Annotated in this window: 55 protein-coding genes and 2 pseudogenes (1 of these 57 cut by a window edge); 37 read left to right on the top strand and 20 right to left on the bottom strand. The window is 60.8% G+C overall.

Annotated elements, in window-relative coordinates:
• The first annotated feature begins 55 nt into the window (after positions 1-55).
• The 5 genes from NIBR502773_RS10495 (at position 56) to NIBR502773_RS10475 (ending at position 5,138) form a co-directional block, all read left to right on the top strand.
• A complete protein-coding gene (locus NIBR502773_RS10495; RefSeq protein ID WP_141155996.1) occupies positions 56-820 on the top strand; it encodes a sulfite exporter TauE/SafE family protein in 765 nt (254 codons plus the stop codon).
• A gap of 118 nt (positions 821-938) precedes the next feature.
• Positions 939-1,529: an NAD(P)H-dependent oxidoreductase gene (locus tag NIBR502773_RS10490; RefSeq protein ID WP_141155995.1), complete on the top strand. Its 591-nt coding sequence runs from the start codon at positions 939-941 to the stop codon at positions 1,527-1,529.
• A 30-nt stretch (positions 1,530-1,559) separates the two neighbouring features.
• Positions 1,560-2,456, top strand: a complete 897-nt coding sequence (locus NIBR502773_RS10485) for a LysR family transcriptional regulator (RefSeq protein WP_141155994.1) — start codon at positions 1,560-1,562, stop codon at positions 2,454-2,456.
• A gap of 103 nt (positions 2,457-2,559) precedes the next feature.
• The gene (locus NIBR502773_RS10480) at positions 2,560-3,453 is read left to right on the top strand and encodes an NAD-dependent epimerase/dehydratase family protein (protein ID WP_141155993.1); all 894 of its coding nucleotides are present in this window, start codon (positions 2,560-2,562) and stop codon (positions 3,451-3,453) included.
• Between the two features lie 239 nt (positions 3,454-3,692).
• Positions 3,693-5,138 carry a SulP family inorganic anion transporter gene (locus NIBR502773_RS10475; RefSeq protein ID WP_141155992.1) on the top strand — a complete coding sequence of 482 codons (1,446 nt, stop codon included), beginning with the start codon at positions 3,693-3,695 and terminating at the stop codon, positions 5,136-5,138.
• 2 nt (positions 5,139-5,140) lie between these two features.
• On the opposite strand, the gene NIBR502773_RS10470 is transcribed toward NIBR502773_RS10475, so the two are convergent.
• The gene (locus tag NIBR502773_RS10470; RefSeq protein ID WP_065938998.1) at positions 5,141-5,521 is read right to left on the bottom strand and encodes a lysozyme inhibitor LprI family protein; all 381 of its coding nucleotides are present in this window, start codon (positions 5,519-5,521) and stop codon (positions 5,141-5,143) included.
• Between the two features lie 247 nt (positions 5,522-5,768).
• Here NIBR502773_RS10470 and NIBR502773_RS10465 point away from each other — a divergent pair, with 247 nt between their 5' ends.
• From NIBR502773_RS10465 to NIBR502773_RS10450, 4 genes are read left to right on the top strand one after another with little or no spacing between them, the layout of a single operon-like run.
• Positions 5,769-7,118, top strand: coding sequence for a gluconate:H+ symporter (locus NIBR502773_RS10465; protein ID WP_223841626.1), 1,350 nt, complete (start codon positions 5,769-5,771; stop codon positions 7,116-7,118).
• 12 nt (positions 7,119-7,130) lie between these two features.
• Positions 7,131-7,991 carry a MurR/RpiR family transcriptional regulator gene (locus NIBR502773_RS10460; RefSeq protein WP_027607656.1) on the top strand — a complete coding sequence of 287 codons (861 nt, stop codon included), beginning with the start codon at positions 7,131-7,133 and terminating at the stop codon, positions 7,989-7,991.
• A 1-nt stretch (position 7,992) separates the two neighbouring features.
• Positions 7,993-9,456, top strand: coding sequence for an amidohydrolase family protein (locus NIBR502773_RS10455; RefSeq protein ID WP_141155991.1), 1,464 nt, complete (start codon positions 7,993-7,995; stop codon positions 9,454-9,456).
• A 29-nt stretch (positions 9,457-9,485) separates the two neighbouring features.
• Entirely contained in the window at positions 9,486-9,854 is a 369-nt protein-coding gene (locus NIBR502773_RS10450; RefSeq protein WP_027607654.1) for a glyoxalase superfamily protein, read from the top strand.
• 639 nt (positions 9,855-10,493) lie between these two features.
• On the opposite strand, the pseudogene NIBR502773_RS31295 reads toward NIBR502773_RS10450, so the two are convergent.
• Together NIBR502773_RS31295 and NIBR502773_RS31290 are read right to left on the bottom strand one after the other, a co-directional pair.
• A pseudogene (locus NIBR502773_RS31295) lies at positions 10,494-11,087 on the bottom strand (methyl-accepting chemotaxis protein); the annotation flags it as partial.
• Between the two features lie 309 nt (positions 11,088-11,396).
• Positions 11,397-12,413 (bottom strand): annotated as a pseudogene (locus NIBR502773_RS31290) (methyl-accepting chemotaxis protein); the annotation flags it as partial.
• Between the two features lie 262 nt (positions 12,414-12,675).
• Between NIBR502773_RS31290 and NIBR502773_RS10440 the strand changes: the two are divergent.
• Positions 12,676-13,293: an FKBP-type peptidyl-prolyl cis-trans isomerase gene (locus tag NIBR502773_RS10440; RefSeq protein WP_003176055.1), complete on the top strand. Its 618-nt coding sequence runs from the start codon at positions 12,676-12,678 to the stop codon at positions 13,291-13,293.
• Positions 13,294-13,353: 60 nt separating this feature from the next.
• On the opposite strand, the gene NIBR502773_RS10435 is transcribed toward NIBR502773_RS10440, so the two are convergent.
• From NIBR502773_RS10435 to NIBR502773_RS10425, 3 genes are all read right to left on the bottom strand, one after another.
• Positions 13,354-13,611 (bottom strand): hypothetical protein, encoded by a 258-nt coding sequence (locus tag NIBR502773_RS10435; protein WP_003194088.1) that lies wholly within the window; start codon positions 13,609-13,611, stop codon positions 13,354-13,356.
• Positions 13,612-13,770: 159 nt separating this feature from the next.
• Positions 13,771-14,112 carry a zinc ribbon domain-containing protein YjdM gene (locus NIBR502773_RS10430; protein WP_003230858.1) on the bottom strand — a complete coding sequence of 114 codons (342 nt, stop codon included), beginning with the start codon at positions 14,110-14,112 and terminating at the stop codon, positions 13,771-13,773.
• Between the two features lie 191 nt (positions 14,113-14,303).
• On the bottom strand, positions 14,304-15,272 hold the full coding sequence (locus NIBR502773_RS10425; protein WP_141155989.1) for a polyprenyl synthetase family protein: 969 nt from the start codon (positions 15,270-15,272) through the stop codon (positions 14,304-14,306).
• A gap of 239 nt (positions 15,273-15,511) precedes the next feature.
• Here NIBR502773_RS10425 and rplU point away from each other — a divergent pair, with 239 nt between their 5' ends.
• The 7 genes from rplU (at position 15,512) to NIBR502773_RS10390 (ending at position 21,080) form a co-directional block, all read left to right on the top strand.
• Positions 15,512-15,826, top strand: a complete 315-nt coding sequence (gene rplU, locus NIBR502773_RS10420; RefSeq protein WP_003176051.1) for a 50S ribosomal protein L21 — start codon at positions 15,512-15,514, stop codon at positions 15,824-15,826.
• A 34-nt stretch (positions 15,827-15,860) separates the two neighbouring features.
• The gene (gene rpmA / locus NIBR502773_RS10415) at positions 15,861-16,118 is read left to right on the top strand and encodes a 50S ribosomal protein L27 (RefSeq protein ID WP_003176049.1); all 258 of its coding nucleotides are present in this window, start codon (positions 15,861-15,863) and stop codon (positions 16,116-16,118) included.
• Positions 16,119-16,312: 194 nt separating this feature from the next.
• Positions 16,313-17,536, top strand: coding sequence for an Obg family GTPase CgtA (gene cgtA / locus NIBR502773_RS10410; protein WP_015885843.1), 1,224 nt, complete (start codon positions 16,313-16,315; stop codon positions 17,534-17,536).
• 109 nt (positions 17,537-17,645) lie between these two features.
• Positions 17,646-18,764, top strand: a complete 1,119-nt coding sequence (gene proB, locus NIBR502773_RS10405) for a glutamate 5-kinase (RefSeq protein WP_065939004.1) — start codon at positions 17,646-17,648, stop codon at positions 18,762-18,764.
• Positions 18,765-18,780: 16 nt separating this feature from the next.
• On the top strand, positions 18,781-19,245 hold the full coding sequence (locus NIBR502773_RS10400; RefSeq protein ID WP_065939005.1) for a CreA family protein: 465 nt from the start codon (positions 18,781-18,783) through the stop codon (positions 19,243-19,245).
• A 101-nt stretch (positions 19,246-19,346) separates the two neighbouring features.
• Entirely contained in the window at positions 19,347-19,829 is a 483-nt protein-coding gene (locus NIBR502773_RS10395) for a glutathione peroxidase (RefSeq protein ID WP_065925972.1), read from the top strand.
• A gap of 147 nt (positions 19,830-19,976) precedes the next feature.
• Entirely contained in the window at positions 19,977-21,080 is a 1,104-nt protein-coding gene (locus tag NIBR502773_RS10390; RefSeq protein ID WP_141155988.1) for an NADH:flavin oxidoreductase, read from the top strand.
• Positions 21,081-21,938: 858 nt separating this feature from the next.
• Here the strand turns inward: NIBR502773_RS10390 and NIBR502773_RS10385 are convergent.
• Together NIBR502773_RS10385 and cysZ are read right to left on the bottom strand one after the other, a co-directional pair.
• On the bottom strand, positions 21,939-23,117 hold the full coding sequence (locus NIBR502773_RS10385) for a glycosyltransferase family 1 protein (RefSeq protein WP_141155987.1): 1,179 nt from the start codon (positions 23,115-23,117) through the stop codon (positions 21,939-21,941).
• 54 nt (positions 23,118-23,171) lie between these two features.
• On the bottom strand, positions 23,172-23,936 hold the full coding sequence (gene cysZ, locus NIBR502773_RS10380; protein ID WP_027607646.1) for a sulfate transporter CysZ: 765 nt from the start codon (positions 23,934-23,936) through the stop codon (positions 23,172-23,174).
• A gap of 294 nt (positions 23,937-24,230) precedes the next feature.
• Here cysZ and trxB point away from each other — a divergent pair, with 294 nt between their 5' ends.
• Complete coding sequence (gene trxB / locus NIBR502773_RS10370; protein WP_025858049.1) at positions 24,231-25,193, top strand: thioredoxin-disulfide reductase; 963 nt, start codon at positions 24,231-24,233, stop codon at positions 25,191-25,193.
• Between the two features lie 101 nt (positions 25,194-25,294).
• Here trxB and NIBR502773_RS10365 read toward each other — a convergent pair whose 3' ends face one another.
• Genes NIBR502773_RS10365 through NIBR502773_RS10340 form a run of 6 tightly spaced genes read right to left on the bottom strand, consistent with a single transcriptional unit; the run spans position 25,295 to position 28,232 of the window.
• Complete coding sequence (locus NIBR502773_RS10365; RefSeq protein WP_168208999.1) at positions 25,295-25,636, bottom strand: HopJ type III effector protein; 342 nt, start codon at positions 25,634-25,636, stop codon at positions 25,295-25,297.
• Positions 25,629-25,925 (bottom strand): DUF1244 domain-containing protein, encoded by a 297-nt coding sequence (locus NIBR502773_RS10360; protein WP_027607644.1) that lies wholly within the window; start codon positions 25,923-25,925, stop codon positions 25,629-25,631. Before NIBR502773_RS10360 ends, NIBR502773_RS10365 begins: the two co-directional genes overlap by 8 nt.
• A 23-nt stretch (positions 25,926-25,948) precedes the next feature.
• Entirely contained in the window at positions 25,949-26,320 is a 372-nt protein-coding gene (gene folX / locus NIBR502773_RS10355; RefSeq protein ID WP_115488645.1) for a dihydroneopterin triphosphate 2'-epimerase, read from the bottom strand.
• A gap of 2 nt (positions 26,321-26,322) precedes the next feature.
• Entirely contained in the window at positions 26,323-26,883 is a 561-nt protein-coding gene (gene folE / locus NIBR502773_RS10350; RefSeq protein ID WP_027607643.1) for a GTP cyclohydrolase I FolE, read from the bottom strand.
• Positions 26,884-26,903: 20 nt separating this feature from the next.
• Positions 26,904-27,614, bottom strand: a complete 711-nt coding sequence (folM, locus tag NIBR502773_RS10345) for a dihydromonapterin reductase (protein ID WP_141155985.1) — start codon at positions 27,612-27,614, stop codon at positions 26,904-26,906.
• A gap of 57 nt (positions 27,615-27,671) precedes the next feature.
• The gene (locus NIBR502773_RS10340) at positions 27,672-28,232 is read right to left on the bottom strand and encodes an antibiotic biosynthesis monooxygenase (RefSeq protein ID WP_065939011.1); all 561 of its coding nucleotides are present in this window, start codon (positions 28,230-28,232) and stop codon (positions 27,672-27,674) included.
• Positions 28,233-28,446: 214 nt separating this feature from the next.
• On the opposite strand from NIBR502773_RS10340, the gene NIBR502773_RS10335 reads away from it, so the two are divergent.
• Complete coding sequence (locus NIBR502773_RS10335) at positions 28,447-29,406, top strand: MerR family transcriptional regulator (RefSeq protein WP_141155984.1); 960 nt, start codon at positions 28,447-28,449, stop codon at positions 29,404-29,406.
• A 2-nt stretch (positions 29,407-29,408) separates the two neighbouring features.
• On the opposite strand, the gene NIBR502773_RS10330 is transcribed toward NIBR502773_RS10335, so the two are convergent.
• Complete coding sequence (locus tag NIBR502773_RS10330) at positions 29,409-30,014, bottom strand: hypothetical protein (RefSeq protein WP_115488647.1); 606 nt, start codon at positions 30,012-30,014, stop codon at positions 29,409-29,411.
• Between the two features lie 58 nt (positions 30,015-30,072).
• Positions 30,073-30,540 carry a PAS domain-containing protein gene (locus NIBR502773_RS10325; protein ID WP_115488648.1) on the bottom strand — a complete coding sequence of 156 codons (468 nt, stop codon included), beginning with the start codon at positions 30,538-30,540 and terminating at the stop codon, positions 30,073-30,075.
• Between the two features lie 129 nt (positions 30,541-30,669).
• Here NIBR502773_RS10325 and NIBR502773_RS10320 point away from each other — a divergent pair, with 129 nt between their 5' ends.
• Positions 30,670-31,125, top strand: a complete 456-nt coding sequence (locus tag NIBR502773_RS10320; protein WP_141155983.1) for a flavodoxin — start codon at positions 30,670-30,672, stop codon at positions 31,123-31,125.
• Here the strand turns inward: NIBR502773_RS10320 and NIBR502773_RS10315 are convergent.
• The gene (locus tag NIBR502773_RS10315; protein ID WP_141155982.1) at positions 31,106-32,002 is read right to left on the bottom strand and encodes a LysR family transcriptional regulator; all 897 of its coding nucleotides are present in this window, start codon (positions 32,000-32,002) and stop codon (positions 31,106-31,108) included. The genes NIBR502773_RS10320 and NIBR502773_RS10315 overlap by 20 nt on opposite strands.
• 98 nt (positions 32,003-32,100) lie before the next feature.
• Here NIBR502773_RS10315 and NIBR502773_RS10310 point away from each other — a divergent pair, with 98 nt between their 5' ends.
• From NIBR502773_RS10310 to NIBR502773_RS10275, 8 genes are all read left to right on the top strand, one after another.
• On the top strand, positions 32,101-32,487 hold the full coding sequence (locus NIBR502773_RS10310) for a CidA/LrgA family protein (RefSeq protein ID WP_141155981.1): 387 nt from the start codon (positions 32,101-32,103) through the stop codon (positions 32,485-32,487).
• Entirely contained in the window at positions 32,477-33,163 is a 687-nt protein-coding gene (locus tag NIBR502773_RS10305) for an LrgB family protein (protein WP_141155980.1), read from the top strand. The genes NIBR502773_RS10310 and NIBR502773_RS10305 overlap by 11 nt, the downstream gene beginning before the upstream one ends.
• 153 nt (positions 33,164-33,316) lie before the next feature.
• The gene (locus NIBR502773_RS10300) at positions 33,317-34,099 is read left to right on the top strand and encodes a class II aldolase/adducin family protein (protein WP_065939018.1); all 783 of its coding nucleotides are present in this window, start codon (positions 33,317-33,319) and stop codon (positions 34,097-34,099) included.
• Positions 34,099-35,025, top strand: coding sequence for an alpha/beta fold hydrolase (locus tag NIBR502773_RS10295; protein WP_141155979.1), 927 nt, complete (start codon positions 34,099-34,101; stop codon positions 35,023-35,025). Before NIBR502773_RS10300 ends, NIBR502773_RS10295 begins: the two co-directional genes overlap by 1 nt.
• Before the next feature lie 146 nt (positions 35,026-35,171).
• Complete coding sequence (locus NIBR502773_RS10290) at positions 35,172-36,083, top strand: SDR family oxidoreductase (RefSeq protein ID WP_074847598.1); 912 nt, start codon at positions 35,172-35,174, stop codon at positions 36,081-36,083.
• A gap of 483 nt (positions 36,084-36,566) precedes the next feature.
• Complete coding sequence (locus NIBR502773_RS10285) at positions 36,567-38,348, top strand: DUF1302 domain-containing protein (RefSeq protein ID WP_081744486.1); 1,782 nt, start codon at positions 36,567-36,569, stop codon at positions 38,346-38,348.
• Positions 38,349-38,374: 26 nt separating this feature from the next.
• Positions 38,375-39,733 (top strand): DUF1329 domain-containing protein, encoded by a 1,359-nt coding sequence (locus NIBR502773_RS10280; RefSeq protein ID WP_027607629.1) that lies wholly within the window; start codon positions 38,375-38,377, stop codon positions 39,731-39,733.
• 166 nt (positions 39,734-39,899) lie between these two features.
• Positions 39,900-42,401, top strand: coding sequence for a LuxR C-terminal-related transcriptional regulator (locus NIBR502773_RS10275; RefSeq protein ID WP_141155978.1), 2,502 nt, complete (start codon positions 39,900-39,902; stop codon positions 42,399-42,401).
• On the opposite strand, the gene NIBR502773_RS10270 is transcribed toward NIBR502773_RS10275, so the two are convergent.
• A complete protein-coding gene (locus NIBR502773_RS10270; protein WP_141155977.1) occupies positions 42,398-43,270 on the bottom strand; it encodes a helix-turn-helix domain-containing protein in 873 nt (290 codons plus the stop codon). The genes NIBR502773_RS10275 and NIBR502773_RS10270 overlap by 4 nt on opposite strands.
• 138 nt (positions 43,271-43,408) lie before the next feature.
• Between NIBR502773_RS10270 and NIBR502773_RS10265 the strand changes: the two genes are divergently transcribed.
• Positions 43,409-44,320 carry a DMT family transporter gene (locus tag NIBR502773_RS10265; protein WP_141155976.1) on the top strand — a complete coding sequence of 304 codons (912 nt, stop codon included), beginning with the start codon at positions 43,409-43,411 and terminating at the stop codon, positions 44,318-44,320.
• A gap of 65 nt (positions 44,321-44,385) precedes the next feature.
• Here NIBR502773_RS10265 and norR read toward each other — a convergent pair whose 3' ends face one another.
• Complete coding sequence (gene norR, locus NIBR502773_RS10260) at positions 44,386-45,930, bottom strand: nitric oxide reductase transcriptional regulator NorR (protein ID WP_141155975.1); 1,545 nt, start codon at positions 45,928-45,930, stop codon at positions 44,386-44,388.
• A gap of 148 nt (positions 45,931-46,078) precedes the next feature.
• Between norR and hmpA the strand changes: the two genes are divergently transcribed.
• From hmpA to queC, 8 genes are all read left to right on the top strand, one after another.
• Positions 46,079-47,260: an NO-inducible flavohemoprotein gene (gene hmpA, locus NIBR502773_RS10255; protein WP_141155974.1), complete on the top strand. Its 1,182-nt coding sequence runs from the start codon at positions 46,079-46,081 to the stop codon at positions 47,258-47,260.
• Positions 47,261-47,426: 166 nt separating this feature from the next.
• Positions 47,427-47,933, top strand: coding sequence for a disulfide bond formation protein B (locus NIBR502773_RS10250; protein WP_027607623.1), 507 nt, complete (start codon positions 47,427-47,429; stop codon positions 47,931-47,933).
• 794 nt (positions 47,934-48,727) lie between these two features.
• A complete protein-coding gene (cyoA, locus tag NIBR502773_RS10240; RefSeq protein WP_027607622.1) occupies positions 48,728-49,669 on the top strand; it encodes a ubiquinol oxidase subunit II in 942 nt (313 codons plus the stop codon).
• 3 nt (positions 49,670-49,672) lie between these two features.
• Positions 49,673-51,691, top strand: coding sequence for a cytochrome o ubiquinol oxidase subunit I (gene cyoB, locus NIBR502773_RS10235; RefSeq protein WP_065939027.1), 2,019 nt, complete (start codon positions 49,673-49,675; stop codon positions 51,689-51,691).
• Between the two features lie 3 nt (positions 51,692-51,694).
• On the top strand, positions 51,695-52,321 hold the full coding sequence (locus NIBR502773_RS10230) for a cytochrome o ubiquinol oxidase subunit III (RefSeq protein WP_010206435.1): 627 nt from the start codon (positions 51,695-51,697) through the stop codon (positions 52,319-52,321).
• Positions 52,321-52,662 carry a cytochrome o ubiquinol oxidase subunit IV gene (cyoD, locus tag NIBR502773_RS10225; RefSeq protein WP_010206434.1) on the top strand — a complete coding sequence of 114 codons (342 nt, stop codon included), beginning with the start codon at positions 52,321-52,323 and terminating at the stop codon, positions 52,660-52,662. Before NIBR502773_RS10230 ends, cyoD begins: the two co-directional genes overlap by 1 nt.
• A gap of 11 nt (positions 52,663-52,673) precedes the next feature.
• Positions 52,674-53,561 carry a heme o synthase gene (gene cyoE / locus NIBR502773_RS10220; RefSeq protein WP_027607620.1) on the top strand — a complete coding sequence of 296 codons (888 nt, stop codon included), beginning with the start codon at positions 52,674-52,676 and terminating at the stop codon, positions 53,559-53,561.
• 104 nt (positions 53,562-53,665) lie between these two features.
• Entirely contained in the window at positions 53,666-54,364 is a 699-nt protein-coding gene (gene queC / locus NIBR502773_RS10215) for a 7-cyano-7-deazaguanine synthase QueC (protein ID WP_141155973.1), read from the top strand.
• Positions 54,365-54,418: 54 nt separating this feature from the next.
• On the opposite strand, the gene NIBR502773_RS10210 is transcribed toward queC, so the two are convergent.
• On the bottom strand, positions 54,419-55,051 hold the 3' portion of the coding sequence (locus NIBR502773_RS10210; protein WP_141155972.1) for a queuosine precursor transporter. 246 nt of this gene lie beyond the right edge of the window; only the last 633 of its 879 coding nucleotides appear in the window; the start codon falls outside the window, past its right edge — the gene reads right to left on this strand; the stop codon is at positions 54,419-54,421.

The following is a 55,051-nucleotide window of genomic DNA, read 5'->3' as shown; positions in this document are numbered from 1 at the left end:
CTGCCTCAGTATATGGCGAATTTTAGAGCGCATCGAAAAGTCGCACACTCTGCCCATGAATACCTTCCTCGCGTTTTACCAGAACCTCGGTCCCGCCCTTACCTTGCTGGTGATCGGCACCTTCCTGCTGGCCGGTACGGTCAAGGGGGTTATCGGCCTGGGCCTGCCCACTGTCGCCATGGGCATGCTCGGCCTGGCTATGCTACCGCCGCAGGCAGCGGCATTACTGATCATCCCTTCGACCGTCACCAACCTGTGGCAATTGGCATTCGGCGGGCACCTGAGTGCGTTGCTCCGGCGGCTATGGCCGATGTTGCTGCTGATTTTCCTCGGCACCGGGCTGGGCACGGTGTGGCTGGGGATGGACGGCGGGCAATGGGTGGTGCGCGCACTGGGCGCGGCGTTGCTGGTGTATGCACTGAGCGGACTGTTCCTGCCCACGTTCAAGGTCAAGGCCCGGACCGAGCGTTGGCTGGGACCGGTGTGCGGGCTGATCACCGGCCTTATCACCTCGGCCACCGGTGTGTTTGTGATTCCTGCCGTGCCGTACCTGCAGGCGCTGGGATTGAACCGCGATCAACTGGTGCAGGCGTTGGGGTTGTCGTTCACGGTATCGACCCTGGCCCTGGCCGCCGGTCTAGCCTGGCGCGGCACGTTGGGCGCTGGCGCAATCAACGCCTCGTTGCTGGCCTTGGTGCCGGCGCTGCTGGGCATGTGGCTGGGCCAGGTGGTGCGCCAGCGCATCAGTGCGGTGCTGTTCAAGCGGGTATTTTTTATCGGCATGGCACTGCTGGGCGGGCATTTGCTGATCGGCGGTTAACAATTAGCGATCCATTCGTTCCTTGTGGTCAAAGGTATTTTGCCCGGTGGCGGCTTATTCCGAAGGGTCGAGGTGGATAGTCTGCGTCCAGACATTTTCAACCTTCTGGATGCCTCCCATGAAAAAAGTACTCCTGCTCAACGGCGGTAAAAAGTTCGCCCACTCCGACGGCCGCTATAACTCCACCCTGCATGACACCGCCTTGGCGGTGTTGGACCGAGGCGGTATCGACGTCAAGGTCACCCATATCGACGAAGGCTACGACGTGGCCGAAGAGGTCGCCAAATTCCTCTGGGCCAATGTGATCATCTACCAGATGCCCGGCTGGTGGATGGGCGCGCCCTGGATCGTCAAGAAGTACATCGACGAAGTCTTCACCGAAGGCCACGGCAGCCTGTATGCCAGCGATGGTCGCACCCGTTCCGACGCCTCGCAGAAATACGGCAGCGGCGGCCTGGTCCAGGGCAAGCACTACATGCTGTCACTGACCTGGAATGCACCGCAGCAAGCCTTCGACGACCCGACCGACTTCTTCGAAGCCAAGGGCGTGGATGCGGTGTACTTCCCGTTCCACAAAGCCAACGAGTTCCTCGGCATGACCGGCCTGCCGACCTTCCTGTGCGTGGACGTGATGAAACGCCCGGCTATCGAGGTGGATGTGGCGCGCTACGAACAGCATCTGGCGCGGGTGTTCAACCTCTCGGTGTAAGCTGCGGTACACCGATAACGAGGACCGCCCGTGAAAGCCCGATCCGATGAGCTACAGATCTTCGTCAGCGTGATTGAGTGCGGCTCGATTTCCGCCGCCGCGGAGCAGGTCGGGCAGACGCCATCGGCGGTCAGTCGCACCCTGTCGCGCCTGGAAGCCAAGCTTGAGACCACGCTGATCAACCGCACCACGCGGCGCATGGACCTGACCGAGGAGGGCAAGTACTTCTTCGAGCAGGCCAAGCTCATCCTGGCGCAGATGGACGCGCTGGAAGAGCGCCTGTCGTCACGTCAGAAAACCCCCGCCGGGCGCCTGCGCATCAATGCCGCCGTGCCGTTCATGCTGCATGGGATCGTGCCCTATATCGCCGAATTTCGCCGTTTGTACCCGCAGATCCAGCTGGAGTTGAACAGCGATGACCTGATCATCGACCTGCTGGAGCAGAGTACCGATATTGCGATTCGCATCGGTGCCCTGGCCGACTCCACCCTGCATGCGCGATCCTTGGGCTGTACGCCGCTGCATATCCTCGCCAGCCCCGACTACCTCAAGCAGTACGGCACGCCGACGACGGTCGCCGAGTTGGCTGACCATACCCTGCTGGGCTTTACCCAGACCGAAACCCTCAACCACTGGCCGCTGCGCCATGTGGAAGGTGACCGCTGGCTGATCGAGCCCAGCGTGGCCGCGTCCAGTGGTGAAACCCTGCGCCAGTTAGCGTTGGAAGGGCAGGGCATTTGTTGCCTGTCGAACTTCATGACCGTCGAAGACATCAATGCCGGGCGCCTGGTGCCGGTGCTGGAGGCGTTCAACAGCGGGTATCGCCAACCGATCCACGCGGTGTTCTACCGCAACTCGCAATTGGCGCTGCGCATCCAGTGCTTCCTGGACTTTATCCAGGCCAAGCTGGCGCGGTATGCGTGCTGATTCGTGATCCTCACGCAAGAGTGAATTGGGCGGTGCGGGCTTATTCGCCAGGGATGAGTCCGTAACAATGGACCCATCACTTACCCCGTCAGGAGCACTCTCCATGAACGTATTCATTACCGGCGCAGCCGGTTTTATCGGCGGTTCCATCGCCACTGGCCTGGTCAAGGCCGGTCACACGGTTACCGGCCTGGTACGCAGCGCCGAGCAAGCGGCTGAAATGACCGCCCTGGGCATTCACCCGGTGATCGGTACCCCCGACGATGCTGCTGTGTTGGCCGAGCAAGCGCACAAAGCCGATGCAGTGATCAATGCCGCGAGCAGCGATCATCGTGCCGCAGTGGAAACCCTGCTGGCCGCACTGAAAGGTTCGGACAAGCCATTCCTGCACACCAGCGGTTCGAGCATCGTGGGGGATGCGTCGGGCGGCAAGTCCAGCGATGTCATCTATTTCGAAGACAGCCTGCCGGAACCGACCGTCGACAAGGCTGCCCGCGTGGCCATCGACAACTTGATCCTGGCAGCGGCCAAAGACGGGGTGAATTCGGCGGTGATCTGCAACACCCTGATCTACGGCCACAGCCTCGGTGTGAAGCGCGACAGCGTGCAACTGCCGCGCTTGCTCAAGCAGGCACGCAAGAGCGGCGTGGTGCGCCATGTCGGCACCGGGCAGAACATCTGGTCCAATGTGCACATTGAAGACGTGGTGGCGCTGTACCTGCTGGCACTGACCCGCAACGTGCCGGGCACGTTCTACTTTGTGGAAAGCGGCGAGGCCTCGTTTATCGACATGACCACGGCGATTGCCCAAGCCCTGAACCTGGGCCGGCCGCAGGATTGGCCATTGGCCGAGGCTGAGGCCGAGTGGGGCTATGAAATGGCCAACTATGGCCTGGGCTCCAACAGCCGCGTGCGCGGCAGGCATGCCCGCGAGTTGCTGGGCTGGGCGCCGAAGCGTACGTCGGTGGTGGAGTGGATTCGCCAGGAGATGGTCTAAGTTTTCCGCCGTTTAGTTGTGGCGAGCGGGCCTGCCCGCGTCGGGCTGCGAAGCGGCCCCCTGTCAGTAATCGCATACATTCAGACAGAAATACGGTGAATGGTTTTGGGGCTGCTTCGCAGCCCAACGCGGGGCAAGCCCGCTCACTACAGGGTGTGTGCTTGCCTTAAAAATCTGGCCCCACCGCGCTCAATTCCGTACCATTCCCCGCCTTATCCCCCGCAATGCCCTGGTACCTCATGAACCTCACCCGTCTGCGCGCCGATGCCCTGGCCGGCCTCACCACGTCTTTCGCGCTGCTGCCCGAGTGCATCGCCTTTGCCCTGGTGGCTCACCTCAACCCGCTGATGGGGCTGTATGGCGCCTTTATCATTTGCACCCTCACCGCCTTGTTCGGCGGCCGGCCCGGCATGGTGTCCGGGGCGGCAGGCTCGATGGCGGTGGTGATCGTCGCGCTGGTGGTGCAGCACGGCGTGGACTACCTGCTGGCCACGGTGCTGCTGGGCGGGCTGATCATGGTCGCGTTCGGCCTGTTGCGCCTGGGCAAGCTGGTGCGCATGGTGCCGCACCCGGTGATGCTGGGGTTCGTCAACGGCCTGGCGATCATCATTGCCCTGGCCCAGTTGGAACATTTCAAGAACGGTGAAAGCTGGCTCAGCGGCATGCCGTTGTACGTGATGACCGGCCTGGTGCTGGTGACCATGGCCATCGTCTACCTGCTGCCGCGCATCACCCGTGCGGTGCCGCCGGCCCTGGTGGCGATCCTTGGCGTGGGCCTGGCCGTGTACCTGCTCGGCCTGCCGACGCGGACCCTTGGCGACATGGCCCACATCGCCGGGGGCCTGCCGAGCTTCGCGCTGCCGCAGATCCCCAGGACCCTGGAAACCCTCGGCATCATCGCTCCCTATGCGTTCCTGATGGCCATGGTCGGCCTGCTGGAAACCCTGCTGACCCTGAACCTCACCGACGAAATCACCGAGACTCGTGGCTACCCCGATCGCGAAAGCGTGGCCCTGGGCGCGGCGAATATGCTCTCGGGCCTGTTCGGCGGGATGGGCGGTTGCGCGATGATCGGGCAAACCGTGATCAACCTCAGCTCCGGCGGGCGCGGACGTTTCTCCGGGGTGTTCGCCGGGGTGATGATCCTGCTGTTTATTTTGTTTCTGTCACCGCTGATCGAGCGGATCCCGCTGGCGGCGCTGGTGGGGGTGATGTTCGTGGTGTCCCAGCAGACCTTCGCCTGGGCGTCCCTGCGGGTGATCAACAAGGTGCCGCTCAATGATGTGCTGGTGATTATCGCGGTAACGGTGATCACGGTGTTCACCGACCTGGCCACCGCGGTGCTGTGCGGCATCGTGATCGCAGCACTGAACTTTGCCTGGCAACAGGCCCGTGAGCTGTACGCCGATGAGCATCTGGAAGCGGATGGCAGCAAGCTCTATCGCCTGCACGGCACGCTGTTCTTTGCCTCGACGACGCCGTTCCTGAACCAGTTCGACCCGGCCAACGACCCGGCCCAGGTGACGCTGGATTGTCGTCACCTGAGCTTTGTCGACTACTCGGCGATTGCCGCGCTGATGACCCTGCGCGAGCGCTACAGCAAGGCCGGCAAGCATTTGCGCGTGCTGCATTTGTCCGAACGCTGCAAGAAGCTGCTCAAGCGTGCGAGGGTGCATCACGACTGATTTTATGGCCCGACCAGGTCTTCCAGTTCCTGGGCGCGGGTCTGGGTCATGTCCAGCACGCAGCCGGTGCCGTTGACCTGGTCGATGGTGCCGCCGGTAGCCGAGCCGGCGAAGGCACAATTGGCGTCACGGTACTTGATCCACAGGCGCTGCAGGTCCTGCAGTTGCTGCCTGCGGTTGCCTTCCTGGGCGGCAAGGGCGGTTTTGTAGGCTTTGTTCAGGCGCGTGTCCTGCACCTTGGTTTCCTTGACGTTGCAGCTGACCATGTCGGCAGTGGTGTTGGCGCCGTCCATGCATTTTTTCAGCGCCGGGTTGTCGGCGGCGGCGGCAGTGCCGCACACGGCGAGAAGCAGGGCGCCGGCGGCGAGTGTCGTACGAATCATGCTCGATTTTCCTGGCAACGGTGGATGTGCATTCTATGACTCAAGGGTATTCGTTGAGTTTCCAGCCTTCTCCGATCTTCATGTAAGAACACCCCCCGGATTTTCATGCACGGCCCTTGGGCATGTCCCAACGCGACAGCGCTTATCTGTGGGCGAAAGTTACTTTCATAAAATTTGAAAATGCTCCTCGGTAATGATTTATGAGTTTCACAATCAATTCGACGTGACCCTTTCCGAGGAGTACCGCATGGCCGCATCACCGGGCTTCGGGCTGTTGGCATACGCTGCCATCGCCATCATTGCTTTGATCGTGCTGATCGCACGTTACCGGCTCAACCCGTTTATCGTCATCACCCTGGTGTCCATCGGCCTGGCGCTGATGGCCGGGATGCCGGCTGACACCATCATGGGCTCCTACGAGGCGGGCGTCGGCAAAACATTGGGGCATATCGCCCTGGTCGTGGCACTGGGCACGATGCTCGGCAAGATGATGGCCGAGTCCGGTGGCGCCGAGCAGGTGGCGCGCACCCTGATCAACCGTTTCGGCGAACGTAATGCCCATTGGGCCATGGTGTGCATCGCCTTCCTGGTGGGGCTGCCGCTGTTTTTCGAAGTGGGCTTTGTGCTGCTGGTGCCAATCGCCTTTACCGTGGCGCGGCGCGTGGGGGTGTCGATCCTGATGGTCGGCCTGCCGATGGTTGCCGGCCTGTCGGTGGTGCATGCGCTGGTGCCGCCGCACCCGGCGGCGATGATGGCCGTGCTGGCGTATAACGCGTCGGTGGGGCAGACCGTGCTCTATGCGATCCTCATCGGTATACCCACGGCGATCATCGCCGGCCCGGTGTACGCCAAATTCATCGTGCCGCGTATTCACCTGCCGGCGGAAAACCCACTGGAACGCCAGTTCATCGAGCGCGAACCCCGTGAGCGTTTGCCGAGCTTTACACTGACCATGGGCACCATCCTGTTGCCGGTGGTGCTGATGATGATCGGCGGTTGGGCCAACGTGATCTCCACCCCAGGCAGCGGCTTCAACCAGTTCCTGCTGTTTATCGGCAACTCGGTGATTGCGCTGCTGGTGGCGACCCTGGTGAGTTTCTGGACCCTGGGCCTGGCGCAGGGCTTCAACCGCGAGTCGATCCTCAGGTTCACCAATGAATGCCTGGCGCCGACTGCGAGCATCACTTTGCTGGTGGGCGCGGGCGGTGGCCTGAACCGGATCCTCGTGGATGCAGGCGTCACTCATGAGATCCTCGGCCTGGCCCACGCGTTTCAGTTGTCGCCGCTGGTGATGGGGTGGCTGTTTGCGGCCCTGATGCGCATCGCCACAGGTTCGGCCACGGTAGCCATGACCACCGCATCCGGCGTGGTTGCGCCGGTCGCCCTGGGCCTGGGTTATCCACACCCGGAATTGCTGGTGTTGGCCACTGGCGCGGGTTCGGTGATCTTTTCCCACGTCAACGACGGCGGCTTCTGGCTGATCAAGGAATACTTCAATATGACGGTGATCCAGACCTTCAAGACCTGGACCGTGCTGGAGACTTTGATTTCGGTGGTCGCCTTCGGTCTGACTTACGGCCTGTCCTGTATTTTGTAACCCGGAGCCTTCATGGACATCCTCTACCAGATCCGCGCCCGTCAGGATTCCTTCAGCGCCGGCGAAGGGCGTATCGCCAGGCTGATGCTGGAGGATGTGGGCTTTGCCGCCTCGGCCAGCCTGGAAGAGCTGTCCCAACGGGCCGAGGTCAGTACCGCGACCTTATCGCGGTTTGCCCGCAGTGTCGGTTGCCGGGATTTGCGCGACCTGCGCCTGCAACTGGCCCAGGCCAGCGGCGTCGGCAGCCGCTTCCTGGACCCGGCGGGGTTGCCTGAACAGTCGGCGTTTCATCGGCAGATTCTCGGCGATATCGAAGCGACGTTGCGCCAGCACTTGTCGGGTTTCAACCAGGCGAGTTTCGTCGATGCGGTCAACCTGCTGGGCAAGGCGCGGATGATCCACGCGTTCGGCATGGGCGGGCCGTCAAGTTTGTGCAGCGATGAATTGCAGGTGCGCCTGGTTCGCCTGGGCTACCCGATTGCCGCCAGCCACGACCCGGTGATGATGCGCGTAACGGCTGCAACCCTGGGGCCGGAACACGCGCTGATTGTCTGCTCGCTCACCGGCCTCACCCCTGAATTGCTCGATGTGGTGGCGCTGGCACGCAACTACGACGCGCGGATCGTCGCCATCACCCTGGCCGACTCACCCCTGGCGCAGTTGGCGGATGTGCTGCTGCCGCTGCAACCGGCCGAAACCAGTTTTATCTACAAACCCACGGCGGCGCGCTACGGCATGCTGCTGGCCATCGACCTGCTCGCCACCGAACTGGCGCTGGCCCTGCCCGACGACAACCAGGAGCGCCTGCGCCGGATCAAGCTGGCCCTCGACGATTATCGCGGCGGCCCTGACCGCCTGCCGCTTGGAGATTGATATGACGTACGACACGCTGATTCTCCAGGCGCTGATCATCGATGGCAGCAACACCGAAGGGTTTGTCGCCGATGTGGGGCTGCGTGACGGGCGCATCGAGACGATCGGCGACTTGTCGACGGCGTGTGCCGAGCATGAAATCGATGGGACTGGCCGGGTGCTGGCGCCGGGCTTTATCGATGTCCACACCCACGACGACACGGTGGTCATCCGCCAGCCCCAGATGCTGCCCAAGCTCAGCCAGGGTGTGACCACGGTGATTGTCGGCAACTGTGGCATCAGCGCCTCACCGGTGAGTTTGCGCAGCGATCCGCCGGACCCGATGAACTTGTTGGGCAGCGCTGCGGCGTTTGTTTATCCCCGTTTCAGCGACTATCGCAGCGCCGTTGAAAACGCTCATCCAGCGGTGAACGTCGCGGCATTGATCGGCCACACGGCGCTGCGCAGTAACCACATGGACGACCTGCATCGCACCGCCACACCGGATGAAATCACCGCCATGCGTGTGCAGTTGCACGAGAGTCTCGAGGCCGGCGCCCTTGGTTTATCCACCGGCCTGGCCTACGCCAGCGCGTTCAATGCCGAGACCGATGAGGTGCTGCAACTGAGTGAAGAACTCACGACCTTCGGTGCGGTATACACCACCCATTTGCGCAGCGAATTCGAACCGGTGCTGGAGGCGATGGACGAGGCTTTTCTGATCGGTCGGCACGCACAGGTACCGGTGATTATTTCCCACCTCAAATGTGCGGGCGCGGGGAACTGGGGGCGTAGTCCGCAGCTGTTGGCGGCGTTGGAGTCGGCGGCGAAAACCCACCCGGTGGGGTGTGATTGTTATCCCTACGCGGCCAGTTCTTCGACCCTGGACCTCAAGCAGGTGACCGACGCATTTCGCATCACCATTACCTGGTCGACGCCGCACCCGGAAGTGGGGGGGCGCGACTTGCAGGACATTGCCGGCGAATGGGACGTCTCGTTGATGGATGCCGCTCGTCGTCTACAGCCTGCGGGAGCGGTGTACTACGGGATGGATGAAGCGGATGTGCGACGCATCCTTGCGCATCCATTGTCGATGGTGGGGTCTGATGGGTTGCCCGAAGACCCGTTTCCACACCCACGCTTGTGGGGGGCGTTTCCACGGGTGCTGGGACATTTCAGCCGGGATGTCGGCTTGTTCCCGTTGCATACCGCCGTGCACAAGATGACCGGCTTGTCGGCAGCGCGTTTTGGGTTATCCGAGCGTGGTGAAATTCGTGAAGGGCACTGGGCCGACCTTGTGTTGTTCGATCCGTTGCGGGTGCGGGATGTGGCGGATTTCAATGAGCCACAGCGGGCAGCGCAAGGCATTGATGGCGTGTGGGTCAACGGCGTATTGAGCTACAGCGATGGCCAAGCGAACGGTCAGCGACCGGGGCGTTTCCTGGCGCGCAGTGGGGATTTGCGTGGTGGGTTTTCGACTCTATAGTGGGCGCTTTCATACACGGAGCGGTTGCCATGCACTTAGGAAAAGTCACCCCTATCCTGCGGATTTTCGACGAGGCCAAGGCCTTGGAGTTCTACGTCGACTTCCTGGGGTTCAAGGTCGATTGGCAGCATCGCTTTGAGGCGAACTATCCACTCTATCTGCAAGTGTCGCTGGGCGATTGTGTACTGCACCTGTCCGAACATCATGGTGATGCTTCGCCGGGCGCGGCGGTGCGGATTCAGGCGCAAGGGGTGGACACGTATCAGCAGCAGTTGGCGGGCAAGGATTACCGTTACGCCAAGCCTGGGGTTGAGGAAACGCCTTGGGGATCGCGGGAGATGAGCATCAAGGATCCGTTTGGGAATCGGGTGGTGTTTGTTGAGGAAGGTGAGGGCTGAGAGGTAAATCGCAGGCAATAAAAAACCGCCTTAGTAGGGCGGTTTTTTATTGCAATCCCGGTTAGTAGCTGGGGTTGCATATTCAGCGGAAGCTATGACCAGCGAGAAGAATACTACTGCCGATTGTCGCGCCCCGCAAGGACTGGCCAAGGCCGACGGTTTTCACGCATTTCACTGAATGTTATAAAAAACGGTGGCAAGAATTGGCAATAAATTAGCGGACCTCCGCGGAGGGTTTTCTCATCTCCCGTCACACCTTCGATGAGGATGTTGGTTAGTATCACCCCGTTCCAAGTATGTCGTTTTGTAGGTGGCTGGGTATGCGCGCGGAATTATGGACCGAACGCCACGGGCTAGTAATCCGTGCCGGATTTATGCGGGAGGAACCAAAGCCCGGCCGCCTCATCGGAAGCTATGACCAGCATCCTAAGGCCCACATGTTCCGGTAAGTGTGCTGGAGGTAAGGCCCAACTCACGGAGGGCCGAGTATGTCTAGGTTTGCACGACGTACATGGAACCTCGTAGTGAACTGCCTACGTGCTTATCACGTATGGAAGTTCCTGCGGGACAGCTTCGATGACTGCTAACGTCTGAGAGGTGGAGCCGCCTCGGTATATGCCGAGGCGGCTTTTTGATTTCTTACACCCGGAAGTGACTGACCATCTGCTGCAACTGGCTACCCAAACGCGCCAGTTCCACGCTCGATTTCGCCGTTTCATTGCTCGCGGTGGCGGTCTGCTCGGACACATCACGCACATTCACGATGCTGCGGCTGATCTCTTCGGCCACGGCGCTTTGTTCCTCGGCGGCTGCGGCAATCTGCTGGTTCATGGACTGGATGTTCGACACCGTGCGGGTGATGTTTTCCAGGGACACGCCGGCCTTGCGCGTCAGTTCGACACTGCTGTCGGTGAGGCTGCGGCTGTTGTTCATCACGTTGGCGACTTGCTGGGTGCCGTTCTGCAAACCGGCGACCAGGCCTTCGATTTCCTCGGTGGATTTCTGCGTGCGCTGGGCCAGGCCACGCACTTCGTCGGCGACCACGGCAAAGCCGCGACCGGCTTCACCGGCACGCGCCGCTTCGATCGCTGCGTTGAGCGCGAGCAGGTTGGTCTGTTCGGCCACCGCCTTGATCACGTCCATCACGCTGCCGATCTTGTTGCTCTCTTGTTGCAGGTGCGCCATGGCATCGGTGGAACGTTCCACTTCGGCGGCCAGGCGTTCGATCTGGGCGATGGCCTCGGCCACCACTTTATCGCCTGCGCGGGCCTGGCCGTCAGCGTCGGCGGCAGCCAGAGAGGCTTGCTCGGCGTTGCGTGCGACTTCCTGCACAGTGGCGGTCATTTCGTGCATTGCCGTGGCGACCTGATCGGTCTCGATCTTCTGGCTGTTCACACCGGCGCTGGTCTGCTCGGTCACGGCCGACAACTCTTCGGCGGCGCTGGCGATCTGGGTCACGCCGTCGCGAATCCCGCTGATCAGTTCACGCAAGGTGGTGCCCATGCGCTGGATGCCTTGTTGCAGTACGCCCAGCTCATCGCGACGGGTGACCTGGATATTGTGGCTCAGGTCGCCGGAGGCGATGCGCTCAACCACGGCCAGGGTTTCCTGCAGTGGGCGGGTGATCTGGCGGGTGATCACCAGTGCCGCGATGATACCGACCAGCAGTGCCAGCAGCGTGCTGATCAACTGCAGGCTACGGGCCTGGGCGCTTTCGGCGTCGCGACGATCCAGCTGGATGTCGTAGAGCTTGTCGCTGATGGTGACGATGTCGGCGCCTTGGGTGGTCATTTCGGCACGGGCAGCCACGATGTTGGCGTTGGCCGTCTTGTAGTTTTGAACGGCTGTGCGATAGGCGCCCAGGGCGGTTTCCAGGGCGCTCAGCGCGCTTTGCTGGCTGGCGCCGAATGCGACACTGAGGCCTTTCAAGCCGCCGATGGCTTTCTCGATTTGTGCCGCAGCGCGGGCTTCGGTGTCCGGGTTGACGTTGTTGGTGTAGCCACGCACTTCGTAGCGGGCCAACTGGAACGCCTGCTTGGCGTTGGTCACCGCCTGGAACTGAGTGAAGCGCTCCGGGCTGTCGGGCATCTGCTGCACGCTGGTGTCCAGCGCATCGATCTGGGCGTTGGCGATATCGGCCTTGTCCCCCATGACCTGGCGAGCAGCGTTGCCGTTACGGTAAGCCTCACGCATTTTGTTCAGGGATTGCTGATAAGCCGTGATGATGGCTTTCTGCTCGTTGAGCAGCTTGACGTTTTCCGGGCTCTTGAAGCTGTCCAGGAGTTTCTGTTGCTGGGCAGCAAAGGCATCCAGGCTGCTCTGCACGTTCTGCGCCACGGATTCATCGCCGTTGGCCAACATGTATTGCAGGCGCACGATGCGCAGTTTGGTCAGCGACGCGTTGAGCTGGGTAATGTCGCTCATCCAGTTACTGCGGTCGATCAGGCTGCCCAGGCTGGTCCAGCCGGTTAAGGCCAGGATCGAGGTGAGAACCAGTACCAGGCCAAAGCCCAGGCCCAGTTTGAGGTTGACGCTGATGTTACCGAACCAGCTGTTCATCGAATGCTCCGCGAAGGTGATTTTTTGTCTGCTGGACGGTGTTGTTGTTTGAGCCAGCCAAAGTGTGTAGCGCTGTATCGGCGGGGAGGTTTGAATCTGAAGCGCTTTTATTGCGCGTGCGACGAAGGGTCGCGATCCCGGTGCCGCGCCGCGGTGGGGGGCTCATCACCAGCAGGTCTTGTGTGCTAGTCTGCTGGCCCTTTTAGTTCAGGGCGGCGCGCACATCACTGTTTCCAGTGCTGCCCTACAGCGGAGCCTCTTCATGTCCGAAGTTAATCTGTCCACCGACGAAACCCGCGTCAGCTACGGTATCGGCCGTCAGTTGGGCGACCAACTGCGTGACAACCCGCCACCGGGTGTGAGCCTGGACGCGATCCTGGCTGGCCTGACCGACGCATTCGCCGGCAAACCAAGCCGTGTTGACCAGGAGCAAATGGCTGCCAGCTTCAAGGTCATCCGCGAAATCATGCAAGCCGAGGCCGCTGCCAAGGCTGAAGCCGCTGCCGGCGCTGGCCTGGCGTTCCTGGCTGAAAACGCCAAGCGTGATGGTATCACTACCCTGGCTTCCGGCCTGCAATTTGAAGTGTTGACGGCCGGTGACGGCGCCAAGCCGACCCGTGAAGACCAGGTGCGCACTCACTATCACGGCACCCTGATCGACGGCACTGTGTTCGACAGCTCCTACGAGCGTGGCCAGCCTGCAGAATTCCCGGTGGGTGGCGTAATCGCCGGCTGGACCGAAGCCCTGCAACTGATGAATGCCGGCAGCAAATGGCGCCTGTACGTGCCGAGCGAACTGGCTTACGGCGCTCAAGGCGTTGGCAGCATTCCGCCGCACAGCGTGCTGGTATTTGACGTCGAACTGCTCGACGTTCTGTAAGACCTGCTGCTTACCTGTGGGAACGGGGCCGTTCGTTCCCACAGTGTCTTGCCGGTGTGTTCATGGATGGAACTTGCCATTGAGCTCCGTCGCCGGGCGCAACGCTCGGGCATAGCAGAACAGAAACAGATTACGCACCACTTCCTTGAGCACTCCTGGTTCACTCGAACTCAGGCCGTTGACGTCCAGGTCACCCTGATCCTGCAATTCATTCAGCGCTTCTTCTTCCAGCACCGCACAGACTTCGCCGGTTTCCCGATGAAGGATGCGCAGGTAAGGGTGTGGGCGGTCGAGCCAGGCATCTATCAAATAAGTCATGGGTACATCTCCTTGATGGGTTTCAATGAGAATAATTCTTATTCGTAGAATAGCAAGTGCCTATTGGCAGTTTCCTGGTTTTTCTGTGTGGATATTGCGAGGGGTCAACGGGGAGGGCAAAACGCCATCCCGCGCGGGCGCGGGATGGATGCAGCAGGTTCAGACTTTGCGCACGAACTCGGACTTGAGTTTCATCGGGCCGATACCGTCGATCTTGCAATCGATATCGTGGTCGCCGTCGCACAGGCGGATGTTCTTGACCTTGGTGCCGACCTTCACGACCAGGGACGTGCCCTTGACCTTGAGGTCTTTGATCACGGTGATGGTGTCGCCGTCCTGCAGGACGTTGCCCACAGAGTCTTTCTTCACGGTTTCATCGCCGGCCACTTCGGCCTCGCCATTGGCGGACCACTCATGGGCGCATTCCGGGCAGATCAGCTGGGCGCCGTCTTCATAGGTGTATTCGGAATTGCATTTCGGGCAGGGTGGCAACGTGCTCACTAAAGCTCCTTGAGATTCAGGGATGACTAAAAGTCGCACATTATATAGGGTTTTGTGATGTTGCAGGCTGTATGAAATCCAAATGTGGGAGGGGGCTTGCCCCGATGACGGTGTTCCAGTCGATATATCGACTGGCTGATCCACCGCTATCGGGAGCAAGCCCCCTCACACATTGGTCTTGCAGGTATGTCTTAGTGAGTACGCGCGACCGCAAACTCACTCAGCTCAACCAGGGCATCCCGGTACTCGCTGGCCGGCAGGGCTTGCAGGCACTGGATCGCACGGGCCACGTAGTCACGCGCCAGTTGCGCGGTGTACTCCAGGGAACCGGACGCTTCCACGGCAGCGCGGATGGCCTCCAGGTCTTCGATCCCGCCTTTCTGGATCGCCTTGCGCACCAGAGCCGCCTGTTCCGGCGTGCCTTCGCGCATGGTGTAGATCAGCGGCAAGGTCGGTTTGCCTTCGGCCAGGTCGTCGCCGACGTTCTTGCCCAGGGTCTCTGCATCGCCACGGTAGTCGAGCAGGTCGTCCACCAGCTGGAATGCCACGCCCAGGTGATCACCGAAGGTTCGCAGGGCTTCGGCCTGCTCGGAGGTCGCGCCACAGAGCGCGGCGGCACTGTGTGTGGAGGCTTCGAAGAGCATCGCGGTCTTGCCGCGAATCACTTCCATATAGGTTTCTTCGGTGGTGCTGGCGTCGCGAACCTTGGACAGCTGCAGCACTTCGCCTTCAGCGATGATGCGCGTGGCCTGGGAAAGAATCTTCATCACAGGCATCGAGCCGAGCTCGACCATCATTTCGAACGAGCGCGAGTACAGGAAGTCGCCCACCAGCACGCTCGGGGCATTGCCCCACATCGCATTGGCGGTCTCGCGGCCACGGCGCATGCCGGACATGTCGACCACGTCGTCATGCAGCAGGGTCGCGGTGTGCAGGAATTCGATGGTGGCGGCCAGCAGGCGCAGGTCATCGCCTTCGCGGCCCAGGGCCTTGCCACACAGCAGCACTAATAAAGGACGCAGGCGTTTACCGCCCGCCGACGTAATGTAGTCGCCAATTTTGGAGACCAGCGGCACTTTAGACGTCAGCTGCTGCTTGATGATGCCGTCGACGGCGCTAAAATCGTCCGCGACCGCGCGGTAGAAAGCTTGGGGTTGCATCAGCGACAGTCGCTCCAGAAGGGTTGCGCGGCATGCTAGGACCCTGACCCCCGGGTGTCAAGGCGCGATAGACGGCCACTTGCAACACCCATTTACCTTGCGTACAATCGCGCACCCTGAACTTCCTGGGCAGCACCTGCCTTACGCAATTGCATTCGGGACGTCCATCCCATGCAGCCATGCCAGCCAATACCTCTTCTTATAAAGCGCTGGGTGAGCAGGATTATCGGAGAAATACCATGTCGTACGCAGTAATTGTTACTGGTGGCAAGCAATACAAGGTCGCCCCAGGTGAATACCTGAAGATCGAAAAACTGGAAATCGCTACCGGCGAATCCGTTACCTTTGATCGCGTTCTGTTGGTCGCCAATGGCGATGACGTGAACATCGGCGCTCCAGTTGTTGCTGGCGCTACCGTTGTGGCTGAAGTGATCTCCCAAGGTCGTCACGATAAAGTCCGCATCATCAAGTTCCGTCGTCGTAAGCACCACATGAAGCGTATGGGCCACCGCCAGTGGTACACCGAGATCAAAATCACCGGTATTCAGGCTTAATTTCAGCCTAATTCCTCACTAGGAGAATTGACTCATGGCACACAAAAAAGCTGGTGGTAGTACCCGTAACGGTCGCGACTCAGAAGCCAAACGCCTTGGCGTTAAGATGTATGGCGGCCAGAAAATCATTCCGGGCAACATCATCGTGCGTCAGCGCGGCACCCAATTCCACGCCGGTTACGGTGTTGGCATGGGTAAAGATCACACCCTCTTCGCGAAAATCGAAGGCGTGATCAAGTTTGAAGTAAAAGGCGCGTTCAACCGCCGTTACGTGAGCGTTGTCGCCGCTTAATTGCGCGATCGCTGGAAAAGCCCTGTCTTGCGACGGGGCTTTTTCGTTTGTGGAGTGAGTCTCTTGCAAAGCTGTTTGTAATGGGCTCAAGCAGCTGGATTTGCGGCTGTTGATTGAGGTCGCTGCGCTCATTTTTGCAAGAGTCTTATGTCTTGGTTTCTTAAGCTCGTCCGTGCGGCGAGAGGCGTTTTGTTATGAAGTTCGTTGATGAAGTTTCCATCCGAGTAAAAGCAGGCGACGGCGGTAACGGTTGCATGAGTTTCCGTCGCGAAAAATTCATCGAAAACGGTGGCCCCAACGGCGGTGACGGCGGTGACGGCGGTTCCATCTACATGATGGCCGACGAAAACCTCAACACCCTGGTGGACTACCGTTACACCCGGCATTTCGATGCCGAGCGTGGCTCCAACGGCGGCAGCACCGACTGCACCGGTAAAAAAGGTGAAGACCTGGTACTGCGCGTACCGGTCGGCACCACGATCATCGACTCCGCGACCCAGGAAGTGATTGGCGACCTGACCAAGGCCGGCCAGAAACTGATGGTTGTACAGGGCGGCTGGCACGGTCTGGGTAACACCCGATTCAAGTCCAGTACCAACCGTGCACCGCGCCAGACCACGCCGGGCAAGCCGGGCGAGCAGCGTGACCTGAAGCTGGAAATGAAAGTACTGGCTGACGTGGGCCTGCTGGGCCTGCCGAACGCCGGCAAAAGTACCTTCATCCGCTCGGTGTCGGCCGCCAAGCCGAAAGTCGCCGACTACCCGTTCACCACCCTGGTGCCAAACCTGGGCGTGGTCAGCGTCGACCGCTGGAAAAGCTTTGTGATCGCCGACATTCCCGGCCTGATCGAAGGGGCTTCCGACGGCGCAGGCCTGGGGATTCGCTTCCTCAAGCATTTGTCCCGCACCCGTTTGCTGCTGCACCTCGTCGACATGGCGCCCTTGGATGACACCAGTGCACCGGACGCCGCCGAAGTGATCGTCAGCGAGCTGACCAAGTTCAGCCCGGCCCTGGCCGAGCGTGATCGCTGGTTGGTGCTGAACAAGTGCGACCAGATCCTCGAGGAAGAGCACGAGGAGCGCGTCAAGGAAATCGTCGATCGCCTGGAATGGACCGGTCCGGTCTACGTGATCTCGGCGATCGCCAAAGAAGGCACCGAGCGCCTGACCCGCGACATCATGCGCTACCTGGAAGACCGTGCCGACCGTCTGGCGGCCGACCCGGTATTCAAGGCCGAACTCGCCGAACTCGATCAGCAGATCGAAGACGAGGCCCGCGCCCAGTTGCAAGCCCTGGACGACCAGCGTGCCCTGCGCCGCAGCGGCGTGAAGTCGGTCCATGACATCGGCGACGATGATTGGGACGAAGAAGACGTGGATGACGAAGACGGTCCGGAAATCATTTACGTGCGCGACTGATCCGTTGCGATAAACTTGAACGCCGCTCCCTGGAGCGGCGTTTTGGTATCCGGGTATAACGTTATGGGCGGCGCTGGGTCGCGCGGCCCTCAATCTAAGGTTGAAGATGATGCGGAGCAAAGTGACAGGTGCGCAGCGCTGGGTCGTAAAGATCGGAAGTGCGCTGCTGACGGCGGATGGCAAAGGCCTGGATCGTGCAGCCATGAGCGTCTGGGTCGAGCAGATGGTGGCCTTGCATGAAGCAGGTGTCGAGTTGGTGCTGGTGTCGTCCGGGGCGGTTGCCGCCGGGATGAGCCGCCTCGGCTGGACCGCGCGACCCAGCGCGATGCACGAGCTGCAAGCCGCCGCCGCCATCGGCCAGATGGGCCTGGTGCAAGCCTGGGAATCCAGCTTTGCCGAGCATGGCCGCCACACGGCGCAGATCCTGCTGACCCACGATGACCTGTCCGACCGCAAGCGCTACCTCAACGCCCGCAGCACCTTGCGTGCGCTGGTGGAGCTCAAGGTCATCCCGGTGATCAACGAGAACGACACCGTGGTCACCGACGAGATCCGTTTCGGCGACAACGATACCCTGGCCGCGCTGGTGGCCAACCTGGTGGAGGCCGACCTGCTGGTGATCCTCACCGACCGCGACGGCATGTTCGACGCCGACCCGCGCCACAACCCCGATGCCCAACTGATCTACGAAGCGCGCGCCGATGACCCGGCGCTCGACGCCGTGGCCGGCAGCGTCGGCGGCGCCCTGGGGCGTGGCGGCATGCAGACCAAGCTGCGCGCAGCACGCCTGGCAGCACGTTCCGGGGCCCACACCATCATCGTCGGTGGGCGCCTGGAGCGTGTGCTGGATCGCCTCAAGGCGGGTGAGCGCATCGGTACGTTGCTGTCGCCCGAACGCGGCATGCTCGCGGCGCGCAAGCAATGGCTGGCCGGGCACCTGCAAACCCGTGGCACCCTGGTGCTCGACGATGGCGCGGTGTCGGCGTTGTCCCAGGGCAACAAGAGCCTGCTGCCGGTGGGCGTCAAGTTGGTGCAGGGCAGCTTCCGCCGTGGCGAGATGGTGGTGTGCGTGGCGCCCGACGGTCGTGAGATCGCCCGTGGCCTGGCCAACTACAGCGCCCTTGAAGCGCAGAAAATCATTGGACAATCGTCTGACGCGATTGTCGGACTCTTGGGTTACATGGCGGAACCGGAACTGGTTCACCGCGATAACCTGATCCTGGTCTAAACAAAGGGAATACACGATGCGCGTGATAAAGGGATTGCTCGGCCTGCTGTTGGCCCTGCCGCTGCTGGCTTCGGCCGAAGAAGTTGGCCAGGTGTCGACGGTGTTCAAGTTTGTCGGCCCCAACGACCGGATTGTGGTCGAAGCGTTCGATGACCCCAAGGTCGACGGCGTGACCTGCTATTTGTCGCGCGCCAAGACCGGCGGCGTGAAAGGTGGCCTGGGTTTGGCCGAAGACCGTGCCGAAGCCTCGATCGCCTGCCGTCAGGTCGGCCCGATTCGCTTCAAGGGCGAGCTCAAGGACGGCGACGAAGTGTTCAAGGAACGTACCTCGCTGGTGTTCAAGACCATGCAGGTGGTGCGTTTCCTCGACAAGAAGCGCAATACCCTGGTGTACCTGGTCTACAGTGACCGCTTGATTGAAGGCAGCCCGCAGAACGCGGTAACGGCGATTCCTATTCTGCCGTGGCCGACCGCTCAGTAATCCGCAGGCGAGTTTTGCAATCGGCGTCTATGATTGCAGGCTTGCGGGTTGTAATCTCGAAGCGCTGCTTTGCTAAGAACATGGGAAATCTGGAGTTCGTCATGAGTGCTTTCCACGACCTGAAACTCAAAGCTTTGGACGGACAAGAGCTGCCGCTGGCGCCCTTCAAGGGGCACGTTGTGCTGGTGGTCAACGTAGCCTCCAAATGTGGCTTGACCCCGCAGTACGCGGCGTTGGAAAACCTTTATCAGCAGTACAAGGACCAGGGATTTACCGTGCTTGGCCTGCCGTGCAACCAGTTTGCAGGCCAGGAACCGGGCACCGAGGAAGAAATCCGCGAGTTCTGCAGCCTGAACTACGGCGTGACCTTCCCCCTGGGCAGCAAACTCGATGTGAACGGCCCTGAGCGGCACCAACTGTACCGTTTGCTGGCGGGCGAGGGCGCCGAGTTTCCAGGGGATATCACCTGGAATTTCGAGAAATTCCTGCTGGGCAAGGATGGCCGGGTCCTCGCGCGATTCTCGCCGCGCACCGCGCCGGATGATCCAACGGTCGTGCAGGCTATCGAAAAAGCCCTGAATTGAGCACCAGCAGGCGCAGCTTCAAGTTTCAGGCTTGAAGCTGGCCGCTGCTTTCATACCCCTTAATCACCCAAATCAATAGTGCTATTCAGCACTCTGCACTCCTCATATTATCCGCATCATAAACCTCGTCTTCCGCGGAGTGCTCCCATGCCTGTCCAAGCCTTGTTCAAACCGTTCCAGCTCGGTGCACTGCAGCTGTCGACCCGTGTAGTCATGGCGCCGATGACCCGTTCGTTTTCCCCAGGTGGCGTGCCTGATTCCAAGGTCATCGAGTACTACCGCCGCCGTGCCGCTGCCGGCGTGGGCCTGATCATTACCGAAGGCACCGTGGTCGGTCACCCGGCCTCCAACGGCTACCCGAATGTCCCGCATTTCTACGGCGAGGCGGCGCTGGCCGGTTGGAAGAAGGTCGTCGATGCCGTGCACGCCGAAGGTGGCAAGATTGTCCCGCAGCTCTGGCACGTGGGCAGTGTGCGCCGCATCGGTACCGAGCCTGACGCCAGTGTGCCGGCCTACGGCCCGATGGAAAAACTCAAGGATGGCAACGTGGTCGTCCACGGCATGACCGCCCAGGACATCAAGGATGTCATTGCTGCGTTTGCCCAAGCCGCCAAGGATGCCCAGCGCATCGGCATGGACGGCGTGGAAATCCATGGCGCCCACGGCTATCTGGTCGACCAGTTCTTCTGGGAAGGCAGCAACCAGCGCACCGACGAATACGGCGGCAGCCTGGCCAACCGTTCGCGCTTTGCCATCGAGTTGATCCAGGCCACCCGCGCCGCCGTCGGCCCGGACTTCCCGATCATCTTGCGTTTCTCCCAGTGGAAGCAGCAGGACTACACCGCGCGCCTGGTGCAAACCCCCGAGGCGTTGGGTGAATTCCTCAAGCCGTTGTCTGATGCCGGTGTGGATATTTTCCACTGCTCCACCCGTCGTTTCTGGGAGCCGGAGTTCGAAGGTTCCGACCTCAACCTCGCCGGCTGGACCCGCCAACTCACGGGCAAACCGACGATCACCGTGGGCAGTGTCGGCCTGGATGGCGAATTCCTGCAGTTCATGGTCAATACCGACAAGGTTGCCCAACCGGCGAGTCTGGAAAAACTGCTGGAGCGCTTGAACAACGACGAGTTCGACCTGGTCGCTGTTGGTCGTGCGCTGCTGGTAGACCCGGATTGGGCGGTCAAGGTGCGTGAAGGCCGTGAAGGCGACATTCTGCCGTTCAGTCGCGAGGCGTTGACGACCCTGGTGTAGGGTGGTTGGAGCCCAGGCCTGCGCTCACTATCGACGGTTGAGCGTGAAGGTTTAGCTGTTTCAGGCGAAAGGCTGGGTAGTGAGTACCCGGCCTTTCGCTTGTGTTCAGGCCATCATTTGCCTCAATGCTTATTATCTTATCTTTGGTCCATATGGATTAGAGCGAGAAGTGCTGTCCGTCTGGTCGGAACGTGCCCATTGAGGTGGCCTGACGGAACATTGCTCCTGGTTTGGGCGCGTACCGCCAGGTCGTGGGAGGCCGTCAGCGGGCTGCGGGCATTGCCAGTCGTTCTGCGCCGTTTGCCAGTGATGTTGCGGGCGCGTGGACTGCGGACAGTTGTCAGGGGTGTGCAGTGGACGTTGCCAGTCGTTCTGCGCCGGCCGCCAGGCGTTTTGCGGGCGGGTGGGCTGCGGACGGTTGTCAGGGTTGTGCGATGGGCGTTGCCAGTCATTCTGCGCCGTTTGCCAGTTGTTTTGCGGGCGCGAAGGTTGCGGGCGGTTCCAGCCAGTGTTTGCGTGGTTCTGGTGGTTGTGACCGCTTCCGGATGGGGATGCCCATGCGGAGGGGTTGAATGGTTGGAATCTCAGCGCCATTGATCCATTTATCAGTGTCGACATAGTGCTCTCTATTAGTTTTTCAGCATGAATGACCTGCCTTGTTCGAGTGTGTTTCACAGGGACACCCCCCTCTTACGGCAGGTGTCATATCAGTGGTGATAATTCGCTCGACGTTCCGGAAATATCCTGTTGTGGCGTGCCGATTCAGGCAGTCTCAGGCAGGGATTCCTACCGTTGAAACCAGTATTCAAGGGGTAGGCAGGCAGGGCGGGGAATTGGCCTACGTTATTCGTAGAGCGTTCAACGAATGTCAGGCAGTGTTGGAGCTGCCAAATGTTCTGCGCACACATCGCGTAACTGGTTCTCGAACTGGTCGATAATCGCCGGCCAGCCCTGGCGGCTCGCATGTTGGCGTGCATTGAGGCGGGCCCTGCGCAAATGTTCGCTGTCTTCCAGCAACCATCTGGCCGCATCGCAAAACGCGTCCTCATCACCCGGCATGGCCAGCACACCGTTGTAACCATGGCGGATATGCTGGGTCGCCGCCGCCTGGTCGTACGCCACCACACCCAGCCCGGAGGCCATGGCTTCGAGCACCACATTGCCGAAGGTTTCGGTCAGGCTGGGGAACAGGAACACATCCCCTGATGCGTAATGCCGTGCCAGTTCTTCGCCGCGCTGGGTGCCACAGAACACCGCGTCGGACAGGTCGCGCTCGAGCATCGGGCGTTGCGGGCCATCGCCGACGATGATCAGCTTCAGCCGACGCTGTGGATAAGTTGCCTGCAGCGCGTCAAAGCAGCGCTTGAGCAGCCCGAGGTTTTTCTCCTGGGCCAGGCGCCCCACGTGCAGCACGGCAATATCGTCGTTTTCCAGGCCCCAGCTTTCCCGTAGTGCGTTGTCACGCTTGGCCGGGTGGAATAACTGGCTGTCCACCCCGCGCGCCAGCATCCCCAGGCGCTCGAAATGCCGACGCTCCAGTTCCAGGCGTTGGCTGGCGCTGGGCACCAGGGTCAAGGTCGAACGGTTATGAAACCAGCGCAGGTAGTGCGTGACCATGCGGCTTAACAGGCTCAGGCCGTACTGGTTGGAGTACTGCTGGAAATTGGTGTGAAAACCGCTGACCACGCTGATTCCCAGGCGCCGTGCCGCCCGCAGCGCAGACAGCCCCAGCGGGCCTTCGGTGGCGATGTAGAGCACGTCGGGGCGCTGGCGCGTCCAGCGGCGCAGCAACTTGTGCATCGACGACTGGCCCCATTGCAGGCCTGGGTAACCCGGCAGCGGCCAGCCGCGGCAGAGCAGCAAGCCATCATCGCTGGGACGGCTTGCATCGGCGCCCTGGCGCGGGCGAACCAGTTCGACTTGATGGCCGCGCGCGCGCAAACCTTCGCACAGGCGGCCAAGGGTATTGGCCACCCCGTTGATCTCTGGCGGGAAGGTTTCGGTGATGAGAGTGATGTGGAGCGAAGCTGTCGTCATGACCCACAGTGTCGCTATGGGCCATGTCGCCATTGTGTCATGCAGATGATGGATTTATGACTTGGCCACTTTCGGCGTCGCCATGGCCTCGGCGCCCTGTTCGCGCACCCAGAACAAGGTCGCCCCGGCCACTGCCGCCGGCATCATCAACAGGTTGACCACCGGCACCAGCAGCACCAGGTAGACGATGCCGCCGAAGCTCATGCTCTGCCAGCGTTTCTGGCGCAGCCAGGCGAGCATTTCGTTCCAGCCCAGCTTGTGGTTATCGGCCGGGTAGTCGATGTATTGGATCGCCATCATCCACACGCCGAACAGCAACCACAGTGGCGCGGCGATCAGGTTGACCACCGGAATGAACGACAGGATAAACAGGCCGATGGCCCGTGGCAGGAAGTAGCCCAGCTTGCGCATTTCCCGGGCCAGGGTACGCGGAACCATTTCAATCAGTTCGCCCCAACTGAAGGCCGGGAAGTCATCGGTACCCCGTACCACCACTTCGACTTTCTCGGAAAGAAAGCCATTGAACGGTGCCGCGATGATATTGGCGAGCATGGTGAAGGTGAAAAACACCATCAGCACCACCAGCACCACAAACAGCGGCCATAGCAGGTAATTCAGAAAGCTCAGCCAGCCGGGCAGGGTCGGCATCAAGTGGTCGACCCACAGGCTGAACTGATGGCCGGCAAAGTAGATCAAGCCGACGAACAGCACCAGGTTGATCGCCAGCGGCAGCAGCACAAACAGGCGCAGGCCGGGGCTCAGCACCAGTTTGAGGCCTTCACGCAGGTATTGCGGGCCGGAAAGAACAGGGGCGGGCATGGAGAACTCCGAGCAGGATGACGAACGCGCCGACCTTACCGGCTTTGCCTTCAAGGCGAAAGCGTGGTCGGTGTGACGACATCAACGGTAATAAAGGCGTCGATTAATCGGCCTGACTGCATAGAGACCGCCTATGAGCTGGATTGTTATTCCGTATTTCCTTAATCTTGCCCCCCTCGATACGCTGCACCCATTATTTTTCAGGGCCTGCGAGTTAAAGCCTTCCCCAAGTGCTTCGTGGTCCCTTTTTTATTCCAGCCGTCTTGTAGTCCGGGCGGTCGATAGGAGTGAGTCATGTCTGATACCCGTCATTCGCGAGTGATTATTCTCGGTTCCGGCCCTGCCGGTTACAGCGCTGCCGTCTACGCTGCCCGGGCCAACCTCAAGCCGCTGCTGATCACCGGCATGCAGGCGGGCGGTCAGTTGACCACCACCACTGAAGTCGACAACTGGCCGGGCGATGTCCACGGCCTGACCGGCCCGGTGCTGATGGAGCGTATGAAAGAACACGCCGAGCGCTTTGAAACCGAGATCGTGTTTGATCACATCAACAAGGTCGACTTCTCGAAAAAACCTTACAGCCTCACCGGCGACAGCGGCGTCTACACCTGCGACGCACTGATCATCGCCACCGGTGCCAGCGCTCGCTACCTGGGCCTGCCATCGGAAGAAGCGTTCATGGGCAAGGGTGTTTCCGCTTGCGCCACCTGTGACGGTTTCTTCTACCGCAACAAGCCGGTCGCCGTGGTCGGTGGCGGCAACACGGCCGTGGAAGAGGCGCTGTACCTGGCCAACATCGCCAGCACCGTGACCCTGGTTCACCGCCGCGAGACGTTCCGCGCCGAGAAGATCCTGATCGACAAGCTGCACGCCCGTGTCGCCGAAGGCAAGATCATTCTCAAGCTCAACGCCACCCTGGACGAAGTCCTGGGCGACAACATGGGTGTGACCGGCGCTCGCCTGAAAAACAACGACGGCAGCTTCGACGAGCTGAAAGTCGACGGCGTGTTCATCGCCATCGGCCACACCCCGAACACGTCGTTGTTCGAAGGCGTGCTGGAAGCCAAAGACGGTTACCTGGTGGTGCAAGGCGGTCGTGAAGGCAACGCCACCGCGACCAACATCGAAGGCATCTTCGCAGCAGGCGATGTGGCCGACCACGTTTACCGCCAGGCCATCACCTCGGCCGGCGCCGGTTGCATGGCGGCCCTGGACGCCGAGCGTTACCTCGACGGTTTGAAGGACGCTGCGTTCTAAATTGTTGAAATAAAAAACCGGCTGCGAGGCCGGTTTTTTTATGGGTGCAATTTAAATCTGGGAGGGGCAAGCCCTCTCCCACATTTTGATCTGCAGCTGACTCAGGATTTGCGGGTCAGTGGCTGGGCGGCGAATTTCACACCTGCCAACCCATGGGCAATCAACGCGCGGATATTGCCATGGTCATTGCCCTCAGGCGTGGCCACCACCGAGCGGTAATGCTCGCCAAATGCGAGCAGCGCTTCCTGGTCGCTCAAGCCTTCCAGCAGCGCCAGGCCCAAGGTCTTGCACGAACCTTCGTTCTGCCCGGCAGCGTTTTCCACATCGCCATTGGTGAAGGCCTGTGGCTGGTAATCGTAACCGGCAGCGACAAACGCCAGGGTGTCGGCAAAAACGTGTTCGCCACTGTCGAGGCTGGCGCGCAGGGTGTTCAAATCAGTCATGGGTTTTTCCTTTGGCGAACGCCGCCTGTTGTTCGGCGCTGGCTTCTTGCTGGTATTGGGCTTTCCACTCGGCGTACGGCATGCCGTACACCACTTCACGGGCGTCATCGAGGCTCAGCTCGATCTGGCGTTCGTCGGCCTCGGCCTTGTACCACTTGGACAGGCAGTTACGGCAGAACCCGGCGAGGTTCATCAGGTCAATGTTCTGCACATCCTTGCGGCTGTCCAGGTGCGCCACCAGGCGGCGGAAGGCGGCGGCTTCGAGTTCGAGGCGTTGTTGATCGTTCATAGGGCTCACTGACAATTCAGGGGTTAGCGGCTGGCCGCCAGGGTAATCGACACCGACTCGGCAAAGCGCAGCGCATGGGGCTTGTCCACTTCGACTTCGGCGTACAGCACCGATTCGTTGCCCATCACCAGGTCCAGCAGTTCCTGGGTCAGGCGCTCCAGCAAGGCAAAGCGGTTGCCTTCCACGTGGGCGATGATGGCCTTGGTGATGGTGCGGTAGTTCAGCGCGTGGTCGATGTCGTTGTCGCGTACGGCTTCCTGGGCGGCATACAGGATGGTCAGGTTGATCAGCACATCCTGCTTGTTGAGGATTTCGTCCTCATTGATACCGATGAAGGTGCGCAGGCACAGGTCCTTGACCCGGATGCGCGCCATGCCTGGTTGAAGTTGTGGCATTGCTACTTGCTCCGTCCAATCAGTTGCAGGAACTCCATGCGCGTGGTGTTCGACTCGCGGAACGCGCCGAGCATCACCGAGGTGTTCATGGTTGAATTCTGTTTTTCCACGCCGCGCATCATCATGCACATGTGCTTGGCTTCGATCACCACCGCCACGCCGGCGGCCTGGGTCACGTCCTGGATGGCGTCGGCGATTTGCCGGGTGAGGTTTTCCTGGATCTGCAGGCGCCGGGCGAACATGTCGACGATGCGTGCCAGCTTCGACAGGCCCAGCACCCTGCCGGTCGGAATATAGGCCACGTGGGCCTTGCCGATAAAGGGCAGCAGGTGATGCTCGCACAGCGAATACAGCTCGATGTCCTTGAGGATCACCATCTCGTCGTTGTCGGAGGCGAACAGTGCGCCGTTGACGATTTCTTCGAGGTTCTGTTCATAGCCATGACACAGGTACTGCATGGCCTTGGCGGCGCGCTTGGGGGTGTCGAGCAAGCCTTCGCGTTCCGGGTCTTCGCCCAGGCCCTTGAGGATCTCGCGGTAATGGTGGGGCAGGGATAAGGTCATACAACATCCTCACAAACGGCTTACTTGATATGCCGCCCGCCGTTGACGGTCAGGGTGGTACCGGTGACATAGGGGTTGTCCAGCAGGTAACGCACACTCTGGTAGATCACCTCGGGACCAGGCTCGATGCCCAGGGCCGACTTGGCCAGCACCTTGGTGCGATAGGCCGCGTCGTCGCCTTCGTTGAACATCACCATCGCCGGGGCGATGCCGTTGACCTTGATCAGCGGCGCAAACTGCGCGGCGAACGACAGCGTGAGGCTGTCGAGCCCGGCCTTGGTGGCGCAGTAGGCGATGTGCTGGCGGCTGCCCTTGCGCACCACGTCATCGCTGATATGCACGATGTCGGCAGGTGTAGAGCGTTGCAGCAAGGGTGAACAATGCAGGTTGATCAGGTACGGCGCAAGCATGTGCACGCTGAACATGTCGGTAAAGGCACGGCTTTCGTCGCCCGGCGCCTCCGCGACCCAGGCCGAAGCGTTATGGATGATCGCACGCAGGCTTTGGGTGTGGCTGTTCAGTTCAGCGATAAACGCGAGAATCCCGGCTTCGGTGGAAAAGTCGGCAAATATGCCGACTGCGCCACGCTCACGCAGGGCCTGCACGCCGGGGCGTTCGCTGCGGTAGCTGAAAATCACCGGCTGGCCTTCGTCCAGCAGGCGCTCGGCGCAATGCAGGCCGACGCGCTGGCCGGCGCCGGTGATCAGGATCGGGGCGTTCGTTGCAGTCATGGGAGGCTCGCGTCGCTGGCAGGCGCAAATCATACCAGCGACGGGCCGCCCCTGTACTCACGCCGCCGCTTCGGAGGCCTTGCGCGGGGCTGGCGCTGGGTGCAGCCAGTTCGCCAGCAGGTGGGTCGACAGCGGAATGAACCAGTACACCATCAAGGGCGTGAGTGCCATTGTGCTGACCAGCACCCGTGGCCCCAGCTCGAGTTCACTGAGCAGCGGCCCCAGGACGAAGTTGAACAGCAGCGACACCGGGAAAAACGCCAGCCAGATCGCCACCGCCTGCTTCCAGCGTGGCGGACGGGCACCCGCTGCGCCAAACCAGCCATCGATGCCCCGTACACGGTGCTCGGACGGGTCGGCGAACAAATCGCTGCCACGGCTCAACCACGCACTGCGTGAGGCGGAAAACTCCCAGGCGTGCAGGGTCTTCTCATCGGCGAAGCGGAAAATGATCTGGAATTCATCGTCATTGGGCGGTGGGGCCAGCACGCCGGAGCCCAGGTAACCGGGGAAGTCGGTGGCCAATTGCTCGCCTTCGCGCAGCCAGGCCATCAGTTCTTCATAGCGCCCTTTGGCCACGCGGCGCGCAACCATCAAGGTGACGGGAGAGGTAGACATTGTGTATCTCCAAATGTACGGGTGCACTGGACCGTGTAGGTGGCGCACAGACGAAGCTGCGGGGTGTTGCAGCGACGCGTAAAAAGCAGGCAAGGATTATTCCTGTTTTACCCGAATACACCAGCGACATTGGTCCGAAAAGCGGGAAACTTGAAAAAGACAGGTGTAAAGGCGTTAAATGAGCGCCCAGTTAACGTTGGTTTTTTGGTCAAAAATGCCCGTGATTACTGCTCCGCTTGATAGCGTTTCGCATCTGGATTCCACTGATTCCGATGAGCTGTTTCCGATCCGTGAAGTCTCGAGATTGACAGGCGTCAACCCGGTCACCCTGCGTGCCTGGGAGCGCCGTTATGGGCTGATACAGCCCACGCGCACTGAAAGTGGGCATCGCCTCTATTCCAAGGCCGATATACAGACAGTCCATCGTATTCTCGATTGGATCGAACGCGGCGTCGCCGTAAGCAAAGTGGGCAAGATCCTCGCTCGCGACGATCAGCAGGCCGAAGCCGTTCGTGCGCAGCGCGATGCCGTCGAGGAAAGCGAATGGCCGCAGTGGCAGGCGCGGCTGATGCAGGCCGTCAGCGACTTCGATGACCGTCAACTGGAGCGTGTGTATGGGCAGGTCCTGGCGACCTACCCACTCGACGTGGTGTTCCAGGACATTCTGATGCCCCTGTGGAATGAGCTGTTGCGTCATCAGGGGCGTTTTGGCCAGGCCAGCGAGTGGCTGTTCTTCGACAACTTCCTGCGAGTACGTGCCTTGGAGCGCCTGCAACTGGCGTGTGCTTCACCCGTGCCGCGGGTATTGCTGGCGGCCATGGCGGGTGAGTGCCGCAAGTTGGAGTTGCTGGTGGCGGCGCTCTTGATGAGTCGGGATGACCTGGCCGTGAAGGTGCTGGGCATGGGGCAGCCGTTTGATGAGCTGACGCTGGTCTGCGAGAAGACTCACCCACAGGCGCTGATCCTCTTCTCCAATTACTCGCATAACCATGATCTTGCCGGGCGCTTGAACCGCTTGGCGTTGACCCTGGATTGCCCGCTGCTGCTTGCAGGTGCGGCGTCGGATCTTGCCGAGGACGGCCTGGCCGGCACGTCCATCGGCTGCCTGGGCAATGAAGGTCGCTTGATGCGGCGGCGCTTGCAACAGTTTCTCAGCGGCGGGCTGGATACCTGATTTCAGGCATGCATGTGCGGGTGGACCAGGCGGTGCTGGTGCAGGATGAACTGACGCAGGCGCTCGGTTTCATCCACGTCGCTTTGGCTCAAGCGGTAGGCAAACAAACCCCGCGCCGTTTCCCGCTCGAATGCGCCGCGCAGCGCGATGCGTTCGTAGCCCGACGGGCTGAACCACAGGGAAAAGGTTTTTGGCGGCTTGATCCGGCCGCGAATCTCCACCAGCACGCCCTTGAACGACACTTCATGCACCCACAGAGCGCTCGCAGTGCCCCGAATGTTCTCCAGGGCCACCGGCGTTTCAAGCGCCAAGCGCCACGGACGTATCATCGGCCCGTCTTCAAAAATACTCGGCACGCCCAAACGCAGATGCACCGCGTTGAACTCATCCTCCACCAGATGCAGGGGGAAGGTCAGTTGCTGGTTGTCGAACTGCGCCTGGATGGTGACATGGTCGTGGGCGGCGAGGCGGGTGAGCAAGTCGCGAATCTGCGCACCGCCGTTGACGGTCAGGCTCGACGAAGCGTCCCGCAGGTTGAGTTGCGGGTTGTGCTGCATGTTCTGAATGAAATCCAGCTCATCCTGGGTCAGAAGCGCATTGCGTTGCATCGTGCTTGCTCAATGGAGGGTGCTAAAGTGCCATTATCCGCTCTTATCGCTGCACTTTCTAAATTTTGTTTAATCCGCTTGTCACTTTGAGCGCTGCCAGCTCGGCCTTGACCTCGGCCAGTTCGCTTTCCAGCTGCGCAACACGCTGCTGGGCCTTGACCTGGAGCGTGACGTCTTTTTGTACACCGACGAAATACGTCTGCTTGTCCGCGGCGTTGTAAACCGTCGAAAGAGACAGTTCGTTCCAGAAGTGGCTGCCGTCCTTGCGGTAATTGCGCAGGGTTTCCCGGCAGGCACCGCCGTTCTCCAACGCGTCACGGATGGCCATCAGGGCCGGCTGGTCGCGGTCGCCGGATTGCAGGAAGCGGCAGTCCTGATAGAGGATTTCGTCGAGGGTGTAGCCGGTCAGCCGTTCGAATGCAGGGTTTACGTAGATCAGCGGCTTGTCCTTGCCTTCTCTTTCAGCGACGACGATGCCGTCGTTGGAAGCGTTGATCACCATTTGCATCAGCTTGGCGTTAATCATTGAGCGGTCCATGGCTTGTGGTTGGAGTGGGCAGTTTAAGACATGCCTTGAATCTTGCACGGCGGGCGCCGAAATATTTGCGCCAGCTGCTAATATCCCAGGCTTTCGCTCAACTACAGGATCAGATTGATGAAAGTCGCCATCCTTTCCGGCTCGGTGTACGGCACGGCTGAAGAAGTCGCGCGCCACGCCGCCGACCTCCTCAACAAGGCCGGCTTTGAGGCCTGGCACAATCCCCGTGCGACCTTGGCGGATGTACTTGCCTTCAATCCGCAAGCCTTTCTGGCGGTGACCTCCACCACCGGCATGGGGGAATTGCCCGACAACCTGCAACCCCTGTATTCAACCATTCGCGACCAACTGCCCGCCGCCTGGCGCGGGTTGCCCGGCGCAGTGATCGGCCTGGGCGATGCCAGCTACGGCGACACCTTCTGTGGCGGCGGCGAGCAAATGCGCGAGCTGTTCGGCGAGTTGGGTGTGCGTGAAGTGCTGCCGATGCTGCGCTTGGACGCCAGCGAAAGCGTCACCCCGGAAGCCGACGCCGAGCCATGGCTGGCCGAGCTGGTCACTGCACTGCGCGCTTGACCGGAAACTCGCGTAACAACGCCAGCCAGGCCTGGGCGGCTCTCGACAGGTAGGCGCCCTCACGCCAGATAAAGGCAATGTCCCAGCGCAGGTAGTCGGGCGCCTTCAACGTCAGGCGCACCACCCCAGGTCGCACCAGCCCACGGGCGACCACGCTGGGCAGCAGCACCACGCCTTGGCCGGCGGCCACCAAGGCTGCGAGGAAATCCGCCTGGCCGCTGCGGCCGATTTCCTTCGGGGCAAAACCCAACTGCTGACACGCCTGCATCAGGCGGTCGTTAAGCACAAAGCTGCGCTGGTACATCAGGAACGGTGTGTCCGCCAATTCCTCGAGGCGCACCTGGGCGTTGTCCGCCAGGGGATGGTCAATCGGCAGCAGTGCGTCCAGGGGTTCATCGCAAAAGGCTTGCCAGGCAAACGCCGGGTCATTGGGTTTCAAGCTGCCGCCCACTTCCAGCTCACCGCTCAGGATGGCCTGTTCGATATTGCGGCTGCCGCCCTCCAGCAACTGGATGATGACGTTCGGGTAGCGCCGGCGGTACTCGGCAAACAACCCGGCGAACAGCGTGTCACCCGCCAGCAGCGGCAGGCCCAGGCGCAACTCGCCGCGGGTGAGCTGCTGCATATCGTCCAGCTCGCTCAGCAGTTCGGCTTGCAGGCGCAACATGGCTTCGGCGCGTTGCAGTACGACCTGGCCGGCGGCGGTCAGGCGGATCTGCGAGCCGATGCGGTCGAGCAGCGGTGTGCCAAGGCTTTGCTCCAGTTGCGCCACCTGTTTGCTGACGGCGGACTGGCTGATATGCAGGGTTTTCCCCGCCTGGGTAAAGCCCCCTCGGTGGATCACTTCGACAAAGCTGCGCAGCTGTTTGAATTCCATCGGCCTGATTCCATTTTGGAATGGTTGGCAGTCTAACAATTCGCTGTGGGGATGGAGGGCCGCACTCTAAAATGGGGGCCTGCGAGGACCCAAAGCCCATGAAACGTTTTCCCTTCAAACACCTTGGCCGTTTGCTGACTGAACTGGTCGTGCTGCTCGCGATTTATCTGCTCGGCACCCAGTTGGCGACCTGGCTGGCCTGGCCCATTCCCGGTGGCGTGGTGGGCCTGGGCCTGTTGCTGGCAACGTTCGCCAGCGGCCTGGTCAAACCGGCGGCACTGCAATTGGGCGCCGGGGTGTTGATGGCCGAGATGCTGCTGTTCTTCATCCCGGCCCTGATGAGCCTGCTCGATTACGGTGGCCTGCTGCGCAACGATGGCTGGCGCATCCTGTTGGTGATCGGCTTCAGCACGCTGGCGGTGATGCTGGTCACGGCGTTTACGGTAGAAGCGGTGTGCCGCTGGAGTTTGCGCCATGAAGCTTGAGCTGATGCCGGTGTTCTGGCTCGCCTTGACCCTGGGCGCCTACGTGTTCAGCCGCTGGCTCTACCGGCGTACCGGGCGCTACCTGCTGTCGCCGCTGATCCTGGTGCCGGCACTGTTGTTGGCGGTGGCCGTGCCGATGCACACCGCCTATGCCGAATACGCCACCGACACCCACTGGCTGATGCTGGTGCTGGGCCCGGTGACCGTGGCGTTTGCCGTGCCGATCTGGCAGCAACGCCGCTTGCTGGCGCGGCACTGGCCGGCGTTGCTGCTGGGTATGGTGGCGGGCAGTGTGGCGTCGATCGCGACCTCGTTCGGCCTGGCGAAGGCACTGGCGCTGGACGGTGCGGTGACGATGTCGCTGGTGCCGCGCTCGATCACCACACCGTTCGCCATGCCGGTGTCTTCCGACCTGGGCGGCGTGCCGGAGCTGACGGCGGTGTTCGTGATGTTCACCGGTGTGTTCGGCGCCATGCTCGGTGGTGTATTGCTCAAATGGTTGCCGCTGCGGACGCCCCTGGCACGTGGCGCGTTGTTTGGCGTGGGCGCCCACGGTGCGGGTGTCAGCCGCGCCCATGAAGTGGGTGGCGAAGAGGGCTCGGTCGCCGGTCTGGTGATGGTGTTGACGGGGTTGCTCAACCTGTTTGCCGTGCCTTTTCTGGCGGCGCTTCTATGACGCGCTTTAAACAAACTTCAACTATTCTCTGAACTGACCCGCTCGGTCATCAAGCTGGCTGCCAAGGCAACTCCGGCGGCCATGAGGTCTGACTAGACTGGCCCATCACACAAAAAAACAACAATAAGACAGTGCGCCAAGGAGGTCATCGCCGTGAGCCTAGCCCCCGTTCTATCGCCGCAGAATGTCAAAGACCAGGTCAGCGCTGCCGAATGGCAGACCCGCGTCGACCTGGCGGCCTGCTATCGCCTGGTGGCGCTGCATGGCTGGGATGACCTGATCTTCACCCATATCTCGGCCAAGGTGCCGGGCACCGATGACTTCCTGATCAACCCCTACGGGCTGATGTTCCACGAGATCACCGCGTCGAGCCTGGTCAAGGTCGACCTGGCCGGCAACAAACTGATGGACAGCCCCTACGACATCAATCCGGCGGGCTACACCATCCACAGTGCCATCCATGAAGTTCGCCATGATGTGACGTGCGTGCTGCACACCCACACGGCTGCGGGTGTGGCCGTCGCTGCGCAGCAGCAGGGCGTGTTGCCCATCAGCCAGCAATCGCTCTTCGTGCTGTCGAGCCTGGCCTATCACGCCTACGAAGGCGTGGCCTTGAACCACGAAGAAAAAGCCCGCCTGCAGGCCGACCTCGGGGATAGCAATTTCCTGATGCTGCACAACCATGGCCTGCTGACCTGCGGCAGTACCATTGCCGACACCTTTCTGATGATGTTCACCTTCCAGCGTGCCTGCGATATTCAGGTGCTGGCGCAGAGCGGCGGCGCCGAATTGATCGCCATCGGGCCGCAGATTCTTGCCGGTGCCAAGGCGATGGTGGCGGCTGTTACAAAGAGCGCCCAAGGCATGGGCGGCGCGCTGGCCTGGCCGGCCTTGCTGCGCAAATTGGACCTGCAAGACCCAGGGTATAACCGCTGATGCCACTCGCCGAAATCCCGCTCAGAGTCTGGCGCAAGCGTGGCCAGGATTTCGTCTTTCGCGGCCGTACCCTTCGCTATTGGGTGGCCGGGCAGGGCGAACCGCTGCTGCTGATCCATGGCTTCCCCACGGCCAGTTGGGACTGGCATTACCTCTGGCAACCCCTGGCCCAGCGGCACCTGGTGATTGCCTGCGACATGCTCGGCTTCGGTGACTCGGCCAAGCCGCTGGACCACGATTATTGCCTGCTGGAGCAGGCGGACTTGCAACAGGCCCTGCTCGAACACCTGCGGGTGGAACAGCCGGTGCATGTGTTGGCCCATGACTATGGTGACAGCGTCGCCCAGGAACTCCTGGCCCGGCACTACGAAGGCCGGTTTGAGATGGCCAGCTGTGTGTTCCTCAATGGCGGGTTGTTCCCCGAAACCCATCGCCTGGCGCTGGTGCAAAAACTCTTGCTCAGCCCCTTGGGCTGGATGATCGGCCGCGCCTTTGGGCGCAGTGCCTTGTCTGATAGTTTCGGCCAGATATTCGGCCCCGACACCCGCCCCAGTGAAAGTGCCCTGGATGATTTCTGGAGCCTGATCAATGCCAACGGCGGCACGCGCATCCTGCACAAACTGATCGCCTACGTCCCCCAGCGCCGTCGCCTGCGTGATCGCTGGGTCGGCGCGATGCAGCGCGGCGAAGTGCCGTTGCGGGTGATCGACGGCGAAGTGGACCCGATCTCCGGCGCGCATATGGTCGAGCGTTACCAGCAACTGGTGCCCGACGCCGACACGGTGTTGCTGGCCAATATCGGCCACTACCCGCAGATCGAGGCGCCGGTGCAGGTGCTCAGGCACTACCAGGCCTTTCGTGATCGGCTCGGGCAGCCCGTGGTGTGGCAGGGGGCTTGCCCCCGATGGCAGAGTGTCAGTCACTGAATGCGCTGACTGACACTCTGCCATCGGGTCATCTTCATCATCCCCCAGCCTTATCGAGCACCATTCAGCCTCCGCCGTATTTATTGTGACCGCAGGCGCGTTGCCGGACACTCGAACCATTCCCATTGTCGCCAGCGGAGTTTGGTATGAGTGAGTCAGTGCAGTTCCAGGATAAGGTCGTGATCGTCACCGGTGCCGGCGGCGGATTGGGCCGGGCCCATGCGCTGCTGTTCGCCAGGCACGGGGCCAAGGTCCTGGTCAACGACCTCGGCGGTTCTACCCAAGGCGAGGGCGCCAATGCCTCCGCCGCCGACCGGGTGGTCGCCGAGATTCGTGCTGCGGGCGGTGTCGCCGAGGCCAACCATGACTCTGTCACCGACGGTGACAAGATCGTCCAGAACGCCCTCGACGTTTTCGGCCGCATCGACGTAGTGGTCAACAACGCCGGCATCCTGCGTGACAAAACCTTCCACAAAATGGACGACGCCGACTGGGACCTGGTTTACCGCGTGCATGTCGAAGGTGCCTACAAAGTCACCCGCGCCGCCTGGCCTCACCTGCGTGAGCAAGGTTATGGCCGGGTGATTTTCACCGCGTCCACCTCGGGCATCTACGGCAATTTCGGCCAGTCCAACTACGGCATGGCCAAGCTCGGGCTGTACGGCCTGACCCGCACCCTGGCCCTGGAAGGGCGCAAGAACAACATCCTGGTCAATGCGATTGCCCCCACCGGTGGTACGCGCATGACCGAAGGCCTGATCCCGCCGCAAGTGTTCGAGCGCCTCAAGCCGGAACTGGTCAGCCCGCTGGTGGTGTACCTGGGCAGCGAAGCGTGCCAGGAAACGTCCGGGCTGTTCGAGGTGGGTGGTGGCTGGATCGGCAAGACCCGCTGGGAACGCAGCCTGGGCGTGGGCTTCGACCCTGAAGCCGGGTTCTCCCCCGATGACGTGGCGGCGCATTGGGCGCAGATCTGCGACTTTGAAGGCGCCGCCCACCCCAACGACAACATCGAAGCGTTGAAGGAGATGATGGCGAACTTGCAGAAGTACAGCCTGTGATCGTTGCTTGAAAAAGCTTGAATCCCACGGGGCGCTGATGGCGCCCCGTTTTATTTCAGGCAAAAAAAAAGCCGCTGCAAACGCAGCGGCTGAAGTCAGACGTTGGATCAAGGAGCGACAAATCAACGTCAGTGAACACGGGTAACAGATTGAAAAAAGGCATCAATCCATTCAAGTCTGGCTGTTCTTCCCGAGGGGGAAGCGGGCTGTTTGCCCTGAAAGCCAAGCAAGAATAGTCGGTTGTTACAAAATGAGTAATCCCGATTCATGACAAGGACTGTTACTGAAATCGCAACAGTTTCAGGGCAAGCCATCCATTCCCCTGATAACCCGCCATCCACCCAATCCATGGGCCCGCCCGCACCCCGGCCAGAGCGGCTTGTCATCCTTTCGAGCGATAGAGCGAATCCCTCCTTGGTGCGCTTATCGCTCCTGATGCGCGGCAGTAGGGTGAGGCCTTCTGTCACTCACCGGGGAAGACGCATGACAAAAACAACAATGCGCGCCATCTTCACGCCACAGGCGCTGGCCGCTGCGGTTGCGTTGGGTTGCTGTGCCCAGGCACAGGCTGTTTCCTTCAATATTGGCGAGATCGAAGGGCAATTCGACTCCTCGCTGTCGGTCGGCTCGAGCTGGGGCATGCGCGATGCCGATAAAAAACTCGTGGGCACCGTCAATGGCGGCACGGGGCAGGCTTCCACGGGGGATGACGGGCGTCTCAACTTCAAGAAGGGCGAGACCTTCTCCAAGATCTTCAAAGGCCTGCATGACCTGGAGCTGAAGTACGGCGACACCGGTGTGTTCGTGCGCGGCAAGTACTGGTACGACTTCGAACTCAAGGACGAAGACCGCGAGTTCAAGCAGATCAGTGACCACAACCGCAAGGAAGGCGCCAAGTCCAGCGGCGCGCAGATCCTCGATGCGTTCGTCTACCACAACTACTCCCTGGGCGACCTGCCGGGCACCGTGCGCGCAGGCAAGCAGGTGGTCAGTTGGGGCGAAAGTACCTTCATCGGCAACTCCATCAACAGCATCAACCCGATTGACGTGTCGGCGTTCCGTCGGCCCGGTGCCGAGATCAAGGAAGGGCTGATCCCGGTCAACATGCTGTTCGCGTCCCAGAGCCTGACCAACCAACTGACCGTGGAAGGCTTCTACCAGCTGGAGTGGGATCAGACGGTGCTGGATAACTGCGGCACCTTCTTTGGCAATGACGTGGCGGCGGATGGCTGCACCGGCAACTACACGGTGGGTAGTCCGGCGATTGCACCGCTCCAACCGATCGCAGCGGCTCGCGGCCAAGGCTTTGTGGTGACCCGCGAAGGAGTGGTGGTGCAGCGTGCCGGTGACCGCGATGCACGGGACTCCGGCCAATTCGGCGCAGCCTTGCGCTGGCTGGGCGATGACACGGAGTACGGCCTGTACTTCATGAACTACCACAGCCGTACGCCGACTGTGGGCACGATTACCGCCAACACCAATCTGGCGACCATCGGTGGTATCGCAGCGGCTGCTCCGGCGGGCTTCGGTTCGGCCCTGGCCCAGAGCACCATGCTTGGCCGTGGCCAGTACTACCTCGACTATCCGGAAGACATCCGCCTGTTCGGCGCCAGCTTCTCCACCACCTTGCCCACCGGCACGGCGTGGACCGGCGAGATCAGCTACCGCCCGAATGCACCGGTGCAGCTCAATACCACTGACTTGACCCTGGCCCTGATCAACCCGATTGCAGGCAATGCGGCATCGCCGATCCGTTCCTCCTTCGGCGCCGACAACAAGGGCTACCGCCGCAAGGAAATCACCCAGATCCAAAGCACCATGACCCAGTTCTTCGACCAGGTACTGGGCGCTGAACGCCTGACCCTGGTGGGCGAAGCGGCCGTGGTCCATGTGGCCGGCCTGGAGGATAAATCCAAACTGCGTTACGGCCGCGACTCGGTGTACGGCGCCTATGGTTTCCAGGGTGACACCGACGGTTTCGTCACCTCCACCTCCTGGGGCTACCGCGCGCGGGCGATCCTCGACTACAACAATGCGATTGCCGGGGTGAACCTCAAGCCCAACCTGTCCTGGTCCCATGACGTGGCCGGCTACGGGCCCAACGGGATCTTCAATAAAGGCGCCAAGGCCATCAGCGTCGGCGTGGATGCGGACTATCGCAGCACCTACACCGCCAGCCTCAGCTACACCGACTTCTTTGGCGGCGACTACAACACCCTGACCGACCGCGACTTCCTCGCCCTCAGCTTCGGCGTGAACTTCTGATTTGGCTTAAAGAAGGACAAGAATCCATGCGTAAGACAATTGCAGTATTGGCCCTCAGCCTGTTGGCTTCCCACGTGATGGCGGCGGTGTCGCCGGAAGAGGCGGCCAAGCTGGGCACCACCCTGACACCGGTCGGCGCCGAAAAGGCCGGCAACGCCGATGGCTCGATCCCGGCGTGGACCGGTGGTATCCCGAAAAACGCCGGCGCGGTGGACAGCAAGGGCTTCCTTGCCGACCCGTTCGCCAATGAAAAACCGCTGTTTGTGATCACCGCCGCCACGGTGGACAAGTACAAGGACAAACTCTCCGACGGCCAGGTGGCGATGTTCAAGCGCTACCCCGAAACCTACAAGATCCCGGTGTACCCTAGCCACCGTACGGTCAACCTGCCACCGGACATCTACGAGTCGATCAAGCGCAGCGCGCTGAACGTCAAGACGATCAACGACGGCAACGGCCTGGAAAACTTCACCGGCAACCGGTACTACGCTTTCCCGATTCCCAAGAATGGCGTGGAAGTGCTGTGGAACCACATCACCCGCTACCACGGTGGCAACCTGCGCCGCATCATCACCCAGGCCACCCCGCAGACCAATGGCAGCTACACGCCGATCCGCTTCGAGGAGGAAGTGGCGGTGCCCCAGGCGATTCCCGATATCGACCAGGCCAAGGCGGCCAACGTGCTGAGCTATTTCAAGCAATCGGTGACCGCCCCGGCACGCCTGGCGGGTAACGTGCTGCTGGTGCACGAGACCCTCGACCAGGTGAAGGAGCCACGCCTGGCCTGGATCTACAACGCCGGCCAGCGCCGCGTGCGCCGCGCGCCGCAAGTGTCCTATGACGGCCCGGGTACCGCGTCCGACGGCCTGCGCACCACCGACAACTTCGACATGTTCTCCGGCGCCCCCGACCGCTATGACTGGAAGCTGGTGGGCAAGAAAGAGATGTACATCCCCTACAACAGCTACAAGCTCGATTCGCCGTCGCTCAAGTACGACGACATCATCAAGGCCGGTCATATCAACCAGGACCTGACCCGTTACGAACTGCACCGCGTGTGGGAAGTGGTCGGCACGGTCAAGCCGAGCGAGCGGCACATCTACGCCAAGCGCCACATGTACATCGACGAAGACAGCTGGCAAGTCGCGCTGGTGGATCACTACGACGGTCGTGGCCAACTGTGGCGCGTCGCCGAAGGCCATGCGCAGTTCTACTACGACCACCAGGTGCCGGCCTACACCGTCGAGACCCTGTACGACATCATTGCCGGGCGCTACATCGCACTGGGCATGAAGAACGAGGAGAAGAGCAGCTTCGTGTTCGGCTTTGCGGCCAAGGCAGCGGACTACACCCCGGCGGCGTTGAGGGCTGAAGGCGTACGCTGATCCCGGATCGAAGCGGAGTCAAAATGTGGGAGGAGGCTTGCCCTTTCCCACATTGGGTTTTGTGCATGGCCTTCAATCATTGTGCTGAATACTTCTTCAACAACCACCCGCCACAGGACTAGGGTAAGCACCAAGTTGCATAACAATAAAAAAGCAGGATGCAGCAATGACTGCCATGACACGCTGCCTGGACCGTCCTGGATTCATGCCCCGGCTGTCCGCTCACCATCTGCTGCGCCCACGCCTGGCCGAACCGTTGCTGACGGACCAGGCCAGGGTCAAATTACTCTGCGCCCCCGGCGGCAGTGGCAAGAGCGCACTGCTCGCCGAATGTGCGTTGCGGGCGCCAGCGGGTTGCCAGGTGTACTGGTTGCCCCTCAATGGCGCGGTGCTCAGCCCCCTCGACCTGTGCCTGCGGCTGGCGCAAAACCTGGGCCTGACGTTTACCGATGAAACCACCTTGCTGCTCGACCTCAGCCGCTGGCAGGCCTCGGCGTGGCTGTTCCTCGATGATTTTTGCCGCTTGCCCACGCCCGAGACCGACGCCTTGCTCGACCGGCTGCTCACCGCCAGCAGCCCGGCCCTGACCTGGTGGCTGGGCGCACGACGGCGACCGGCGTGCAACTGGCCGCGCCTGCTGCTCGACGATGAGTTGCTCGAATGTGGCGCCGAACTGGCCTTCAGCCCTGGGGAAATCCAGCAACTGCTCAGCCATGCCCCCGGGCATTCGGTCGACAGCGTGCAGCAGTTCAGCGCCGGTTGGTGCGCGGGCGTGCGCATCGCCCTGCTGGGGGATGGGCACCCCGACAAGACCTTGCTCGACTACCTGCAACACGAACTGTTCAGCACACTGCCGCCGGAGCTGGCGGAGGCCTGGCGCGTACTGGCCCATCTGCCGCGCTTCAACGCCGGCTTGTGCGAGCACTTGTTCGGCGCGGGAGACGGTGACCAGTACCTGAGGGATCTGCAGGTGCTCGGCGCCTTTATTCAGCCGTGGGAAGACACCGACTGGCTGCGGGTTTTTCCGCCCCTGGCGCATCTGATGCAAAACGAGCCCTGGCCGGCCAAACGCTCCTGGCATCGCCGCGCCTGCCAATGGTTCTGCGCCGAACAGGACTGGCAGGCCGCCTTCGAACAGGCGCTGCTGGCCGAAGAATATGAAATGGCGGTGAGCCTGTTGCAGCATTTCAGTTTCGAGGACCTGTTCCGCCAGCAGAACGCCGTCTTGCTGTTGCACCTGCATGAGCAGCATGGCGATGAATTGATGCTCGGCTCGGCACAACTGGTGGGGCTGGTGACGGCGGCGTTGCTGTTTGCCGGGCGTTTCGAACAGGCGGCGGTGTGCATCGATCAACTGACCCGGTTTGCCCCGCAACCGACGGCGGCGCAACAGCGGTATTTGTTGGCGCGCTGGCAGGCGCAATGGGGCTGGCTGCTTCACCTGGGCGGCGATGCCGAGGGCTCGCGCCTGCATTTTCTGGAGGCGCTGCAAGCCTTGCCCGACAGCGCGTGGACCTCGCGGCTGATGTGCCTGTCGGGCCTGACCCAGCAGGCCTTGCTGCGCGGCGAACTGGACGTGGCCCAAAGCCTGAACCGCGAAGCGCTGTGCCTGGCGCGCGCCCAGGGTTCGTTGCTGCTGGAGGCGCTGCTAGAGCTGGATCACGCTCAACTGCTGGAACAGCGCGGGGCACCGTACCGGGCCCAGAGCCTGCTGGAAAATGTACAGGCCATGTTACTTGAGCAGCGGCTCAAGGCCGGCCCCTTGGTGGGGCGTATCGCCCTGCGACGCGGGCACCTGGCCTTGCGCCAGGGCCAGGACAGCCTGGCCGCCGAGTGTTTCGACACGGGCTTGAAGATGTGCCTGCACAGCCAGGACAAGCGCGTGCTCTACGGCTTTCTCGGCCTGGCACTGTTGGCTGCCAACCGTGGCGATTACGCCCAGGCCTTTGTCCAGTTGCGTGAGGCCGAGCGGCTGATGCAGCAACGCCAGGTGCCGGACACGGTGTACCGCGCGGTGCTGCTGTTGGTCAGCGGGCACTTCTGGTTGCAGCAGGGGCGCGCCGAATTGACTGTGGAAGCGGTGCGCCGCGTGCTGCGTCACTTCCGTGGGCCCCAGGCCAAACAAGCACCGCCGGCGACCCTGGAACTGATCCCGCGTCTTGAATACCTGTTGGTGCTGGCGGAAGTGAAGCTGGGCTGCGCCGATCAACCGCTGGAACGGCTCCACGCCTTGCTGCAAGCCACCCATCAGCGCGGCATGCTGTGCCTGGAAATCGAACTGCACCTGGTGCTGGGCGAAGTCGCGTGGCAGCTGGGTGATCCGGCCTTGGCGCGCCGCTCGCTGCAAGCCGGCCTGGAGCTGGCGGCGCGTTGCCAGGTGCAGCAAGCGATTCGCGAATTGCGCCTGCGCGCGCCGGGACTGCTGAGTGAGCTGGGCCTGGAACCTCAGGCATCAACCCCGGGCACGGTGGAAAGCCCCTTGAGCCAGCGCGAACTGGAAGTGCTGCAACTGATCGCCCTCGGCAGTTCCAACCTGGAGATCGCCGACCGCCTGTTTATCTCCCTGCACACCGTCAAGACCCATGCGCGGCGCATTCACAGCAAGCTCGGCGTAGAGCGGCGTACCCAGGCGGTGGCCAAGGCCAAGACCTTGGGCCTGATGGTTTAGATGAACGCCTGACGGTAGTCGCCGGGCGTCGCGCCCATGGCCTGGCGGAAGCGATGGGTAAAGTGGCTGGCGCTGGAAAAACCGCACAGCAGGGCAATTTCGCCCAACGGCAGGGCGCCGCCACGCAGCAGGTTTTGCGCGCGGGTCAGCCGGCGCGCCAGCAGGTACTGATGGGGCGGCAGGCCGAAGCTTTGGCGAAACATCCGTGCGAAATGGTACTCCGACAACGCGCACAACCCAGCTAGTTGCCCAAGGCTGATGGGCTCCTCCAGGTGCTGGTCGATGTAGTCCACCAGCAACCGTCGTTGGTAGGCGGCCAGCCCGCCTTTCAACCGCAGGCCTTCGCGGGCGCCCACCTGGCTGAGCAGGGTGTGGCTGAGCATTTCATGGGCGAGGCTGCTGGTGAGCAGGCGTTCGGCGGGTTCATCCCAGTTGAGGGCGATCAACTGGTGGAAGCGTCGGGCCAGGCGCTCGTCTTCCAGAAAGGTACTTTCCCGCAGTTCCAGCGTGCGCGGTTCACGGTCAAGCAGGGTGACGCAGCCGAGGGCAAATTGTTCCGGGCTGAAATACACGTGGGCCAGGCGGATTTCACCGTTGATCACCCAGGCCGATTGGTGCTCGGCAGGCAGGATGCACAGCTTGTCGGGGCCGCCCTTGGTGCCCGGACGGTCGCGCCGAAACGTGCCGGTGCCGCCACCGACATAGCAGGACAAGGTGTGATGGCTGGGCGCCTGGTAGTCCTGGGAATCGTGATGGTTGCTCCACAAGGCCGCGGACAATCCGTCACCGAGCTCGGCGCAGGCTTCCAGGCGTGCGTTGGGCGAGCGGTTAAGGGCTTGGAAGACTTGCAGGGATTCCAGGTCTGGCATGGTGTGTGTTCTCCGACGCCTTGCATCCTACTCCGCGCGGTTGGCGCTGTGATCCCATCGCCCGACAAAAGCGCAAGATTGTGCAAGAGCCTTGCCCGGGTTGAAGGCGACACTGTGGCTCAATCGATGGAGCCCGCTATGAACCTTTCCCTGTATTTACTCACCGTGCTGATCTGGGGCACCACCTGGATCGCCCTCAAATGGCAATTGGGCATGGTGGCGATTCCCGTGTCCATCGTCTACCGCTTCGGCCTGGCGGCCCTGGTGTTGTTTGCGTTGCTGCTGGTCAGTCGCAAGTTGCAGGTGATGAACCGGCGCGGGCACCTCATCTGCCTGGCCCAGGGGCTGTGCCTGTTCTGTGTCAACTTCATGTGCTTTCTCACGGCCAGCCAATGGATCCCCAGCGGCCTGGTGGCGGTGGTGTTTTCCACGGCCACGCTGTGGAATGCGCTGAACGCCCGGGTGTTTTTCGGCCAGCGGGTGGCACGCAATGTGTTGATGGGCGGTGGCCTGGGCTTGGCCGGCTTGGGCCTGCTGTTCTGGCCGGAACTGGTGGGGCATGCCGCCAGCCCGCAGACCTTGCTGGGGTTGGGGTTGGCGTTGCTGGGGACGATGTGTTTCTCGGCGGGCAATATGCTCTCGAGCCTGCAGCAGAAGGCCGGTCTGAGGCCGCTGACCACGAATGCCTGGGGCATGTTGTATGGTTCGTTGATGCTGGCGACCTACTGCGTGGTGCGCGGCATTCCGTTTGAGATGGACTGGAGCGCACGTTACATCGGTGCGTTGTGGTACCTGGTGATTCCGGGTTCGGTGATCGGGTTTACCGCGTACCTGACCTTGGTCGGGCGCATGGGGCCGGAGCGTGCGGCGTATTGCACGGTGCTGTTCCCGGTGGTGGCGCTGAATGTGTCGGCGTTTGCCGAAGGCTACCAGTGGACCGCGCCGGCGTTGGCGGGGTTGGTACTGGTGATGCTGGGGAATGTGTTGGTGTTTCGTAAGCCCAAGGTGGCTCAGCCGGTGAATCCGATCCTTCAGGCAAAACAGGTCTAGTGTGGGAGGGGGCAAGCTCCCTCCCACATTTCCTGCATTTCTCACATTTGACCGAGTTGTCTGGTTTATTTGAGCCCTAAACGCTTGGCCATCCGGCCGAGGTTGGCGCGGTCCAGGCCCAGTTCGCGGGCGGCGCCGGCCCAGTTGTGCTGGTGGCGTTCCAGGCAGGCGTTGATGACTTGGCGCTGGTAGTCCTCGGTGGCCTGGCGCAGGTCACCGGTGACGGCCAGGGCGGTTTCTGCCGCTGCTTCGATCACCGGCGTGCTGACGTCGGGCAAGTCCAGGTCCTGGGCACTCAGGCTCAGAATCTTCGGGCGTTCGCGACAGTTGCCCAGGGCTTTCAGCGCGCTGCGGCCGATCAAATGTTCCAGCTCCCGCACATTGCCCGGCCAGTTATAGGCCAGCAGCGCCGCCTGGGCATCGCTGGTCAGGCGCAGGCTGCCCAGGCCCATGCGTGAGCGGTTCTGCTCGAGGAAGAAGCCGGCCAGCAGCAACACATCACGCCCGCGCTCGCGCAGGGCCGGCACTTGCAACGGGTACACGCTCAGGCGGTGGTAGAAGTCGGCGCGGTAGCGGCCGTTGCGCACTTCGTCGGCGAGGTCGCGGTTGGTGGCGGCGATCAGGCGCACATCCACCTGGTGTTCCTTGTCCGAGCCCAGGCGCTGCAACTGGCCGCTTTGCAGCACCCGCAGCAGCTTGGCCTGCACGCTCAGGGACAGTTCGCCCACTTCGTCCAGAAACAGCGTGCCGCCATTGGCCAGCTCGAACTTGCCGCGCCGTTCATTCAGCGCGCCGGTGAAGGCGCCACGCACATGGCCGAACAACTCGCTTTCCACCAGGGTTTCCGGCAGGGCCGCGCAGTTGAGGCTGATCAGTGGTTTGTCCGCACGGGACGACGACGCGTGAATAGCCTGGGCCACCAGTTCCTTGCCGACCCCGGTTTCGCCGGTGATCAGCACCGTGAGGTCGCTGCTACCCACCAGCTTGATTTCCTCCACCAGGCGCTTGTGGGTTTTACTCTGGCCGATCATTTCCTTGTGCTGCTGGCCGCTGGCCTGGCGGTAGATCTCGGCGCGCTGGTGTTCGTCTTCGGCGCGCAACGCCAGGCGTTCGATACGTTCGGCCACGTTGACGGTGGCGGCGGCGAGGCTGGCGAAGGCTTGCAGGGCGTCCAGTTCCACGCGTTCGAAGCGTTCGGTGTCCAGCGCGTCCAGGGTCAACAGGCCCCAGGGCAGGTCGTCGACAAACAGCGGGCAGCCCATGCAGTCGTGGACTTCCAGGTGGCCGTGCACGCCATCGACCAGGCCGTCGTAGGGATCGGGTAATTCGCTGTCACTGTCAAAGCGTGTGGGCCCAGGGCTGCTGAGCAACACGGCGAAGCGCGGATGTTCGCTGACCTTGAAGCGGCGGCCTAGGGTGTCTGCGCTCAAGCCATCCACCGCCAGCGGCACCAGCGACTCGCCGTCCAGGCGCAGCAGGGCGGCCGCATCACACGGCAACAGGGCGCGCATGGCTTGCAGCAGGCGTCGATAGCGTTCGCCTTCGGGCAGTTCCCGCGACAGGTCGGCGACCAGCGGCAGCAGGGTGGTGAGCAGCGAGTGTGCAGTCATAATGACTCCTTGTAGTCCATATGACTATAAGGTGTAGGAGGTCATACTGACTACATAATGTTCAACCTATTGAAATTAAAGGATTTATAAGTTGGCATGAATACTGAGTAGCTAAGGGCAACCAGTAAAGAAGCCCCAGGAGGCTCCCATGCTTAGTGCCCAAGACCGTGCCATCGTCAAATCCACCGTGCCCCTGCTGGAAAGCGGCGGCGAAGCGCTGATCACCCATTTCTACCGCATGATGCTCTCCGAGTACCCTGAGGTTCGCCCGCTGTTCAACCAGGCTCACCAGGCCAGCGGTGACCAGCCCCGGGCCCTGGCCAATGGCGTATTGATGTACGCGCGGCATATCGACCAGCTCGACCAACTGGGCGACCTGGTGGCGAAGATCATCAACAAGCACGTCGCCTTGCAGATCCTGCCGGAGCATTACCCGATCGTGGGCGCTTGCCTGCTGCGGGCGATTTCCGAGGTGCTGGGCAGTGAGATCGCCACCCCTGAGGTGATGAATGCCTGGGGCGCCGCGTACGGCCAACTGGCGGACATCCTGATCGGTGCCGAAGCCGCTATTTACGCAGAGAAAGCCCAGGCCCCCGGCGGCTGGCGCGGTGCGCGGGCGTTTACCCTGGTCAAGCGTGTGGAGGAGAGCGCCGAGATCACTTCCTTCTATTTCGCGCCGGCGGACAACGGGGCGATCCTCGCGGCCGCGCCGGGCCAATACATCGGCATGAAGCTGCTGCTCGACGGTGAGGAAGTGCGCCGCAACTATTCACTGTCGGCCCTGAGTGATGCGGGTGAATACCGCATCAGCGTCAAGCGCGAGGCCGGCGGGCGGGTTTCCAACTACCTGCATGACCAGTTGCAGGTCGGTGCGACGATTGACCTGTTTCCGCCGTCGGGCGAGTTCACCCTGGCGGCCAGCGATAAGCCGCTGGTGCTGATCAGCGGCGGGGTAGGGATCACCCCAACCTTGCCGATGCTGGAGGCTGCGCTGGCCACCGAGCGTCCGGTGCACTTTATCCACTGCGCGCGCAATGGCGGGGTGCATGCGTTCCGCGATTGGGTGGATGCACTGGCTGCCAAGCACCCGCAGCTCAAGCGCTTCTATTGCTATGCCGAGGACGACGGCGTGAGCCCTGCGGCGGATAAGGTCGGCCTGCTGAGCCAGGAGCAACTGGCTGCATGGTTGCCGGAGCAGCGTGACGTGGATGCATACTTCCTGGGACCTAAAGGCTTCATGGCGGCGATCAAGCGCCACCTCAAGGCTCTGGGCGTACCCGAAAAGCAAAGTCGCTACGAATTCTTCGGCCCGGCGGCTGCCTTGGAATAAGACCTGAAGGTTCACACTGTTCAAAATAATGTGGGAGGGGGCTTGCCTCTCCCACATTTGGATCTCTGTTCCTCTCGATTAATCCCCTGTTAACCCCTCTCTGTTTAAACCACTCTCTGTGTGTAAACTTGCGGCCATTGGCACAACCAAACAAAGGGATACGGGGATGAGTGACGAATTGCGTTTAGGCAGGGAGCGGCGCTTTCTGGTGTTGCTGGGCATCATCTGCCTGGCGCTGATCGGTGGAGCGTTGTACATGCAGGTGGTGTTGGGCGAGGCGCCGTGCCCGTTGTGCATCCTGCAACGCTATGCCTTGCTGTTGATTGCGATCTTCGCGTTCATCGGTGCCGCCATGCGCACCAAGGGCGCCCTCACGCTGTTCGAAGGCCTGGTGGTACTCAGCGCTCTCGGCGGGGTGGCCGCGGCCGGTCACCATGTGTACACCCAGTTCTTCCCGCAGGTGAGCTGCGGCGTCGATGTGCTGCAACCTATCGTCGACGACCTGCCCCTGGCCAAGGTCTTCCCGCTGGGCTTCCAGGTCGATGGCTTCTGCAGCACCCCGTACCCGCCGGTGCTGGGCCTGTCTTTGGCGCAATGGGCGCTGGTGGCGTTCGTGCTGACGGTCATCCTGGTGCCCCTGGGCATCTATCGTAATCGTCGCCACAAAGGCTGAACCCATCAGTGAAACGCCCCGGTCTTTCCTCAAGGTAGGCCGGGGCGTTTTTGCATGTAGGCTTTTGTGAACAGAGCGTGACGCCGGACAATTTTGGCTGCGCGCAGTGTGCGACATGTTGTCACACGGAAGCTGCCGCAGGACGTTTCTGACCCGCCAAACCAACGCTTAAATTTGCAAAAAGCCTCCAGGATGTGCTGTCAGTTCGTGGTTTGGACGACGCCACGTACCTCACGTCGTACAAGGCTTTGAGTGATGTCCGAATGCCTTGTTTTATGGGGGGTTGCATAGGTTTCGTAGGCCCTTACGGGGGGTAAGGGCTGTGACCGTTTGCCCTATAACACGGCAATTTTTGTGGTTTTTGTTGAGAATTGAACGCGATAAGATCGCGAACCATTGCAATATTGGTGAAGGATTATTGCTGTAATCGATAAAAATTATTTCTTTATAAGACATGGTTTATACATCGCTAGCTAACTACAATCGCCCGCACTGAATGTCCGGTGCTGCTCAATATTTGAGCACTGGAGCGGTCGAGGGGCAGATGGACGGCTCTGTGCGACCCCAAGGTTCCGGCAGCCTTTCAACTATCCGCACCAAAGGGAATTGGTCTGTAACAAGGCCTTTAACCACGAAATCGAATAAGAACTCACCGCAGGTCCGTGAAACGCTCCGTTATATGGCGTGCCGGGCAGGCTCTTATTCAATCGAAGAGAAATGCCAACCCTTGGCAGGGTGAAGTGTTGGCGATCAAAACCCAACTGCATTGCGCAAGCTGCTTTAGAGGTCGTGAGATGAGTAAAAACAGGTACCCCCGATTACTAGGCTTTTTGCCGCTGCTTGGCATGATGTTAATGCTGGGAGGCTGCAAGTGGACCTTGATGGACCCAAAAGGACAGATCGGTCTGGATCAACGAAACCTGATCATCACTGCCACCCTGCTGATGCTGTTGGTCGTGGTGCCTGTGATCATCATGACCTTTGCCTTCGCCTGGAAATACCGCGCGTCGAACACCAGCGCGACCTACGCGCCTAAGTGGTCGCACTCCACCAAGATCGAAATCGCGGTGTGGCTGGTCCCGATCCTCATCATCATCGCCCTGGGTTACATCACCTATAAGTCGACCCACGAGCTGGACCCGTACCGTCCGCTGGAGTCCGACGTCAAGCCGATCAACATCGAAGTGGTCGCGCTGGACTGGAAGTGGCTGTTCATCTACCCGGACCTGGGTATCGCCACGGTTAACCAGATTCGCTTCCCTGAGAACACCCCGCTTAACTTCCGGATCACCTCCGACGCCGTGATGAACTCGTTCTTCATCCCTGCCCTGGGCGGTCAGATCTACGCGATGGCAGGCATGCAGACCCGACTGCACCTGATCGCCAACGAAAAAGCTGAAATGGAAGGCATCTCCGCGAACTACAGCGGCGCTGGCTTCACCGGCATGAAATTCAAAGCGATCTCGACGAGCCAGGAAGATTTCAACGCCTGGGTAGCCGAAGTCAAGGCCGCACCTAAACAGCTTGATCAAGCTGAATACGACGCCCTGACCAAACCAAGCCAGAACAACCCTGTCGCCCTGTACTCCGCGTATGAGCCGAACCTGTTTCAGAAAATCGTCGACAAGTACGAAGGTATGAAGCCAGGCAAGCCGGTCAAGCACGAGAAGAAAGAAGTGGCCGCGGTTGAAGGTTCTGACACGGGCTCGCATTCAACTGCTGGGGCAGAGGAGTAAACGATGTTTGGTAAATTAAGTTGGGATGCGGTCCCGTTCCACGAGCCGATTGTGATGATTACCATCGCCATGATCGCGCTGGGTGGTCTGGCACTGTTTGCAGCAATCACTTATTTCAAGAAGTGGACCTACCTGTGGACCGAGTGGCTGACGTCGGTCGACCACAAGAAAATCGGCGTGATGTACATCATCGTTGCCATGGTCATGCTGCTGCGTGGTTTTGCCGACGCCATCATGATGCGTACCCAGTTGGCCATGGCCACCGAAGGTTCGCCTGGCTACCTGCCGCCTGAACACTATGACCAGATCTTCACCGCCCACGGTGTGATCATGATCATCTTCATGGCGATGCCATTCTTCACCGGCCTGATGAACCTTGCAGTGCCGCTGCAGATCGGTGCTCGTGACGTTGCCTACCCGTTCCTGAACTCCCTGAGCTTCTGGCTGCTGGTTTCCGGCGTGGTGCTGATCAACGTGTCCCTGGGTGTCGGCGAATTCGCCAAGACCGGTTGGGTTGCGTATCCACCATTGTCGGGCATCCAGTACAGCCCTGGCGTGGGTGTGGACTACTACATCTGGGCGCTACAGTTATCAGGGCTCGGGACGACGCTGACGGGGGTCAACTTCCTGGCCACCGTCCTGAAAATGCGCGCCCCTGGCATGAAACTGATGGACATGCCGATCTTCACCTGGACCTGCACCTGGGCCAACGTCCTGATCGTGGCGTCGTTCCCGATCCTGGCCGCTACCATGGCGCTGCTGTCGCTTGACCGTTACCTGGATTTCCACATTTTCACCAATGAACTTGGTGGTAATCCAATGATGTACGTGAACCTGTTCTGGGCATGGGGTCACCCTGAGGTGTACATCCTGATCCTGCCAGCGTTCGGTATCTTCTCCGAAGTGATCTCGACCTTTACCGGCAAGCGCCTGTTCGGTCACCACTCGATGGTCTACGCATCGGGCGCAATCTCCGTACTGGGCTTCATGGTGTGGCTGCACCACTTCTTCACCATGGGTTCGGGGGCCAGCGTCAACGCCTTCTTCGGCCTGGCGACGATGCTGATTTCCATCCCGACGGGGGTGAAGCTATTCAACTGGCTGTTCACCATCTACCACGGCCGTCTGCGCATCACCAGCCAGGTCCTGTGGACCCTGGGCTTCATGGTGACCTTCGCCATCGGCGGCATGACCGGCGTACTGCTGGCCATTCCGGGTGCTGACTTCGTACTGCACAACAGCCTGTTCGTGATCGCTCACTTCCACAACGTGATCATCGGTGGTGCGGTATTCGGCTACATCGCTGGTTTCAGCTTCTACTTCCCGAAAGCGTTCGGCTTCAAGCTGCACGAAGGCTGGGGTAAGGCTGCGTTCTGGTTCTGGATCTCGGGCTTCTTCGTTGCGTTCATGCCGCTCTATGCACTGGGCTTCATGGGCATGACCCGTCGTCTGAACGCCACTACCAACCCTGAGTGGGTGCCGTACCTGTACGTCGCCATGTTTGGTGCACTCATGATCGCTGTGGGTATCGCCTGCCAGTTGATCCAACTGTACGTGAGCATCCGTGACCGTAAGCAGAACGCTTGCGAATCCGGCGACCCATGGAATGGCCACACCCTGGAATGGTCGACCTCGTCGCCACCTCCGTTCTACAACTTCGCCGTGATCCCGACTGCGAACACCATCGATGCGTTCACCGAAGCCAAGGAAGACGGTACTGCGTACCAGAAGCCCAAGCACTACGAGCCGATCCACATGCCAAGCAACACCGCTACTGGCGTGGTGATGGGTGCGCTGTTGACCGTGTTCGGTTTCGCGATGATCTGGCACATCTGGTGGCTGGCAATCGTGAGCCTGGTGGGCACCATCGGCTACTTCATTGTCCACGCAGCACGTGATGATCAAGGCTACATGGTGCCGGTCGAAACGATCGAGCGCATCGAAGCCGAGCAGCACGCTCGCCTGGTCGCCGAGAAGAAAATCCCGGCCAACCGTGTAGAAACCTCGTTGGAACAGGCTTAAACCATGTCGAACTTAGTGACCAATGCTGGACACGCCCATGTCGATGACCATGGGCACGATGACCATCACCACGACTCGGGGCCGATGACCGTTTTCGGTTTCTGGCTCTACCTGATGACCGACTGCATCTTGTTTGCGTCGATCTTCGCGGTGTACGCGGTACTGGTAAACAACGTTGCGGGTGGCCCGTCGGGCCACGACATCTTCGAACTGCCTTACGTGCTCGGCGAAACCGCCTTGCTGTTGTTCAGTTCGATCACCTACGGCTTCGCCATGTTGGCCTTCTACAAGGGCAACAAGAAAGGCGTCCTGAGCTGGTTGGCACTGACCTTCCTGTTCGGCCTGGGCTTCATCGGCATGGAGATCAACGAGTTCCACCTGCTGATCTCCGAAGGCTACGGCCCGCACCGTTCCGGCTTCCTGTCGGCGTTCTTCACGCTGGTAGGCACCCACGGTCTGCACGTAACGGCCGGCCTGCTGTGGATGGCGGTGATGATGTATCAGGTCAATAAACACGGCCTGACCAACACCAACAAGACTCGCCTGAGCTGCCTGAGCCTGTTCTGGCACTTCCTGGACGTGGTCTGGATCTGCGTCTTCACCGTTGTTTACCTGATGGGGACTCTGTAATGGCTAATGCACACTCCCATGACCATGACAGCCATGATGCGAGCCACGGCAGCGTTAAGTCGTACGCCATCGGCTTCATCCTGTCGGTAATCCTGACGCTTATCCCGTTCGGTCTGGTGATGTACCCGACCCTGCCGAAATCGATCACTTTGATGATCGTGCTGGCGTTCGCGGTGATTCAGGTTCTGGTTCACCTGGTGTACTTCCTGCACCTGGATCGTTCTAAAGAGCAGCGCGATAACGTGATTGCGTTCGTGTTCGCAGGCTTAGTAATCCTGCTGCTGGTTGGCCTGTCGATATGGATCATGTTCAGCATCCATACGTTCATGATGGCGAAGTGAGGTAAGACCCGATGTCGCTTAAGCACTTTATCCAAATCACCAAACCGGGGATCATTTTCGGTAACGTGCTTTCTGTGGCGGGCGGTTTCTTCCTGGCCTCCAAGGGACATGTCGATCTGGCCATCTTCCTGGCTGCGATGATCGGTACGTCCCTGGTGGTGGCTTCCGGCTGTGTCTTCAACAACTGCATCGACCGTGACATCGACATCAAGATGGAGCGCACCAAGAATCGCGTGCTGGTCCAGGGCCTTATCTCCCTGAAACTGGCGCTGATCTTCGCGACCGTCCTGGGTGTTGCCGGTGTGGCCCTGTTGTACCAGGTGGCCAACCCGCTGGCGGCGTTGTTTGCCGTGATCGGTTTTGTCATCTACGTCGGTCTCTACAGCCTGTACCTCAAGCGCAAGTCGGTGCACGGCACGCTGGTGGGCAGTCTGTCGGGGGCGATGCCGCCGGTGATTGGTTATGTGGCTGTGACCAATAGCTTCGACATGGCTGCGCTGGTGCTGCTGGTGATGTTCAGCCTGTGGCAGATGCCGCATTCCTACGCCATCGCGATCTTCCGCTTCAACGACTACCTGGCTGCTTCGATTCCGGTCCTGCCGGTCAAGCGTGGCATCCAGGTCGCCAAGAAACACATCCTGCTCTACATCCTGGCCTTCCTCGTGGCGACCTTGATGTTGACCTTCAGTGGCTACGCCGGCATGAGCTACCTTGCCGTCGCTGCGGCCATGGGCATGTACTGGTTGTACATGGCCTGGACCGGCTACAAGGCGGTGGACGACACCGTCTGGGCGCGCAAGCTGTTCGTGTTCTCGATCTTCACCATCACCGCGCTCAGCGTGATGATGTCCCTGGATTTCCAAGTGCCGAAAGAGCTGTTGCTGACCTACGCCCACTGAGTGTCTGAGTAATAAAAAGGCCCCGCCTTCGAAAGAAGCGCGGGGTTTTTTATTGAGTGACCTTTAAACTACGACCAAACCCTACCCCTGCAGGAAGCAAAGTGATGAGTAAAAAAGCCGTTATGGTGTTCAGTGGCGGTCAGGATTCGACGACCTGCCTGATCCAGGCGCTGCCGCTGTATGACGAAGTGCACTGCATCACCTTCGATTACGGTCAGCGCCATGTCGCGGAAATCGAAGTCGCCCGGCAGTTGGCCAAGCAACTGGGGGCCACCGTTCACAAAGTGATGGACGTGTCGCTGCTCAACGAACTGGCGATCAGCAGTCTGACCCGCGACAACATCCCGGTGCCGACCGTGAACAGCTCCGGCGAAAGCCTGCCGAGCACCTTTGTGCCGGGCCGCAATATTCTGTTTTTAACCCTGGCGGCTATCTACGCGTATCAGGTCAAGGCCGGGGCGGTGATCACCGGCGTGTGTGAAACCGACTTCTCCGGCTACCCCGATTGCCGCGATGAGTTCGTCAAAGCCTTGAACCAGGCGCTCAAGCTGGGCATGGAGTACGACGTACGCCTGGAAACCCCGTTGATGTGGCTGAACAAGGCCGAGACCTGGGCATTGGCGGATTACCACCAGCAACTGGACCTGGTCCGCGAGCAGACCCTGACCTGCTACAACGGCATTATCGGCACCGGCTGCGGCGAGTGCGATGCGTGCAACCTGCGTGCACGTGGCTTGAATGACTACCTGCAGAACAAGGCAACGGTCATGCAGAGCCTTAAGCAGAAATTGCAGCTGAACTGACCCCCCACTGCGCAGCTATCGAGCCTCGCCAAGGTTCGATAGCTGTTACGCAAATCAGGCAGTGGCGTTGGTCAGGTAGCGCTTGAACAACGAGCGGGCACCGTAGGCCGGCAGGATATTGAAGAACGCAAAGCCGACTTTGATCGCGATCTGTACGTAGATCATGCTCAGGATGTCGCTGGTCTGCATGGCGCCGTAGAACGCGATGAAGCAGAACAGGAAGCTGTCGATAATCACCGCAAAGAACGTACTGAGGAAAATGCGCAGGTACAGGTATTTGGAATTGGTCAGCTCTTTGATCTTGCACAGTAAATACGAGTTGATATTTTCCGACACCAGGAACGACACCGAAGAGGCGATCAATACCGACGATACCTGGACGATCACATCGTTGTAAGGACCGTCGAGCTTCCAACCTGGCAGGCCGGGCAGGAAGGTCGAGCCGTAGAGCAGGATGATGATCATCGCGTTGCTGGCAAAGGCAAACAGAATGGCCTTTCTGGCGAGTCTCAGGCCGAAGTTTTCGTTGAGCAGGTCCACGATCAAAAAGGTCAACGGATACAGGAAAGTGCCGGGCGTGACGATGATGTCGAGTGACTCGATGTAGATCGGTTTGGTCGCGGCGATGCTGGTGAAAATATAAAAAGTGAAGAGCAGCAGGTTCAGGATGATGTAGATCATCCATGA

The organism is Pseudomonas sp. NIBRBAC000502773 (assembly GCF_006517195.1).
Taxonomy (GTDB): domain Bacteria; phylum Pseudomonadota; class Gammaproteobacteria; order Pseudomonadales; family Pseudomonadaceae; genus Aquipseudomonas; species Aquipseudomonas marginalis.
The sequence above is the reverse complement of the archived record's forward strand: the minus strand, read 5'-3'. Positions and strand labels throughout refer to the sequence as shown.

What these genes read in the sequence shown, in the direction of transcription:
- NIBR502773_RS10495 (WP_141155996.1), top strand. Translation starts at nt 56, where the DNA reads ATGAATACCTTCCTCGCGTTTTACCAGAACCTCGGTCCCGCCCTTACC.
- NIBR502773_RS10490 (WP_141155995.1), top strand. Translation starts at nt 939, where the DNA reads ATGAAAAAAGTACTCCTGCTCAACGGCGGTAAAAAGTTCGCCCACTCC.
- NIBR502773_RS10480 (WP_141155993.1), top strand. Translation starts at nt 2,560, where the DNA reads ATGAACGTATTCATTACCGGCGCAGCCGGTTTTATCGGCGGTTCCATC.
- NIBR502773_RS10475 (WP_141155992.1), top strand. Translation starts at nt 3,693, where the DNA reads ATGAACCTCACCCGTCTGCGCGCCGATGCCCTGGCCGGCCTCACCACG.
- NIBR502773_RS10470 (WP_065938998.1), bottom strand. Translation starts at nt 5,521, where the DNA reads ATGATTCGTACGACACTCGCCGCCGGCGCCCTGCTTCTCGCCGTGTGC.
- NIBR502773_RS10465 (WP_223841626.1), top strand. Translation starts at nt 5,769, where the DNA reads ATGGCCGCATCACCGGGCTTCGGGCTGTTGGCATACGCTGCCATCGCC.
- NIBR502773_RS10460 (WP_027607656.1), top strand. Translation starts at nt 7,131, where the DNA reads ATGGACATCCTCTACCAGATCCGCGCCCGTCAGGATTCCTTCAGCGCC.
- NIBR502773_RS10455 (WP_141155991.1), top strand. Translation starts at nt 7,993, where the DNA reads ATGACGTACGACACGCTGATTCTCCAGGCGCTGATCATCGATGGCAGC.
- NIBR502773_RS10450 (WP_027607654.1), top strand. Translation starts at nt 9,486, where the DNA reads ATGCACTTAGGAAAAGTCACCCCTATCCTGCGGATTTTCGACGAGGCC.
- NIBR502773_RS10440 (WP_003176055.1), top strand. Translation starts at nt 12,676, where the DNA reads ATGTCCGAAGTTAATCTGTCCACCGACGAAACCCGCGTCAGCTACGGT.
- NIBR502773_RS10435 (WP_003194088.1), bottom strand. Translation starts at nt 13,611, where the DNA reads ATGACTTATTTGATAGATGCCTGGCTCGACCGCCCACACCCTTACCTG.
- NIBR502773_RS10425 (WP_141155989.1), bottom strand. Translation starts at nt 15,272, where the DNA reads ATGCAACCCCAAGCTTTCTACCGCGCGGTCGCGGACGATTTTAGCGCC.
- rplU (WP_003176051.1), top strand. Translation starts at nt 15,512, where the DNA reads ATGTCGTACGCAGTAATTGTTACTGGTGGCAAGCAATACAAGGTCGCC.
- rpmA (WP_003176049.1), top strand. Translation starts at nt 15,861, where the DNA reads ATGGCACACAAAAAAGCTGGTGGTAGTACCCGTAACGGTCGCGACTCA.
- cgtA (WP_015885843.1), top strand. Translation starts at nt 16,313, where the DNA reads ATGAAGTTCGTTGATGAAGTTTCCATCCGAGTAAAAGCAGGCGACGGC.
- proB (WP_065939004.1), top strand. Translation starts at nt 17,646, where the DNA reads ATGCGGAGCAAAGTGACAGGTGCGCAGCGCTGGGTCGTAAAGATCGGA.
- NIBR502773_RS10400 (WP_065939005.1), top strand. Translation starts at nt 18,781, where the DNA reads ATGCGCGTGATAAAGGGATTGCTCGGCCTGCTGTTGGCCCTGCCGCTG.
- NIBR502773_RS10395 (WP_065925972.1), top strand. Translation starts at nt 19,347, where the DNA reads ATGAGTGCTTTCCACGACCTGAAACTCAAAGCTTTGGACGGACAAGAG.
- NIBR502773_RS10390 (WP_141155988.1), top strand. Translation starts at nt 19,977, where the DNA reads ATGCCTGTCCAAGCCTTGTTCAAACCGTTCCAGCTCGGTGCACTGCAG.
- NIBR502773_RS10385 (WP_141155987.1), bottom strand. Translation starts at nt 23,117, where the DNA reads ATGACGACAGCTTCGCTCCACATCACTCTCATCACCGAAACCTTCCCG.
- cysZ (WP_027607646.1), bottom strand. Translation starts at nt 23,936, where the DNA reads ATGCCCGCCCCTGTTCTTTCCGGCCCGCAATACCTGCGTGAAGGCCTC.
- trxB (WP_025858049.1), top strand. Translation starts at nt 24,231, where the DNA reads ATGTCTGATACCCGTCATTCGCGAGTGATTATTCTCGGTTCCGGCCCT.
- NIBR502773_RS10365 (WP_168208999.1), bottom strand. Translation starts at nt 25,636, where the DNA reads ATGACTGATTTGAACACCCTGCGCGCCAGCCTCGACAGTGGCGAACAC.
- NIBR502773_RS10360 (WP_027607644.1), bottom strand. Translation starts at nt 25,925, where the DNA reads ATGAACGATCAACAACGCCTCGAACTCGAAGCCGCCGCCTTCCGCCGC.
- folX (WP_115488645.1), bottom strand. Translation starts at nt 26,320, where the DNA reads ATGCCACAACTTCAACCAGGCATGGCGCGCATCCGGGTCAAGGACCTG.
- folE (WP_027607643.1), bottom strand. Translation starts at nt 26,883, where the DNA reads ATGACCTTATCCCTGCCCCACCATTACCGCGAGATCCTCAAGGGCCTG.
- folM (WP_141155985.1), bottom strand. Translation starts at nt 27,614, where the DNA reads ATGACTGCAACGAACGCCCCGATCCTGATCACCGGCGCCGGCCAGCGC.
- NIBR502773_RS10340 (WP_065939011.1), bottom strand. Translation starts at nt 28,232, where the DNA reads ATGTCTACCTCTCCCGTCACCTTGATGGTTGCGCGCCGCGTGGCCAAA.
- NIBR502773_RS10335 (WP_141155984.1), top strand. Translation starts at nt 28,447, where the DNA reads ATGCCCGTGATTACTGCTCCGCTTGATAGCGTTTCGCATCTGGATTCC.
- NIBR502773_RS10330 (WP_115488647.1), bottom strand. Translation starts at nt 30,014, where the DNA reads ATGCAACGCAATGCGCTTCTGACCCAGGATGAGCTGGATTTCATTCAG.
- NIBR502773_RS10325 (WP_115488648.1), bottom strand. Translation starts at nt 30,540, where the DNA reads ATGATTAACGCCAAGCTGATGCAAATGGTGATCAACGCTTCCAACGAC.
- NIBR502773_RS10320 (WP_141155983.1), top strand. Translation starts at nt 30,670, where the DNA reads ATGAAAGTCGCCATCCTTTCCGGCTCGGTGTACGGCACGGCTGAAGAA.
- NIBR502773_RS10315 (WP_141155982.1), bottom strand. Translation starts at nt 32,002, where the DNA reads ATGGAATTCAAACAGCTGCGCAGCTTTGTCGAAGTGATCCACCGAGGG.
- NIBR502773_RS10310 (WP_141155981.1), top strand. Translation starts at nt 32,101, where the DNA reads ATGAAACGTTTTCCCTTCAAACACCTTGGCCGTTTGCTGACTGAACTG.
- NIBR502773_RS10305 (WP_141155980.1), top strand. Translation starts at nt 32,477, where the DNA reads ATGAAGCTTGAGCTGATGCCGGTGTTCTGGCTCGCCTTGACCCTGGGC.
- NIBR502773_RS10295 (WP_141155979.1), top strand. Translation starts at nt 34,099, where the DNA reads ATGCCACTCGCCGAAATCCCGCTCAGAGTCTGGCGCAAGCGTGGCCAG.
- NIBR502773_RS10290 (WP_074847598.1), top strand. Translation starts at nt 35,172, where the DNA reads ATGAGTGAGTCAGTGCAGTTCCAGGATAAGGTCGTGATCGTCACCGGT.
- NIBR502773_RS10285 (WP_081744486.1), top strand. Translation starts at nt 36,567, where the DNA reads ATGACAAAAACAACAATGCGCGCCATCTTCACGCCACAGGCGCTGGCC.
- NIBR502773_RS10280 (WP_027607629.1), top strand. Translation starts at nt 38,375, where the DNA reads ATGCGTAAGACAATTGCAGTATTGGCCCTCAGCCTGTTGGCTTCCCAC.
- NIBR502773_RS10275 (WP_141155978.1), top strand. Translation starts at nt 39,900, where the DNA reads ATGACTGCCATGACACGCTGCCTGGACCGTCCTGGATTCATGCCCCGG.
- NIBR502773_RS10270 (WP_141155977.1), bottom strand. Translation starts at nt 43,270, where the DNA reads ATGCCAGACCTGGAATCCCTGCAAGTCTTCCAAGCCCTTAACCGCTCG.
- NIBR502773_RS10265 (WP_141155976.1), top strand. Translation starts at nt 43,409, where the DNA reads ATGAACCTTTCCCTGTATTTACTCACCGTGCTGATCTGGGGCACCACC.
- norR (WP_141155975.1), bottom strand. Translation starts at nt 45,930, where the DNA reads ATGACTGCACACTCGCTGCTCACCACCCTGCTGCCGCTGGTCGCCGAC.
- hmpA (WP_141155974.1), top strand. Translation starts at nt 46,079, where the DNA reads ATGCTTAGTGCCCAAGACCGTGCCATCGTCAAATCCACCGTGCCCCTG.
- NIBR502773_RS10250 (WP_027607623.1), top strand. Translation starts at nt 47,427, where the DNA reads ATGAGTGACGAATTGCGTTTAGGCAGGGAGCGGCGCTTTCTGGTGTTG.
- cyoA (WP_027607622.1), top strand. Translation starts at nt 48,728, where the DNA reads ATGAGTAAAAACAGGTACCCCCGATTACTAGGCTTTTTGCCGCTGCTT.
- cyoB (WP_065939027.1), top strand. Translation starts at nt 49,673, where the DNA reads ATGTTTGGTAAATTAAGTTGGGATGCGGTCCCGTTCCACGAGCCGATT.
- NIBR502773_RS10230 (WP_010206435.1), top strand. Translation starts at nt 51,695, where the DNA reads ATGTCGAACTTAGTGACCAATGCTGGACACGCCCATGTCGATGACCAT.
- cyoD (WP_010206434.1), top strand. Translation starts at nt 52,321, where the DNA reads ATGGCTAATGCACACTCCCATGACCATGACAGCCATGATGCGAGCCAC.
- cyoE (WP_027607620.1), top strand. Translation starts at nt 52,674, where the DNA reads ATGTCGCTTAAGCACTTTATCCAAATCACCAAACCGGGGATCATTTTC.
- queC (WP_141155973.1), top strand. Translation starts at nt 53,666, where the DNA reads ATGAGTAAAAAAGCCGTTATGGTGTTCAGTGGCGGTCAGGATTCGACG.